General features: G+C 69.5%; 56 protein-coding genes (1 of these 56 cut by a window edge). 40 read left to right on the top strand and 16 right to left on the bottom strand.

Annotated features, from left to right (window positions below):
* Positions 1–46 precede the first annotated feature (46 nt).
* Positions 47–1,060, top strand: a complete 1,014-nt coding sequence (locus IE302_RS11685; protein ID WP_191254483.1) for an SdiA-regulated/phytase-like domain-containing protein — start codon at positions 47–49, stop codon at positions 1,058–1,060.
* 80 nt (positions 1,061–1,140) lie between these two features.
* Here IE302_RS11685 and lexA read toward each other — a convergent pair whose 3' ends face one another.
* Positions 1,141–1,857: a transcriptional repressor LexA gene (gene lexA / locus IE302_RS11680; protein ID WP_037343289.1), complete on the bottom strand. Its 717-nt coding sequence runs from the start codon at positions 1,855–1,857 to the stop codon at positions 1,141–1,143.
* 320 nt (positions 1,858–2,177) lie between these two features.
* Between lexA and IE302_RS42710 the strand changes: the two genes are divergently transcribed.
* The 4 genes from IE302_RS42710 (at position 2,178) to IE302_RS11660 (ending at position 7,059) form a co-directional block, all read left to right on the top strand.
* Complete coding sequence (locus IE302_RS42710; RefSeq protein WP_229907709.1) at positions 2,178–2,672, top strand: LysM peptidoglycan-binding domain-containing protein; 495 nt, start codon at positions 2,178–2,180, stop codon at positions 2,670–2,672.
* Positions 2,673–2,974: 302 nt separating this feature from the next.
* Positions 2,975–3,463 (top strand): transcriptional regulator NrdR, encoded by a 489-nt coding sequence (gene nrdR, locus IE302_RS11670; protein ID WP_037304189.1) that lies wholly within the window; start codon positions 2,975–2,977, stop codon positions 3,461–3,463.
* A 33-nt stretch (positions 3,464–3,496) separates the two neighbouring features.
* On the top strand, positions 3,497–6,313 hold the full coding sequence (locus tag IE302_RS11665) for a vitamin B12-dependent ribonucleotide reductase (protein WP_191254482.1): 2,817 nt from the start codon (positions 3,497–3,499) through the stop codon (positions 6,311–6,313).
* An 80-nt stretch (positions 6,314–6,393) separates the two neighbouring features.
* Entirely contained in the window at positions 6,394–7,059 is a 666-nt protein-coding gene (locus IE302_RS11660; RefSeq protein ID WP_191254481.1) for a hypothetical protein, read from the top strand.
* Here IE302_RS11660 and IE302_RS11655 read toward each other — a convergent pair.
* From IE302_RS11655 to IE302_RS11645, 3 genes are read right to left on the bottom strand one after another with little or no spacing between them, the layout of a single operon-like run.
* A complete protein-coding gene (locus tag IE302_RS11655; RefSeq protein WP_191254480.1) occupies positions 7,047–7,403 on the bottom strand; it encodes a DoxX family protein in 357 nt (118 codons plus the stop codon). The genes IE302_RS11660 and IE302_RS11655 overlap by 13 nt on opposite strands.
* Positions 7,404–7,442: 39 nt before the next feature.
* Entirely contained in the window at positions 7,443–8,492 is a 1,050-nt protein-coding gene (locus tag IE302_RS11650; RefSeq protein ID WP_191254479.1) for a DUF2293 domain-containing protein, read from the bottom strand.
* Positions 8,493–8,509: 17 nt separating this feature from the next.
* A complete protein-coding gene (locus IE302_RS11645; RefSeq protein WP_191254478.1) occupies positions 8,510–9,109 on the bottom strand; it encodes a CGNR zinc finger domain-containing protein in 600 nt (199 codons plus the stop codon).
* Between the two features lie 55 nt (positions 9,110–9,164).
* Between IE302_RS11645 and IE302_RS11640 the strand changes: the two genes are divergently transcribed.
* Complete coding sequence (locus tag IE302_RS11640) at positions 9,165–9,563, top strand: SRPBCC family protein (RefSeq protein ID WP_191254477.1); 399 nt, start codon at positions 9,165–9,167, stop codon at positions 9,561–9,563.
* Here the strand turns inward: IE302_RS11640 and IE302_RS11635 are convergent, their stop codons facing one another.
* The gene (locus tag IE302_RS11635; protein WP_191254476.1) at positions 9,564–10,151 is read right to left on the bottom strand and encodes a TetR/AcrR family transcriptional regulator; all 588 of its coding nucleotides are present in this window, start codon (positions 10,149–10,151) and stop codon (positions 9,564–9,566) included. It lies immediately after the preceding gene.
* A gap of 93 nt (positions 10,152–10,244) precedes the next feature.
* On the opposite strand from IE302_RS11635, the gene IE302_RS11630 reads away from it, so the two are divergent.
* Entirely contained in the window at positions 10,245–10,901 is a 657-nt protein-coding gene (locus tag IE302_RS11630; RefSeq protein ID WP_191254475.1) for an FMN-dependent NADH-azoreductase, read from the top strand.
* Positions 10,901–11,215, top strand: a complete 315-nt coding sequence (locus tag IE302_RS11625) for a DMT family transporter (RefSeq protein ID WP_191254474.1) — start codon at positions 10,901–10,903, stop codon at positions 11,213–11,215. The genes IE302_RS11630 and IE302_RS11625 overlap by 1 nt, the downstream gene beginning before the upstream one ends.
* Positions 11,216–11,279: 64 nt before the next feature.
* On the opposite strand, the gene IE302_RS11620 is transcribed toward IE302_RS11625, so the two are convergent.
* Positions 11,280–13,286 carry a prolyl oligopeptidase family serine peptidase gene (locus IE302_RS11620; protein ID WP_191254473.1) on the bottom strand — a complete coding sequence of 669 codons (2,007 nt, stop codon included), beginning with the start codon at positions 13,284–13,286 and terminating at the stop codon, positions 11,280–11,282.
* A 117-nt stretch (positions 13,287–13,403) separates the two neighbouring features.
* Here IE302_RS11620 and IE302_RS11615 point away from each other — a divergent pair, with 117 nt between their 5' ends.
* From IE302_RS11615 to IE302_RS11605, 3 genes are read left to right on the top strand one after another with little or no spacing between them, the layout of a single operon-like run.
* Positions 13,404–14,336 (top strand): neutral zinc metallopeptidase, encoded by a 933-nt coding sequence (locus tag IE302_RS11615; RefSeq protein ID WP_191254472.1) that lies wholly within the window; start codon positions 13,404–13,406, stop codon positions 14,334–14,336.
* Complete coding sequence (locus IE302_RS11610) at positions 14,333–14,815, top strand: hypothetical protein (protein WP_191254471.1); 483 nt, start codon at positions 14,333–14,335, stop codon at positions 14,813–14,815. The genes IE302_RS11615 and IE302_RS11610 overlap by 4 nt, the downstream gene beginning before the upstream one ends.
* A 47-nt stretch (positions 14,816–14,862) precedes the next feature.
* Complete coding sequence (locus IE302_RS11605) at positions 14,863–15,294, top strand: CBS domain-containing protein (RefSeq protein WP_005164644.1); 432 nt, start codon at positions 14,863–14,865, stop codon at positions 15,292–15,294.
* Between the two features lie 81 nt (positions 15,295–15,375).
* Here the strand turns inward: IE302_RS11605 and IE302_RS11600 are convergent, their stop codons facing one another.
* Complete coding sequence (locus tag IE302_RS11600) at positions 15,376–16,941, bottom strand: DUF4139 domain-containing protein (RefSeq protein ID WP_191254470.1); 1,566 nt, start codon at positions 16,939–16,941, stop codon at positions 15,376–15,378.
* Positions 16,942–17,024: 83 nt separating this feature from the next.
* Between IE302_RS11600 and IE302_RS11595 the strand changes: the two genes are divergently transcribed.
* The 3 genes from IE302_RS11595 (at position 17,025) to IE302_RS11585 (ending at position 21,069) form a co-directional block, all read left to right on the top strand.
* Positions 17,025–18,836, top strand: coding sequence for a Xaa-Pro dipeptidyl-peptidase (locus tag IE302_RS11595; RefSeq protein WP_191254469.1), 1,812 nt, complete (start codon positions 17,025–17,027; stop codon positions 18,834–18,836).
* Between the two features lie 164 nt (positions 18,837–19,000).
* On the top strand, positions 19,001–19,855 hold the full coding sequence (locus IE302_RS11590; RefSeq protein ID WP_191254468.1) for a M23 family metallopeptidase: 855 nt from the start codon (positions 19,001–19,003) through the stop codon (positions 19,853–19,855).
* 149 nt (positions 19,856–20,004) lie between these two features.
* On the top strand, positions 20,005–21,069 hold the full coding sequence (locus tag IE302_RS11585; RefSeq protein WP_191254467.1) for a DUF4192 domain-containing protein: 1,065 nt from the start codon (positions 20,005–20,007) through the stop codon (positions 21,067–21,069).
* On the opposite strand, the gene galE is transcribed toward IE302_RS11585, so the two are convergent.
* From galE to IE302_RS11570, 3 genes are all read right to left on the bottom strand, one after another.
* Positions 21,044–21,997, bottom strand: a complete 954-nt coding sequence (gene galE, locus IE302_RS11580) for a UDP-glucose 4-epimerase GalE (protein WP_373307966.1) — start codon at positions 21,995–21,997, stop codon at positions 21,044–21,046. The two genes, IE302_RS11585 and galE, sit on opposite strands and share 26 nt — an antisense overlap.
* A gap of 123 nt (positions 21,998–22,120) precedes the next feature.
* Positions 22,121–23,302, bottom strand: a complete 1,182-nt coding sequence (gene galK / locus IE302_RS11575) for a galactokinase (RefSeq protein ID WP_191254465.1) — start codon at positions 23,300–23,302, stop codon at positions 22,121–22,123.
* Positions 23,299–24,018, bottom strand: a complete 720-nt coding sequence (locus tag IE302_RS11570; protein ID WP_077241287.1) for an iron-dependent transcriptional repressor DtxR — start codon at positions 24,016–24,018, stop codon at positions 23,299–23,301. Before IE302_RS11570 ends, galK begins: the two co-directional genes overlap by 4 nt.
* Before the next feature lie 109 nt (positions 24,019–24,127).
* On the opposite strand from IE302_RS11570, the gene IE302_RS11565 reads away from it, so the two are divergent.
* The 3 genes from IE302_RS11565 to IE302_RS11555 are packed head-to-tail and all read left to right on the top strand — an operon-like array spanning position 24,128 to position 28,912.
* Positions 24,128–24,976, top strand: a complete 849-nt coding sequence (locus IE302_RS11565) for a sulfurtransferase (protein WP_191254464.1) — start codon at positions 24,128–24,130, stop codon at positions 24,974–24,976.
* A 56-nt stretch (positions 24,977–25,032) separates the two neighbouring features.
* Positions 25,033–26,205, top strand: coding sequence for an acetoin utilization protein AcuC (locus tag IE302_RS11560; RefSeq protein WP_191254463.1), 1,173 nt, complete (start codon positions 25,033–25,035; stop codon positions 26,203–26,205).
* A 1-nt stretch (position 26,206) separates the two neighbouring features.
* The gene (locus IE302_RS11555) at positions 26,207–28,912 is read left to right on the top strand and encodes a bifunctional acetate--CoA ligase family protein/GNAT family N-acetyltransferase (RefSeq protein ID WP_191254462.1); all 2,706 of its coding nucleotides are present in this window, start codon (positions 26,207–26,209) and stop codon (positions 28,910–28,912) included.
* Between the two features lie 8 nt (positions 28,913–28,920).
* On the opposite strand, the gene IE302_RS11550 is transcribed toward IE302_RS11555, so the two are convergent.
* Positions 28,921–29,346 carry an SgcJ/EcaC family oxidoreductase gene (locus tag IE302_RS11550; RefSeq protein ID WP_191254461.1) on the bottom strand — a complete coding sequence of 142 codons (426 nt, stop codon included), beginning with the start codon at positions 29,344–29,346 and terminating at the stop codon, positions 28,921–28,923.
* A gap of 63 nt (positions 29,347–29,409) precedes the next feature.
* On the opposite strand from IE302_RS11550, the gene IE302_RS11545 reads away from it, so the two are divergent.
* Positions 29,410–30,015 (top strand): TetR/AcrR family transcriptional regulator, encoded by a 606-nt coding sequence (locus tag IE302_RS11545; protein ID WP_191254460.1) that lies wholly within the window; start codon positions 29,410–29,412, stop codon positions 30,013–30,015.
* Positions 30,016–30,075: 60 nt separating this feature from the next.
* Here IE302_RS11545 and IE302_RS11540 read toward each other — a convergent pair whose 3' ends face one another.
* Genes IE302_RS11540 through IE302_RS11530 form a run of 3 tightly spaced genes read right to left on the bottom strand, consistent with a single transcriptional unit; the run spans position 30,076 to position 33,848 of the window.
* A complete protein-coding gene (locus IE302_RS11540; RefSeq protein ID WP_191254459.1) occupies positions 30,076–31,587 on the bottom strand; it encodes a long-chain-fatty-acid--CoA ligase in 1,512 nt (503 codons plus the stop codon).
* Positions 31,584–32,657: an acyl-CoA dehydrogenase family protein gene (locus tag IE302_RS11535; RefSeq protein ID WP_191254458.1), complete on the bottom strand. Its 1,074-nt coding sequence runs from the start codon at positions 32,655–32,657 to the stop codon at positions 31,584–31,586. The genes IE302_RS11540 and IE302_RS11535 overlap by 4 nt, the downstream gene beginning before the upstream one ends.
* Positions 32,658–32,666: 9 nt before the next feature.
* Positions 32,667–33,848 (bottom strand): acyl-CoA dehydrogenase family protein, encoded by a 1,182-nt coding sequence (locus IE302_RS11530; RefSeq protein WP_191254457.1) that lies wholly within the window; start codon positions 33,846–33,848, stop codon positions 32,667–32,669.
* 103 nt (positions 33,849–33,951) lie between these two features.
* Here IE302_RS11530 and IE302_RS11525 point away from each other — a divergent pair, with 103 nt between their 5' ends.
* The 13 genes from IE302_RS11525 (at position 33,952) to IE302_RS11465 (ending at position 46,003) form a co-directional block, all read left to right on the top strand.
* Positions 33,952–34,143 (top strand): ferredoxin, encoded by a 192-nt coding sequence (locus IE302_RS11525; protein ID WP_191254456.1) that lies wholly within the window; start codon positions 33,952–33,954, stop codon positions 34,141–34,143.
* Positions 34,144–34,228: 85 nt separating this feature from the next.
* Entirely contained in the window at positions 34,229–35,113 is an 885-nt protein-coding gene (locus IE302_RS11520; RefSeq protein WP_191254455.1) for a 3-oxoacyl-ACP reductase, read from the top strand.
* Between the two features lie 25 nt (positions 35,114–35,138).
* Positions 35,139–35,900, top strand: coding sequence for a glucose 1-dehydrogenase (locus IE302_RS11515; protein WP_191254454.1), 762 nt, complete (start codon positions 35,139–35,141; stop codon positions 35,898–35,900).
* Between the two features lie 91 nt (positions 35,901–35,991).
* The gene (locus IE302_RS11510) at positions 35,992–36,777 is read left to right on the top strand and encodes an MlaE family ABC transporter permease (RefSeq protein ID WP_005164606.1); all 786 of its coding nucleotides are present in this window, start codon (positions 35,992–35,994) and stop codon (positions 36,775–36,777) included.
* A 1-nt stretch (position 36,778) separates the two neighbouring features.
* The gene (locus IE302_RS11505) at positions 36,779–37,627 is read left to right on the top strand and encodes an MlaE family ABC transporter permease (RefSeq protein WP_005164605.1); all 849 of its coding nucleotides are present in this window, start codon (positions 36,779–36,781) and stop codon (positions 37,625–37,627) included.
* The gene (locus IE302_RS11500) at positions 37,624–38,958 is read left to right on the top strand and encodes an MCE family protein (protein ID WP_191254453.1); all 1,335 of its coding nucleotides are present in this window, start codon (positions 37,624–37,626) and stop codon (positions 38,956–38,958) included. Before IE302_RS11505 ends, IE302_RS11500 begins: the two co-directional genes overlap by 4 nt.
* A gap of 370 nt (positions 38,959–39,328) precedes the next feature.
* Positions 39,329–40,366, top strand: a complete 1,038-nt coding sequence (locus IE302_RS11495) for an MCE family protein (RefSeq protein WP_191254452.1) — start codon at positions 39,329–39,331, stop codon at positions 40,364–40,366.
* Complete coding sequence (locus IE302_RS11490; RefSeq protein ID WP_191254451.1) at positions 40,363–41,394, top strand: MCE family protein; 1,032 nt, start codon at positions 40,363–40,365, stop codon at positions 41,392–41,394. The genes IE302_RS11495 and IE302_RS11490 overlap by 4 nt, the downstream gene beginning before the upstream one ends.
* Entirely contained in the window at positions 41,391–42,581 is a 1,191-nt protein-coding gene (locus IE302_RS11485; protein WP_191254450.1) for an MCE family protein, read from the top strand. Before IE302_RS11490 ends, IE302_RS11485 begins: the two co-directional genes overlap by 4 nt.
* Positions 42,578–43,792: an MCE family protein gene (locus tag IE302_RS11480; protein ID WP_191254449.1), complete on the top strand. Its 1,215-nt coding sequence runs from the start codon at positions 42,578–42,580 to the stop codon at positions 43,790–43,792. Before IE302_RS11485 ends, IE302_RS11480 begins: the two co-directional genes overlap by 4 nt.
* Complete coding sequence (locus tag IE302_RS11475) at positions 43,789–45,024, top strand: MCE family protein (RefSeq protein WP_191254448.1); 1,236 nt, start codon at positions 43,789–43,791, stop codon at positions 45,022–45,024. The genes IE302_RS11480 and IE302_RS11475 overlap by 4 nt, the downstream gene beginning before the upstream one ends.
* Entirely contained in the window at positions 45,024–45,512 is a 489-nt protein-coding gene (locus IE302_RS11470) for a hypothetical protein (protein WP_191254447.1), read from the top strand. Before IE302_RS11475 ends, IE302_RS11470 begins: the two co-directional genes overlap by 1 nt.
* A complete protein-coding gene (locus tag IE302_RS11465) occupies positions 45,509–46,003 on the top strand; it encodes a hypothetical protein (RefSeq protein ID WP_191254446.1) in 495 nt (164 codons plus the stop codon). The genes IE302_RS11470 and IE302_RS11465 overlap by 4 nt, the downstream gene beginning before the upstream one ends.
* On the opposite strand, the gene IE302_RS11460 is transcribed toward IE302_RS11465, so the two are convergent.
* Positions 46,004–46,507 carry a hypothetical protein gene (locus IE302_RS11460; protein WP_191254445.1) on the bottom strand — a complete coding sequence of 168 codons (504 nt, stop codon included), beginning with the start codon at positions 46,505–46,507 and terminating at the stop codon, positions 46,004–46,006.
* 177 nt (positions 46,508–46,684) lie between these two features.
* Between IE302_RS11460 and IE302_RS11455 the strand changes: the two genes are divergently transcribed.
* The 3 genes from IE302_RS11455 (at position 46,685) to IE302_RS11445 (ending at position 50,129) form a co-directional block, all read left to right on the top strand.
* Entirely contained in the window at positions 46,685–47,929 is a 1,245-nt protein-coding gene (locus IE302_RS11455; protein ID WP_191254444.1) for an aspartate aminotransferase type Ic, read from the top strand.
* An 87-nt stretch (positions 47,930–48,016) separates the two neighbouring features.
* Complete coding sequence (locus IE302_RS11450) at positions 48,017–48,955, top strand: ferritin-like domain-containing protein (RefSeq protein ID WP_191254443.1); 939 nt, start codon at positions 48,017–48,019, stop codon at positions 48,953–48,955.
* A 67-nt stretch (positions 48,956–49,022) separates the two neighbouring features.
* Entirely contained in the window at positions 49,023–50,129 is a 1,107-nt protein-coding gene (locus IE302_RS11445) for an FAD-dependent oxidoreductase (protein ID WP_191254442.1), read from the top strand.
* Positions 50,130–50,223: 94 nt separating this feature from the next.
* Here the strand turns inward: IE302_RS11445 and IE302_RS11440 are convergent, their stop codons facing one another.
* Positions 50,224–52,023 (bottom strand): AMP-dependent synthetase/ligase, encoded by a 1,800-nt coding sequence (locus tag IE302_RS11440; RefSeq protein ID WP_191254441.1) that lies wholly within the window; start codon positions 52,021–52,023, stop codon positions 50,224–50,226.
* A gap of 82 nt (positions 52,024–52,105) precedes the next feature.
* Here IE302_RS11440 and IE302_RS11435 point away from each other — a divergent pair, with 82 nt between their 5' ends.
* The 6 genes in view from IE302_RS11435 to IE302_RS11410 are tightly spaced (at most 27 nt apart) and all read left to right on the top strand, a layout consistent with a single transcriptional unit that may run on beyond the window.
* The gene (locus IE302_RS11435; RefSeq protein WP_191254440.1) at positions 52,106–52,561 is read left to right on the top strand and encodes a polyketide cyclase / dehydrase and lipid transport; all 456 of its coding nucleotides are present in this window, start codon (positions 52,106–52,108) and stop codon (positions 52,559–52,561) included.
* Positions 52,562–52,569: 8 nt separating this feature from the next.
* Positions 52,570–53,358 (top strand): metallophosphoesterase family protein, encoded by a 789-nt coding sequence (locus IE302_RS11430; RefSeq protein ID WP_005164579.1) that lies wholly within the window; start codon positions 52,570–52,572, stop codon positions 53,356–53,358.
* A gap of 27 nt (positions 53,359–53,385) precedes the next feature.
* A complete protein-coding gene (locus IE302_RS11425; protein WP_005164577.1) occupies positions 53,386–53,826 on the top strand; it encodes an SRPBCC family protein in 441 nt (146 codons plus the stop codon).
* Positions 53,827–53,840: 14 nt separating this feature from the next.
* On the top strand, positions 53,841–54,983 hold the full coding sequence (locus IE302_RS11420; RefSeq protein WP_191254439.1) for an ArsA family ATPase: 1,143 nt from the start codon (positions 53,841–53,843) through the stop codon (positions 54,981–54,983).
* The gene (locus IE302_RS11415; protein ID WP_191254438.1) at positions 54,980–55,417 is read left to right on the top strand and encodes a hypothetical protein; all 438 of its coding nucleotides are present in this window, start codon (positions 54,980–54,982) and stop codon (positions 55,415–55,417) included. The genes IE302_RS11420 and IE302_RS11415 overlap by 4 nt, the downstream gene beginning before the upstream one ends.
* 16 nt (positions 55,418–55,433) lie before the next feature.
* Positions 55,434–56,010, top strand: partial view of an ROK family protein gene (locus tag IE302_RS11410; RefSeq protein ID WP_191254762.1) — the 5' portion only. It continues 383 nt past the right edge of the window; the window shows 577 of its 960 coding nt (coding positions 1–577); its start codon is at positions 55,434–55,436; the stop codon falls past the right edge of the window.

Genomic DNA, 56,010 nt, shown 5'->3' with positions numbered 1-56,010 from the left:
CTCCGTAGTGTGGGGCTTCAGGGGTTCCACAGGTACGGAGGTGGATGTGCGGGGGCTTATCGCGGCGGCGTTCGTGCTGGCGGCGTTCATCGGCGGGTCGGCTCCCGCCGTGGCACAGGAAGCCCCGGCACCGCAGCCGATGTGCAAGAACAGCGACTCCCGGCTCAGCGAACTTTCCGGCCTCGTCTCCGACGGCGAGCACCTGTACGCGCTCAACGACGGCGGCACCAAGACGCAGGTCTTCGTCCTCGGCCGTGACTGCAAGGTCCAGAAGGTCATCTCGTCCTCGACGGATCCTTACGACCCCGAAGATCTCGCCCGCACCGCCGACGGCACCTTCTGGCTTTCCGACACCGGCGACAACCGCAAGCGGCGGGACACGGTCGCGCTGATCTCACTGACCCCGCGGGGTGAGGCGAAGATCCACCGCCTCACCTATCCCGACGGGCAACACGACGTCGAAGCGCTCATCATGGATCGCTCGGGCACGCCGTACCTGATCACCAAGGACGTCTTCGGCGACGCGAAGGTCTATCGTCCGACCGGACCGCTCGCCAGCCCCGGCCCGACCCCGCTGGAGAGCGTGGGTTCCCTCCAGATCAAGGAAACCTCGACGCCGGGCGGCCCGGTCGGCTCGATCGGGTCGATGACGGTGACCGGGGCGGCGTCGATGGCCGACGGCTCGGTGGTCGCGCTGCGGACCTACACCGACGCCTACCTCTACGCCGTCACCGACGGGGACCTGAAGAGCGCGCTGCAGCGCGAACCCGTGCGGGTGCCCCTGCCGAACGAGAAGCAGGGCGAGGCGATCGCCTTCGATCCCGACGGGACCTTGCTTTCCGGCGGGGAGGGCGTCGGGGAGCAGATCCGCGCGGTGAAGGGCGCGGCGGCACTCGCCGTTGAAGCGGCGAAATCCGAGGGCAGCACGTCGGGCGGGACGTCCGCGGCCGGTGGCACGGGCCAGGGGTCCGATTTCCCGTACGTCCAGGTCGGTATCGCCGCGATCGTCGTGATCGGCGGCCTGCTGCTGGTCGGCAAACTCCGCAAACGCCGCGCCTGACCGAAGCTTGCCGAGTCTGACCCGGGCCACGAACGACCCGGGATCCCGGCGCGCTCCGGTTCGTTAGCGCGCGGCGGAGATCACAGCCTGCGGAGAACGGCGACGACCTTGCCGAGGATCGTGGCGTCGTCACCCGGGATGGGCTCGTACGCCTCGTTGTGCGGCATCAGCCAGATGTGGCCGTCCTTGCGCTTGAAGGTCTTGACCGTCGCCTCGCCGTCGATCATCGCCGCCACGATCTCGCCGGGGTCGGCCGTCGGCTGCTGGCGCACGACGACCCAGTCGCCGTCGGTGATGGCGGCGTCGACCATCGAGTCACCGGTGACGCTGAGCAGGAAGAGCTCGCCTTCACCGACGATCTCCCGCGGCAGCGGGAAGACGTCTTCGATCGCCTGCTCCGCCAGCACCGGCCCACCGGCGGCGATCCGGCCGACGAGCGGGACGTACGCGGCCTTCGCGGCCGACTGCGGCTGCTCGACGTCTATGCCCATCGGGTTGTCGTCCGTCGTGGCGAGCACACCCACCGCACGCGGGCGGTTCGGGTCGCGTCGCAGATAACCCTTGCGCTGCAGGGCCTGCAACTGGTGCGACACCGACGAGGTGGAGGTCAGCCCGACCGCCTCGCCGATCTCACGCACACTCGGCGGGTAGCCGAAGCGGCTCACCCACAGTTTGATCACGTCGAGAACCTGCTGCTGACGCACGGTCAGGGTCTCGTCCACCTCGTAGACCTCGGGCAAGGCGCGCACCTTGCCCGAGCCCCTAGGCGCGTTCCCCGCCTTGCTCTCCTTAGCCACCGTCTCGCTCCTTCATCTCTGCGTCGCCTCCCAGTGCGTCCGGTTCCCCCGGACCGACTTCGCGTGTCTTCGCCGGTGGCGGACGATCTTCCCCGCCCACGGCACCGGCGGCGTCCGCGCAGCAGACGCCCTGGTCAACGACGTTAGCCCGCCGGGGCGGCGATTTCAAACATCTGTTCGATGGACACGCCGTGTCGCTCGATTTTTGTCGGTGGGAGGTGGTACACATTCGCACGGACGTTCGATAGAACGAGTGTTCGATCTTGATCGCCGGGTTCCGGCCCGGCGCCGAGTGCAGCAGGAGTTGCGAGGAGGTTCCGATGTCGATTCTGGCCGATCGAGGACTGGTGCGGCCCAGTTCCCCCGGGCCCGTTCCGGCAGGGGTCACCCGGCCCGTGCGGGTGGTGCGGGGCAGGCGTGCCGAGCCCCTGCGCCCGCCGACCAGGGCGCGAGTCGTGGCGGGGCGCCGTCCTGGCGTGGCCACTCCTGCCCCGGCGTGTCCGGAGCCCCGGCGGCTCCCGCTCCGGTGGCCGTCGCTCGCCGGGATGGCCTTGCTCGTCGCCGGGGTCGTCACCGGATTGGGTCTGTTCTTGGCCGGTGTCCCGGGCGCCGCGGTGCCCGAACGGACCACGACGGTGTCCGTTTCCGACGGGGAGACGCTCACGGATCTCGCGGCGCGATTCGCGCCAGGCAGTGACACCGGCGCGGTCGTCGACAAGATCAAGGAACTCAATTCCCTGCAAGACGTCGTTCTCGTGCCCGGACTGCCGCTCACGGTCCCGATCGCGGCCGGGGTCGCGGAGGGCGGGAGGTGAGCCTGGAAGCCGCTCTCACCCGCCGTGGGTGACCTCCCCTTTCGTGTCCGATCGACCCGGCCGTTGCGCTTGCGTGCGCCCGACCTGCGATCTAGTCTCCACCGCTATATGTAGTAGTTACATGGCTGTAGTTGGTCCATAGCTTGGGGTAGACTCGGTACCAGTTGTCCACAGCTGGCCGGTGTTCACCCACCGGATGTCCACAGATCGATCCACATGTCGATCTTTTCCGTCGTTGCGTGGCGACGGGGAGCGGGCGTCCACTCGGGACCGGCCGGCGCGGAGGGGAAGGTGATCGGCGGATGAGGTGCCCGTTCTGCCGGCATGCGGACTCTCGGGTCGTCGACTCCCGAGAGGTGGATGAGGGTCAGGCGATCCGGCGGAGGCGCTCGTGCGCCGCTTGCGGCCGGCGCTTCACCACTTCGGAGACGATGGTGCTCGCCGTCGTCAAACGGTCCGGGGTCACCGAGCAGTTCAGCCGGGACAAGGTGGTCCGGGGGGTGCGCCGTGCCTGTCAGGGCAGGCCGGTCGACGACGACGCGCTGCAGCAGCTCGCGCAGCGGGTCGAGGAGTCGATCCGGTCGGCGGGGCTGGCGGAGATCCCGAGTCACGAGGTCGGCCTGGCGATCCTGGGCCCCCTGCGCGAACTCGACGGCGTCGCCTATCTCCGGTTCGCCAGTGTCTACCGCTCCTTCTCCTCGGTCGAGGACTTCGAGAAGGAGATCTCGGACCTTCGTGAGGCCATGGCTGCCGCACCGGACGAGAGCGATCAAGACGCGAAAGACGGCTGATGCCGCCTCCCGCGTGGGAGTGAGGGAAGACCCATGACCGAGACCGTGGGAACCGGCGACCCGGCCACAGCGCGGACGACTGGGAAGAAGAAGCAGACCCGGGGGCTCGCCGTGCGGCGCGTCTTCACCACCGAGGGCGTCCACCCGTACGACCAGGTCACCTGGGAGAGCCGGGACGTCGTGATGACGAACTGGCGCGACGGCACGGTCAACTTCGAGCAGCGTGGCGTCGAGTTCCCCGACTTCTGGTCGGTCAACGCGACGAACATCGTCACCAGCAAGTACTTCCGCGGCGCCGTCGGCTCACCCCAGCGCGAGCAGAGCCTCAAGCAGCTGATCGACCGCGTCGTCCACTCCTACGTCAACGCGGGCCGTGAACACGGCTACTTCGCGAGCCCCGCCGACGCCGAGGTCTTCGAGCACGAGCTGACCTGGATGCTGCTGCACCAGGTGTTCAGCTTCAACTCGCCGGTGTGGTTCAACGTCGGCACGACGTCGAAGCAACAAGTCTCGGCGTGTTTCATCCTTTCGGTTGACGACACCATGGAGTCGATCCTCAACTGGTACCGCGAGGAAGGCCTGATCTTCAAGGGCGGCTCCGGTGCCGGCCTGAACCTCTCCCGCATCCGTTCTTCGCGTGAGCTGCTGTCCTCCGGCGGCACCGCGTCCGGCCCGGTCTCCTTCATGCGCGGCGCCGACGCCTCCGCGGGCACCATCAAGTCCGGTGGTGCCACCCGGCGCGCGGCGAAGATGGTCGTGCTCGACGTCGACCACCCGGACGTCGAGGAGTTCGTGCAGACCAAGGCCCGCGAAGAGGAGAAGATCAAGGTTCTCCGCGACGCCGGGTTCGACATGGACCTCTCCGGTTCGGACATCACCTCCGTCCAATACCAGAACGCGAACAACTCGGTGCGCGTCTCCGACGAGTTCATGCGGGCCGTCGAGAGCGAGGGCGACTTCGGCCTGCGGGCGCGGATGACCGGCGAGGTCCTCGACCGGGTCGACGCCAAGAAGCTGTTCCGCACCATCGCGCAGGCCGCCTGGGAGTGCGCGGATCCGGGACTGCAGTACGACGACACGATCAACGACTGGCACACCTGCCCCGAATCGGGCCGGATCACCGCGTCCAACCCGTGCTCGGAGTACATGCACCTGGACAACTCCAGCTGCAACCTCGCTTCGCTGAACCTGCTCAAGTTCGCCACCGAGGACGGCGGTTTCGACGCGCCGCTGTTCGCGAAGGCCGTCGAGCTGGTCATCACCGCGATGGACATCTCGATCTGCTTCGCCGACTTCCCGACCGAGGCGATCGGCGACACCACCCGCAAATTCCGTCAGCTGGGCATCGGGTACGCGAACCTCGGCGCGCTGCTGATGGCGCTCGGGCACGCCTACGACTCCGACGGCGGCCGCGCGCTCGCCGCCGCGATCACGTCACTGATGACCGGCGTCTCGTACCGGCGCTCGGCCGAACTCGCCGCCGCCGTCGGGCCGTACGAGGGATACGCCCGCAACGCCGAGGCGCACCAGCGGGTCATGCGCAAGCACGCCGCCGCCAACGACCTGGTGCGGACCTACCACGCGAACGACGCTTCGGTCCGCGCGCTCGCGACCCAGGAGTGGAAGCGCGGCATCGAACTGGGCGAGACGAGCGGCTGGCGCAACGCGCAGGCCTCGGTGCTCGCGCCTACCGGGACCATCGGCTTCATGATGGACTGCGACACGACCGGCATCGAGCCGGACTTCTCGCTGGTCAAGTTCAAGAAGCTGGTCGGCGGCGGCTCGATGCAGATCGTCAACCAGACCATCCCGCGCGCCCTGACCGCGCTCGGCTACCAGACCGAGCAGGTCGAAGCGATCGTCGAGTACATCGCCCAGCACGGCCACGTCGTCGACGCCCCCGGTCTTCGCCAGGAGCATTACGAGGTGTTCGACTGCGCGGTGGGGGAGCGGTCCATCGCACCGATGGGGCACGTCCGCATGATGGCCGCGGTGCAGCCGTTCCTGTCCGGCGCGATCTCCAAGACGGTCAACATGCCGGAGTCGGCGACCGTCGAAGAGGTCGAGGAGATCTACTTCCAGGGCTGGAAGTACGGCCTCAAGGCGCTCGCGATCTACCGTGACAACTGCAAGGTCGGCCAGCCGCTGTCCACCGGCAAGAAGGACAAGGCCGAGCCCGAAGCCGAGAAGGTCGTCGAGTACCGGCCGGTCCGCAAACGCCTGCCGAAGAAGCGCCCGAGCCAGACAGTGTCGTTCACCGTCGGCGGCGCCGAGGGCTACCTGCACGCCGGGTCCTACCCGGACGACGGGCTCGGCGAGATCTTCGTGAAGCTCGGCAAGCAGGGTTCGACCCTCTCCGGCGTCATGGACGCGTTCTCGATGTCGATCTCGGTCGGCCTGCAGCACGGGATCCCGCTGGAGTTCTACGTTTCGAAGTTCTCCAACCTGCGCTTCGAGCCCGCCGGCATGACCGACGACCCGGACATCCGGATCGCCACCAGCGTCATGGACTACCTGTTCCGCAGGCTGGCGCTGGACTACCTGCCGTACGAGAAGCGTTCGCAGCTCGGCATCTTCACCGCCGACGAGCGCTCGGCGCAGGTCGAGGCGACCTATGGCAGCACTCCCGCCGCGGAACCGGAGAACGTCGACATCGACGCGCTGCGGTCCACAGTGGACTCATCCGCCGCGGAACCCGCCAAGGTGGCGCATTCGACGGCGGAACTGGTGGAACTGAACCTCGGCACCGCCTCCGACGCGCCGCTCTGCATGACCTGCGGCACCAAGATGCGGCCCGCCGGTTCGTGCTATGCCTGTGAAGGGTGCGGAGCGACCTCCGGCTGCAGCTGATCTTCGGCGAATGTCAGGAAAGGGTCTTTCAAGACGAATAGTGTCTTGAAAGACCCTTTCCTGACATCGGAGGCGAGTACGTGGCGGAAAAGGACAGTCCGGTCGTCGATCCCTTCGGCACCCTCGGCCAGGCGTTGTGGATCTGCGGCGGTCAGTGGGCGGGAAAGTCCACCGTCTCCCGGCTGCTGGCGCACCGCCATGGCATCACCGTCTACCACTACGACTTCCACGACGCGCGCGCCCACCAGGATCGCCGCGTCGCCCATCGCGTCCACAACGGTTTGCCCGCCGCAGATCCCGACCCGGACACCGTGTGGGTCGACACCACGCCCGAGCGGATGGCGGCCGACACGATCGCCGGGTTCCCTGCGCGGTTCGAGTGGGCGCTGGACGATCTGCGCGCGCTGGTCTCCGGACGTCCGATCCTCGCCGAGGGCTGGGGATTGCGCCCGGAGCTCGTCGCGCCGCTCTTGGATTCGCCGCGACGGATGATCGTCATGGTGCCCACCGGCGACTTCCGCGAGCACCAGCTCCGCGTCCTGCCTCGCGCCGCCGCGGTCGTACAGCGGGTCAGCGATCCCGCGCGGGCGCAGCGCAACCGGATCGAGCGGGATCGGCTTGTCGCCGAGGACGCGGTCCGCGCCGCGAAAGGGCTCGGCATCCGGGTGCTGGAGATCGACGGCTCACAAGACGCCGACGCGGTCGCGGATGTCGTCGCCGCACACTTCGCTCCCTACCTGGCCTGAGCGAGATCGAGGACGAAGGTCGCCACCGCCAGCGCGAGGAAGCCCCCGGGGAAGGCGATGTTGTAGAGGACGCGGGCGCGCACATGGGTGATGACGGCGCCGACGTAGAACAGCACGAGCCCGGCGGCCGCCGCGGTCCCGATGAACGGCACGCCGAGAAGGCCGAGCAGCAGTCCGGCGGCGCCCGCCGCCTTCAGCGTGGCCAGCGGCGGGATCCAGGACGAGGGCACGTCGACTTCGCCGGAGTTCTTGAGCACGAACGGGACCCGCGCGAAGTCGGCGGCGGCGATCCCGGCGTTGAGCACGATCGTCACGATGGCCACGGTGAGGTAGGCGGAATTCATGCTTTCCGGACGAAGCCCGCGCCCGGAACGTGACAGCGGTCAGGAACGCCAGCGGTCGAGCACGGCGTCGATGGCGGGATGGATCCGGTCGCGCGCGGCCTGCCGCTCCACACCCGCCATGAGGAGATCGTCGTAATCGGTGTCCAGGTGCCGGATCGAGGCGACGACGGCGAGGAACACCGCTCGTTCGGCCAGTTCCTGCCCGGCGGCGGATCGGCCCACCCGGCCGCTGCCGCGCAGGCCGGCGTGTTCTGCGATGGCGCGCGCCCGCTCCGGCGGGCAGCCGGGGAACATCTCGGTGATCGCGGCGAAGAACCGGGCGGTGAACTCGACGTCTTCCCGCGCGCGCCGCTCGCGATCACGGCCGCGGCGTCGTTCCCGGACGTCTTCGTCGGCGAGGCATTGTTCCTCGGCACTGCGCAGCGCCGCGTCCTCGACGAGGATCCCTTGCCGCTCACTGCGCCTCCGCGACCGGTTGAACCGGACGACGACGGCGGAGAGCCGGCTCGCCTTCTTCGCCCGGCGGGTCAGCGCGGTGTCGCCCGAGGGCAGGAAGACCAGGTGCCCGAGGTCTGCGCAGTCGAGGCAGTACGGCTTTTCTTTTTCGAAGAACAAGAGGTCGCCGGTGCCGCCGCAGTCGGCGCAGACCCAGTCCTTCAGCGCCACCGAGACGACGAGATCCGGCGCCTTCTTCTGCCGGGCGACAACCTGTGCCCGTTTGGCCTCGGACAGCCCCGGCATGATCCACTGCGTCCGGAACAGAGGTTCGAGACCGGCCAGCTCGCCCGACGTGGCCTTCAGCGGAGTTCGGTCGCGGGTTGCCCCGACGTGCTCGATCTCCGTGCTTTCGAGGGCCTTTCCCTTCGCCCAGCGTTGAAGCGCGTTCAGGGCGAAGGTCAGCTTTTCCGGGGGCACCGACAGCGCCGCTGTCAGCACAGGGACCCGGCCGCGGTGCCAGGCGTCGACGACGTTGTCCGTCAGCCAGCCGATCCCGGTCAAGACGTCGAGCGCGGTCACCGATTTCCGCTTGGCCAGCAGCTTTTCCGCCGTCTCGACGACGCGCTGTTCCAGTTTCGCCTCACCTTGCATCACGGCGATCCTAGCGATCAGGCGGTTTCGGAGCGTGCGCGGTAGGCCCGGATCTTGGCGCGGTTGCCGCAGCGCTCCATCGAGCACCAGCGGCGGTTGCCCGACCGCGAGGTGTCGAAGAACAGCAGATGGCAGTCGTCCGCGGAACATTCGCGGACGCGGCCGGACCGTTCGCCCGCGACGAGGCCGATGGCGTCGCGGGCGACAGCGCCGAGGAGTTGCTTGCCGGTGACCGGCAGCGCCCAGGCGAGTTTCCGGGTCTTCGGGTCCACGAGCGGCCTCGGGGTCGCTTCGGTCGCGCTGTTCAGCAGGGCGAGGTCGTCGTCCGACGGCGCCTCGCCCCGGGCGAGGGCAGGCGCGACGCGGTAGAGCGTGTCCCGGAGTTCCTTGAGGGCGGTGAGTTCGGCGGGGCGGATCCGGACGTCGGTCAGGGGCGCGGTCAGCGCCAGCCGGGAGCCGGTGAACCACTCGGCGAGGGCGGACGGCGTATGCGCGATCTCGTAGCGCTCGTACGGGCCGGGGCCGCCGGTCAGCATCAGTTCGAGGCTGAGGCTGCCCGGATCGAACCGGTACCGCTCACCCTGGGCGTTGACGAGCAGTCTTGTTCCCGGAGTCATGTAACCACTATAGTCGGTTTCCGAAACCAGGTAAGACGGTTACGGCGGAGGCGTGATGATCGGGAAGACGAAGGACGCGGGCTGGGAAATCGGCGTGTCCAAGACGGTGGCCTATCCGCTGGAGCGGGTTTGGGACTATCTCTCGGGTCCGGGCTTGGCGACCTGGCTGGGTGACGTGCGTCTGGAGCCGCAGAAGGGCGCGCCCTACGAGACGGCCGAGGGCACGGTGGGCGAGGTCCGCGGTTGCCGCGAGCGCGAGAAGATCCGCCTCACCTGGCGGCCGAAGGACTGGGACCACGAGAGCACGGTCCAGGTGGGGCTCCGTACGGCCGGTCCGGGCAAGACGACCGTGGTCTTCCATCAGGAGCGGCTCACCGGACCGGAGGAGCGCGCCGCGCAGCGCGAGCACTGGCAGACCGTGATGAAGCTCGTCGTCGACGGCCTCGCCGGCTGATCAGGACAGCGCTCGCCGCGCCTGCTCGCTCAGCGCATCGGTGATCCGTTCGGCGCTCAGGCCGAGCTCGCCCGTCTGGCGGAGGAACACGTCCGGCGCGAGCGGTGCCAGCAGGATGTCGGCGAGCGCGTCCGGGTCCTTCGTCCCCGCCTCCTCGGCGAGGAGGCGGACATGGGTGCGCCACAGCCGGTACGCGCCGGTGGTGAACCGTGAATGCCCGACCTCGGTGCCGAGGACGAGATGCGCGTGCCGGGCGAGCAGGTCGATCATCGCCGCGTAGAACGCGGCCAGCCGTTCGGCGGGTGGCGCGCCGGGGCCCAGCGGGGGAGGGCCGGTGAGCAGCCGCTCCTGGAGTTCCCGCTCGTGTTCGTCCAGCAGGGCGACGGCGATCGCCGAGCGGTCCGGGTACCGGCGGTACAGCGTGGCGCGGCCGACTCCGGCGGCTTTGGCGATGTCCTCCATGGTGACGTCCGCCGCCGGGCGTGCGGCGAAGAGCTCTTCGGCGGCCTTCAGGATCTTCGCGCGGTTACGGGCGGCGTCCGAGCGTTCCCGTCCCGGACCGTTCGCGAGCAGATCTTCCGTCGGCATGTCCGAAGCCTAGGGAATATCCGGACGTGCCGTCCACTTGTACCCGGCGAAGCAAGTGGACGCCGTGTCCACTTCCTGGTCCGGGAGGCCCCGATGAGCCACCTTCTCCACCTCGACTCCAGCGCCCGCACCGCGTCGTTCTCCCGCGAGCTGAGCGCTCGCTTCGCCGAGACCTGGCGTGCCGCGCACCCCGGCGCGGGGTACACCTATCGCGACGTGGCGGCCGCCCCGGTGCCGCCGATCGGCCAGGCCTGGACCGAGATCTGCGACGCCCTCCTCACCGCGGGCATCACCGATCCGGCCGGTTACGCCTCGGTGGTGAAGACGCCGGAGCAGCGCGAAGCCTGGGCGGTCATCGAGCCGCTGCTGGCCGAACTGCTCGCCGCCGACGTCGTGCTGATCGGGGCGCCGATGTACAACTTCTCGATCCCCGCGACGCTCAAGCTGTGGATCGACCAGGTGACGTTCCCGAAGATGTCCTTGGCGGGCAAGGCTTTCGTGGTCGCGGGCGCGCGTGGCGGCAGCTACCTGCCGGGCACGCCCCGGGAGCCTGTCGACCATCACGAGCGCTACCTGCGTGACTTCTTCGCCGGGCACTACGACGTCCACGACGTCACGTTCCTGCATTCCGAATTCACGAACGCCCTCGTCGACCCGCGGCTGAGCCCGCGCGACCCGGATCGGATCGCGTCGCGGGAACAGGCGCTCCTCGCGGCCGAAAAGCTGGCCGCGAACGGGAGGGGAGCCTGATGGGCTGGGGAATCCTGCTGCTGGCCGGGGTCGTCGAGGTCGCCTGGTCGCAGAGCATCAAGCCGACGGAGAACTTCACCCGGTTCTGGCCGACCGTGCTGTGCTTCGTGCTCGGCGTCGCCGCGGTGTACCTGCTGTCGAAGGCGATGGACTCGATTCCGGTGGGGACCGCGTACGCCGTTTTCACCGGAATCGGGGCGGTGGGCGCGATCGTGTTCGGCATCGTGATCCACAAGGACCCGGTGAGCCTCGGCCGGTTCGCCGCGATGGCGCTGATCGTGGGAGGGGTGGTGCTCGCCAAGGTGACCGAGTAGCTCCGAGTGTCATGAAAGGGCCGTTCAGGACACAAGATGTCCTGAACGGCCCTTTCATGACACGTCAGGCGAGCTTCTCCCACAGGAATTCGAGCATCAGCGCCCATTTGAACGCCAGCTGCTCGTTGTCGGCCGCCGCGCCGTGGCCGCCCTCGATGTTCTCGTGGTAGCGGACGTCGTGTCCCTGCTCCAGCATCCGCGCGACCATCTTGCGCGCGTGCGCGGGATGCACCCGGTCGTCCCTGGTGGAGGTGACGAACAGGACCGGCGGATACCCGGCTCCGCTCCGGACGTTCTGATACGGCGAGTACTTCCCGATGAAGTCCCATTCCGCCGGGTCGTCGGGGTCGCCGTACTCGGCCATCCACGACGCGCCCGCGAGGAGCTTGTGATACCGCTTCATGTCCAGCAGCGGCACCTGGCTCACGATCGCGCCGAACAGGTGCGGGTAGCGCGTGAGCATGACGCCCATCAGCAGCCCGCCGTTGCTGCCGCCCTGGATGCCGAGGCGGGACGGCTCGCTGATGCCGCGTTCGACGAGGTCCGCGGCGACCGCCGAAAAGTCCTCGTAGACCTTGTACCGCTTGGCCTTGGTCACCGAGGTGTGCCAGGCGGGCCCGTACTCCCCGCCGCCCCGGATGTTCGCGACGACGTACGTGCCGCCACGGGAAAGCCAGCCGCGGCCGATCACACCGCTGTAGCTGGGGGTCAGCGAGACCTCGAAGCCGCCGTAACCGGTCAGCAGCGTCGGTCCGCCTTCGGCGCCGGAGGGGCGTACGACGAAGTACGGGATCTTCGTGCCGTCTTCGGACGTCGCGAAGTACTGCGAGACCGTCATGCCTTCGCCGTCGAAGAACGACGGAGCGCGCTTGACGACTTCGACGTCACCGCCGACGTGCCCGTACTTCAGTGTCGACGGCTGGGTGTAGCCGCTGGCGTCGAGCAGGTACTCGTCGCTGACGTCGGGGTCGGTGCCGGTGATCTGCGCCGTGCCCAGGTCCGGGGTGCCGGCGAGCGGCCGGGAAGTCCAGCCGTCCGACGGCGTGAGCACGCGCAGTTCGGTCCGGACGTCGGACAGCGTCGAAAGCAGCAGGTGGTTGTGCGTCCAGACCCAGTACTCCAGCGACGTGTGCGCGTCCGGGGTGAAGACAGTCGTGAAGGTGCGCTCACCCGCCATGAACGCGTCGAAGCCGGAGGCGAGCAAGGTGCCCGAGGAGTACGTCGTGTCTCCCACGGTCCAGTCCGAGCGAAGCCGGATCAGCAGCCACTCGCGGTGTGAGGACGTCTGCGCGTCTTCGGGGACCTCGATCCGCTCCAGGCCGCCGGGCGTCCGGAGGTACCGCTCGGTGCGGTAGAAGTCGATCGACCGGTAGACGAAGTCGCGCTCCCAGCCCTCGGTCGGGTCGTGGTGGGCGGACACCGAGACGTCGTCCGGTTTGCCCTCGAAGACCACGGTCGCCTCGTCGAGCGGGGTACCGCGCCGCCATTCCTTCGCCAGCCTCGGGTAGCCCGAACTGGTCAGCGTCCCGGTGCCGAAATCGGTGCCGATGTAGACGCGGTCGCGGTCGATCCAGCCGATCCGGGTCTTGGCTTCGGGCACGAAGAACCCGTCTTCGACGAAACGGCGCTCGTCGAGGTCGAACTCGCGGACCACGGTCGCGTCGGCGCCGCCTCGCGACAGTTCGACCAGCGCGCGGTGATAGCCCGGCCGGAGGACGGCCGCGCCCTGCCACACCCAGTTCTCGCCGTCGGCCTCGGCCAGCGCGTCGACGTCGAGCAGGAGTTCCCACTCCGGTGTGTCGAGCCGGTACTGCTCGAGGGTGGTGCGGCGCCACAGGCCTCGGGGATTGGCCGAGTCCTGCCAGAAGTTGTACAGATACTCGCCGCGGCGCCGGACGTAGGGGATCCGGTCGTCGGCGTCGAGGACCTCGCGGACCTCGTCGCGGATCCCGGCGAACCGGTCACCGGTGGACAGTTCCGCCAGCGCCTCGGCGTTGCGGGCTCGCACCCAATCCAGCGCTTCCTCGCCGGTCACGTCTTCCAACCACAGGTACGGGTCCTCGTCGCTCATGCCGACAGTCTCGCCGGGGCTTCCGTCCCGGCGCCACCAGGATCCCGTTTCGGCGCGTGTCTTCGCCTGACCGGGCCCTCCTCCGTATGCTGGGTGCTCGCACGTTTGGGGGACATCATGACCGGCACCGACGAGGTACCCGGACCGTTCGCGCCCGCGCCGCCTCGTCCCGAAAGCCCCCGCAACACGGGTTCCGCCGTGGTCGGCCTGCTCATCGTCGCCGCCTTGACCGCCGCCGGGATGGCGATGGCGGGCGGACCGCGGGAGATCGACGGCCAGGCCCTCCCGGTGTCCGGCGCGTTCACCTCGGAAGGCGCCAAGGCCCCGGCCGGGACCGTGCGGCCCGCGCCCAAGGAGGTCCGGGAGCTGGAGACGAACCCGCTGCTGGCCGAAGGGGTCGCCCTCGGCGCGGTCACCTGCCGCCTGCCGGCGATCAGCCGTGACCCCGCGAAGCTGGAGACCTACTACAAGACCTTCGCCTCCTGTCTCGCCGAGGCCTGGAAACCCGCCCTTGACCAGGCGAACGAGCCCAACCTGACGGCGACCGTGCAGGTGACGCTGCCCGAGAGCAGCGCCTGCGGGAAGGCACCGAGCGAGAACGAGGCCGTCGCCTACTACTGCGGCGGGGACACCACGATCTACGCGCCGACCCAGTGGATGCTCAGCGACGCGGGCCTCGAACGGTCTCGTCACCTCGCGACGATGGCCCACGAGTACGGCCACCACGTCCAGCGCTCCAGCGGGATCCTGTCGGCGGCCGCGGAGAAGATGTCGTCGCCGGACGAGGACTCGCCTGCCGACAAGGAGCTGGTCCGCCGCATCGAACTGCAGGCGAACTGCTTCGGCGCGCTCGCCCTCGCGGCCGCCGCCGGGCGCGGTTCGATCAGCACGTCGCTGGCCAACGCGGCGCTCGCCGACTACGGCCGCGCCGACGACAGCGACACCCACGGCAGCCGCCGCAACCAGCTGAAATGGGCGAAGGCCGGGTTCTCCGGCAAGGCGACGTCGGCGTGCAACACCTGGGCGGCGCCCGCTTCGGAGGTCAAATGACCGACGACGTGATGGCTGAGATCAACACCGGTCTCCAGCTGCACATCTCCGGTGACCGGGCGGGCGCCCGCGAGAAGTTCGCGGCACTGTGGGAACGCATCGGCGAGGACGGCGACCCGCTGCACCGGTGCGCGCTCGCGCACTACATGGCCGACGTCTGCGACGACCCGGCCGACGAACTCGCCTGGGACCTGCGCGCGCTCGCGGCGGCCGATTCGCTCACCGACGAACGCGCGCAGGAGTACCACGCGACCCTGGCCGTGCGCGGGTTCTACCCGTCGCTGCACCTGAACCTCGCCGAGGACTACCGCAAACTCGGTGATCACGAGGCCGCGAAGACCCAGTGGGAACTCGGGCAGGGGACACTCGGCGCGCTCGGCGACGACCCCTACGGCGCGGGGATCATCGAGGCGTATCGCGCTCTTGCCACCAGGCTCGGACTCGAATCGGACTCTCCGGACTTTCGCGTAGGCCACTGAGGCCATAACCTGGAGTGACTCAGGTCACCCATCCGGGAGGAGCGCGTATGCGGATTTCCGATCTGTTGCGGAACAAGGGGGCGGCCGTCGCGACCGTCTCGCCGGAGACGAACGTAACCGAGCTGCTCGAGAGACTCGCGGAGCACAACGTCGGTGCGCTGGTGGTCGTCGACGACGAAGGCGGGATCGTCGGGATCGTCTCCGAGCGGGACGTGGTGCGCCGGCTCAACGAGCGCGGACCCCAGCTGCTCGACGGATCGGTGGCCGCGATCATGACGAAGCTGGTCGCCAGTTGCACCCCCGAGGACTCGGTCGACCAGCTGTCGGTCCTGATGACCGAACGCCGCATCCGGCACGTCCCGGTCCTGGTGGACGGCAGGCTCGCGGGGATCGTGAGCATCGGCGACGTCGTGAAGACGCGGATGGAACAGCTGGAGAAGAGCCAGGAACAGCTGGAGGCTTACATCTCGCAGGGCTGATCCGCCTCGCGAAAGTGCAATGAAGGGGCCTTTCATAGCAAAATTTGCTATGAAAGGCCCCTTCATTGCACTTGGGACGGGCTACTCGCGCCACCCAGAAAGCTCGACACCCTTCGCGACGTCCACCCGGTACCCGAGCGTAACGACGCCCTTCGCGCCGGCGGCGAGCGTCACCCGCCAGGTGAACTCGCCCAGCTCGGTCCGCTCCACCGGCTCCGGCGCGGTGCGGACGTCCCGGACGGTGATCGCGTCGTCCCGGGAGACCGGCGCCTGGTCCAGCACGGTCACGACGGCTTCGCGCGGGCTGTGGTTGGTGATCGTGGTGGTGTAGGTGGCCTCCCGCTTGCGGACGCCGGACAGCGTCGCCTTGCTCGCCGTGCGGTGCGTGAGTTCGCGGTCGACGCGGATCCGGTCGTCCACGCCGAGGGCGAGTTCGAGTTCCTCGCCCGGCGCCCAGACGTCGAGCCGGGTGGTGCCGACGAACTCCGTCTCGTGGAACACCGACGCCTTGCCCGGCCGCAGTGTGTGCTCCGACGTGTTGACCACGGTCGCCCGCAGGAACGCCTCTGGGGACACCGCCGGAGCGGTGAGGTAGCCCAGCTTCGCGGTCAGATCGAGTTGCGCGAGCGTCGTGCGGTGGCCCTGCGCGCCCGACGGCACCGCCACCGGGCGTCCCGGCCGGTAGGTGACCGCGGTGGTGCCCTGTTCGACGGACGCGGTCCGCGCCGCCATCGCGGGCGCGGCAGGCGCGGGCATGCCGACCGACTCCGGGATCCCGCCGCCCGCGGGCGACGCGCCGCCGTACGCGACACGTGCCGCCAGCGGTTTGAACTCTCGTACCCGGTCGAGGAACCACGGTTCTAGTTCCGGCACCTCCACGGTGTTCGCCGGCCGCGCCGTGGACAGGGCCAGCTCGCATTCGGGCCAGTCCTCGCCGGTGTGCTGGGTGATCCGCCCGTACCAGGTCACCGCGACGTCTTCCCCTCGCACGCGCACGTCGTAACCCGGTTCCCAGCTGGCGTTCGCGACCACATAGGACAGTTCGAGACCGATTTCCGCGCCGTCTTCGCGGCTTTCCAGCTCGACCGTGACCGTCGCGCTGTCCACTTCGGACACCCCTTGCTTCGCCTCGATCTCCCGGTCCAGCGCCTTGAGAGCGTCACGGAGCCGGGCCAGGCGGATGCCGAGTTCGCGGCGTTTCCCCAGCGCCTCGGCCAGCTGGGCGCCGAGCGCGTCGGTGACTTCGGCGACGCGGGGCGGTTCCGCCGTGCCCGCCGCGAGCGCCTTCGCGAAACTCTTGCCGCTGCGCGTGGCCAGCCCGGTCAGCAGATCGACCTTCGCGGTCTCCGCGGAGACCGCGTCCGCGACCTCGTCGACCACGGCCTGATCGGTCTTCCGCTGTTCGGTCAGCGCGCGCAGCGACGCGTCCGCGGGCGCGGGATGACGCTCGACGGCGACGTCGACCCCGGCGATGACCGCCGGACCGGACCCGGTGACGCGGACCGAATCGGTGTCCAGGTTCCACGGCAGGCCCGCGAAGGCGAAGCGCGTTTCCCCGTCGAGGCGTGCCGATGCCCGCCTCGTGATCCGGGCATGGTGCGGATAGACGGTGACGGCGACGATCGGTGCTTCCACGGTGCTCGGCATGCCTCCGACGTTAGTCTCTTGACACCCGTTCGGGGGGCCGGAAACCTCAGCTGGGTCTTGCCCGCCCGCCTTTTGGGGGTCCCGTGAGAGTCGCCAGACTCGCCGCCTTGTTCACCGCCGTCCTGGTCCTTCCGGCGACGGCGCTGCCCGCTCAAGCCGACGCGCCACCGACGCCGGTTTTCAAGGACGGCCAGGCACAACCGGTGTTCGACCCGGCGGACGTCATCCGGGAGAACGTCTGGGTCACCGCGCCGGTCGACAGCGACCACGACGGCAAGGACGACCTCGTGCACGCGGAGGTCGTGCGGCCCCGCGCGACCCAGCAGGGCATGAAGGTCCCGGTCGTCTACCAGGCCAGCCCGTACTACGCGGGCGGCAACGACGTCGCGAATCACAACGTCGACGTGGAGCTGTACGTGCCCGGCGCCAAGCGCGCCCCCGCGGGCCCGAAGATCGCGACCAAGACCGTCGGCCCGAACCCGGCTCCGATCAACTGGAGCTACCAGAACTACTTCGTCGCCCGCGGCTTCGCCGTGGTGTACGGGGAGTCGCTCGGCAGCGGTCAGTCCACCGGCTGCCCGAGCACCGGCGACGTCAACGAGACCATCGGCGCCAAGTCCATTGTGGACTGGCTGAACGGCCGCGCGACGGCACGGGACGCGGCGGGCAAGGCCGCGGTCGCGGACTGGAGCACCGGCAAGACCGGCATGATGGGCGTCTCCTACAACGGGACGCTGCCCAACGCGGTGGCCAGCACCGGCGTCAAGGGGCTGGAGACGATCGTCCCGATCGCGGCGATCTCCAGCTGGTACGACTACTACCGCAACGACGGCGCGGTCGTCGCGGCGGGCGGTTTTCAGGGCGAGGACGCGGACGTGCTCGCCGACTACGTCTACACGCGCCAGGATCGCGCCGTCTGCCGCCCGCTGATCGACGAGATCGCCGTCGACCAGGACCGGGTGACCGGCGACTACAGCCCGTTCTGGGACGTGCGCAACTACCGCAACGACGTGAACAAGGTGCGGGCCTCGGTGCTCGTGGTGCACGGCCTCGGCGACTGGAACGTCAAGACCGACCAGGGGACCCGCTGGTACGAAATGCTCAAGGCGCACGGCGTCGAGCACAAGATCTGGCTGCACCAGGCCGGGCACGCCGACCCGCTGAGCCTCCGCCGCGACGTCTGGCTCACCACGCTGAACAAGTGGATGTCGCACTATCTCTACGGCATCGACAACGGTATCGAGCGCGAGCCGAAGGCCACCATCCAGCGCGAGGACAAGTCGTGGGTGGACGAGCCGGAGTGGCCGCTGCCCGGCGCCCAGGACGTGAAGCTCTACCCGTGGCCCGGTGGCTCCTCGAAGGGCAAGCTCGACACCCGGAACCCCGTTCCGGGCAAGGCCGCCGTCGAGAAGCTGGCCGACGACGCGAGCAAGACCGTCGAACAGCTCGCCAACGCGGCCTCGTCGGGCAACCGGCTGCTGTACTCGACGACCGCGGCGAGCCAGCCCGTCCGCCTCTCCGGCACCGTGAAGGCAGACCTCTCGCTGTCCTTCGACAAGCCGGCCGCGAACGTGACGGCGGTGCTCATCGACCGGGCCCCGAACGGGACGGCGAAGGTGATCACCCGCGGCTGGACCGACCCGCAGAACCGGCGCGACCCCGCCAAGACCGACCCGATCACCCCTGGTGAGAACTACAAGGTCGAGGTGGAACTGGTCGCGAAGGACTACCTGCTCGCGGCCGGGCACAAGATCGAGTTCCTGGTGGCCTCCAGCGACCACGACTACACGCTCCGGCCGAAGCCCGGCGCCGGGGTCTCGGTCGAGCTGAACCGGACCTCGCTGGTGCTGCCGGTGGCGGGAGGCAAGCCCGCGCTGCGCGCCGCCTTCGGCTGAGGCCGAGCCCTGTCCACGCCGGATGCCACGTCCCGCCCCGGGACGTGGCATCCGGCGTTTTCCGGCCGGAAAACACCGACCGGACCTCGCGCTTGTATGGAAAATGTATTTCCTCCGGGTTTGCTTCGCCGCGTCCGGCTTCCCCACCCGATGGAGGTCTCCCCATGTCCAGGTTGCGCCGCTTCGCCGTGCTCGCCGCGGCGGCCGTCGTCCCCGCGCTCGGCCTGACCCTCGCCGGTACGACGCAGGCGTCGGCCGCCCCGAACTTCCAGGTCCCGTTCAAATGCGGTGTCACGGTCACGGCCGCCACCTTCAGCGGGCACAGCCCGGCGAACTCGGTCGACTTCCAGAAGTCGGGGATCACCGGGATGCCGGTGGTGGCCGCGGCGGGCGGCACCGTCAGCCGGGTCGCCAACGAAGGCAGCACGAGCTACGGACGCTGGGTCGAGGTCGACCACGGTGGCGGCTGGACCACCCGGTACGCGCACCTTTCGACGCAGTCGGTGTCGGTCGGCCAGGCCGTCAGCCTCGGCAAGCAGCTCGGCACGGCCGGGTCGACCGGCGGTGTGACCGGTCCGCACCTGCACTTCGAAGAGCGCCTCAACGGCGTGGCGCAGAAGGCGAAGCTGAACGGCGTCGCGGTGCCTTACTACGGCCACACCAACTTCACCAGCAAGAATTCCTGCGGCGGCAACCCGTACGAGGCCACCGAGGTCTGCGGCAGCGGGTTCTCGGTGGTCGACTCGCAGGCGCTCGCCGGCGGCTCCGGCACCGCGTACCTGCTCTACAACTCGTCGACCAAGGCCAACTGCGTGACCACGTTGAAGGCGGTTTCGCTCGGCACCGCATCGCCGGTGTCGGCCTTCCTCGAAGTCCAGGGTTCGGCTCGCACGACCGACTCCGGCAGCTTCACCTACTACGCCGGGCCGGTGAAGAAGACGGCCGCGTCGACCTGCGTCAAGTGGGGCGGATCGGTCGGGTCGAACACCTACGAGAGCCCGTTCGAACACTGCGACTGACCCCGCGGGGCCGGGCACTGTAGATCACCCCACCGACAATCCGGCGTGCTCGCGGCCGGTCCCGGTGGCGCTGTCCACAACGGTCCCGGCTGTCCACAGATGTGTCCCGCCCCCACCCAGCGGCCCTGTTCCCGCCGCAGGGTGGGGGCATGACCACAACCACCCCGACCGGCAGGACCAAGGTCGATCTGAAGGATCCGGCGGACCTGCTCGCCGCGATCCCGTACATCCTCGGGTTCCACCCGGAGAACTCCGTCGTCGTCTTCGGGCAGAAGGGGCCGGACCGCACAAGCCAGGGCCTCACGATGCGCGTGGACCTCCCACCGCCCGCCCTGGAGAAAGACCAGGCGCTCGACCTCGCGGCCAGGCTCTCCGTCACCGGGCACACCGGCGCCACGGTGGCCGTCGTCGGCGGCGGTTCCCCGAATCCGGCCGGGCGGCCACCACGCCGCCGCTTCCTCCGGCGCCTGGAATCCTCGCTCGCCGAAGACGGCATCCCTCTGCTGCACTCGCTGTGGGCGCCGTCGATCACCGAGGGCGCGCGGTGGCGGTGCTACCGCGACCGGGACTGCGGCGGTCTCCTGCCCGACCCTCGCAAGTCGGTGGCCGCCGCGGTCACCACCAGCGAGGGGCACATCACCTACGAGAGCAGAGAGGACCTGGAGCGCCTTTTCGAAGCCGGTCCGCCGGAAACGCTCGCGCGCCGGGCCGACATGCTGACCAGGATGGGCGGCCCGCCCTGGGGAGACGACGACCTCGTCGAAGCGGGGCTCGCCGAGGTGAACGCCGCGCTGGCCCGCACCGAGCGGGGCGACGAGGTGACCACCGACGAGCAGGCCGTCCGGCTGGCGTGGGCGCTTTCCCTCGTCGAGGTCCGGGACGCCTGCCTGCTCACCGCGGCCCCCGCGGGCGCACCTCTGGCGCGAGCCGCGGAGGCTCTCTGGCTCCGTCTCGCCCGTGAGCTCCCCGAACCGGAATCCGCCGAGGCGCTGTGCCTGAAGGCGCACGCCGCCTACGCCCGCGGTGACCTGACCATCGCCAACATGGCGCTGGTCAGGGCCCGCGAAGTCGATCCGGAACACCGGATGGCCAGGCTGCTGGCGGCCGCCCTGGACGGGATGCTGGCGCCGTCCGAAGTGGCCAGGATCGTCCTGCGGCAGCGGGCGGAGGAGCCGCCCGCGCTCAGGCTCAGACCGTCTGGCGGGACTGAGTGAACGTCCACGCGTCGGCCACGATGCCGTCGAGGTCGGTGCGCTCGGGCTTCCAGCCGAGTTCGTCGCCCGCCCGTTCGCTGGAGGCCACCAGCACCGACGGGTCGCCCGCCCGGCGCGGCGCGACCGCGGCGGGGATCTCGTGACCGGTGGTGCGGCGGCACGCCTCGATCACTTCGAGCACGGAGAAACCTGTGCCGCTGCCGAGGTTGTAGATGCGGTGCTCGCCGTCGACGGCGTGCCGCAGGGCCAGCAGATGCGCGTCGGCGAGGTCGACCACATGGATGTAGTCGCGGATGGCGGTGCCGTCCGCGGTCGGGTAGTCGTCACCGAAGATCTGGATCCGCTCGCGGTCCCCGGTGGCGACTTGGAGCACGAGGGGGATCAGGTGGGTTTCGGTGGTGTGCCGCTCGCCGAAGGAGCCGTAGGCGCCGGCGACGTTGAAGTAGCGCAGGCTGACGGCGGCGATGCCGTGGGCACGCGAAAACGAGGTGATCGCGTGGTCGATGGCCAGTTTCGTCGCGCCGTAGGTGTTCGTCGGCCGCGTCGGCGCGGTCTCCGGGATGGGGGAGGACTCCGGCTCGCCGTAGGTGGCCGCGGTGGAGGAGAACACCAGCCGCTTCGTGCCGTGGTCGCGCATCGCTTCGAGCAGGCGAAGCGAGGTCAGGACGTTGCCCTCCCAGTACTTCGCCGGATCCGTCATCGACTCGCCGACCAGCGACTTGGCGGCGAAGTGGAGGACACCGTCGAAACCGTCGCCGAGAAGGCGCTGGGCGACCTCGGCCGCGTCGCCCTCGACGAACGTGGCGTCCGGGTGCACCGCGTCGGCGTGCCCGGTGGAGAGGTCGTCGACCACGGTGACGTCGTGCCCAGCCTCGATGAGGCGGGCCGCGCAGACGCTGCCCACATAACCGGCTCCGCCCGTCACCATCAGTTTCAGGGCCTTGGTCGGTTCGTCGGTCACGTTCGCGCCTTTCTGCTGCGGATGCGGTCGCGGCCCAGTGTCCTCGCCCCCGGGCACACGGCCCGCCCGGGGGTCTCGCCGCGACGGGTCCTAAAGCTCGTCGCGGCCCGCGCCGCGCGACGGCACGGCGGTGAACAGCCTGGGGTGGCGCAGATCCGCCGCCTCGTACGCCGCCTTCACCGCTCGCCCCACGGTGTCCACATCGGACTCCCGGACCAGCGCGATCGCCGAACCGCCGAAGCCGCCGCCGGTCATCCGCGCGCCGAGCGCCCCGGCCTCGCGGGCGGAATCGACGGCGAGGTCGAGTTCGCGGGTGGAGATCCGGTAGTCGTCGCGCATGCTGACGTGCGAGGCGTCCAGCAGCGGGCCGATCTCGGTGATCCGGCCCGCGCGCAGCAGGTCCACGGTGTCGAGGACCCGCTGATTCTCCGTGACCACGTGGCGCACCAGCGGCACCAGCTCGTCCGGCAGCTTCGCGAGCGCGGTGTCGAGACCGTCGACGTCGATGTCCCGCAAAGCCTTCACGCCGAGCAGTTCCGCGGCGCGTTCACAGCCCCGGCGGCGTTCGCCGTAGCCGCCCTCGGCGTGCGAGTGCTTCGTGCGGGTGTCCATGATCAGGATCCGGACGCCGGATTCCTCCAGCGGGAACGGCACCTGCTCCAGCTCGCCGGAGCGGACGTCGAGGAACAGCACGTTCGATTCCGTGCAGCACAGGGACGCGGTCTGGTCGAGCAGACCGGTCGGCGCCCCGACGAAGTCGTTCTCCGAACGCTGCACCCAGCGGGCCACCTCGTGCAGGCCCGGCGAATCCGCGCCGGTCCCCGGCGTGACGCCGGCCAGCCCGAGGAGGGCGAGCGCGACGGCGCATTCGAGTGCGTGGGAGGAGGACAGTCCCGCCCCCGAGGGCACGTCCCCCGCGATCGCCACGTCCGCGCCGGCACCGAAGCCTTGGTCGCGCAGCACCCAGGCGACCCCCGCCGGGTACGCGGCCCACCCCTCGACCGAGCCGGGCTCCAGGTCGCCGATGGTGAGCGGGCCCGATTCCTGGACCCGGCCGTCCGAGCCGAGGGTGGCCACGGTGAGCACGCCGTCCTCGCGCGGGGCCGCCGCGGCGGCGAGCCGGTGCGGGAGGGCGAACGGCAGCACGAAACCGTCGTTGTAGTCGGTGTGCTCGCCGATCAGGTTCACCCGGCCCGGCGCCGACCAGACCCCGGCCGGAGCCCGGCCGTGAAGCGTCCGGAAGGTCGCCGCGGCGTCGGACGCGGCGCTCACCTGGCCTGCGCCAGGACGGCGTGCAGGGCCGAGGTGGCCACCTGGGCGGTGTTGCTTCCCCCGGTGACCTCGATGGTCCCGCCGGGTGCCGCCTTGCCGACCTTGACCCGGCTGCCGGGCACGATGCCGACCGACTTGAGCTCGGTCATCAGCGTCTCGTCCAGCTGCACATGCTCGGCGATGCGGCGGATCTCGACCTCGCCGCCACCCATCCGGGCGAATTCGTCGAGCCGCACGAGGTCGGCCTCGGCCGGCGGGGCGGGATCGCCGTCGCCGAGCTTGTCCAGTCCCGGGATCGGGTTGCCGTAGGGCGACGTGGTGGGGTGGTCGAGCAGCTTGACCAGCTTGCGCTCGACGGCCTCGCTCATCACGTGTTCCCAGCGGCAGGCCTCGTTGTGGACGTGCTCCCACTCCAGGCCGATGACATCGACCAGGAGGCGCTCGGCCAGGCGGTGTTTGCGCATGACCGCGATGGCGAGCTCGCGCCCGTGCTCGGTCAGCTGCAGGTGCCTGTCGTCCGCGACGACGACCAAGCCGTCACGTTCCATCCTGGCGACGGTCTGGCTCACGGTCGGGCCGCTCTGCTGCAGCCGCTCCGCGATCCGGGCCCGCAGCGGGACGACACCTTCTTCTTCGAGCTCGTAGATGGTACGCAAGTACATCTCTGTGGTGTCGATGAGATCGTTCACGCTGTCCCCTTCGTCCGCGTTGCTCATCGTAGTCGCTGGCACCGACAGCGACGCAGGTGTGGGGACAACAAGCGCCCTGCCGGGAAAAGTCCCCCCAAGCTGGGCGCGGAGCCGTCCGGCGCGGGAAGATGGCCGCATGCGCCCCATGATCACCACCAGCGAACTCGCCGCGCAGCTCTCCGGCCCGGAATCGGCACGCTCCGTAGTCCTCGACGTCCGCTGGCGGCTCGCGGGCCCGCCCGGCGCCGATTCCTATCGTGAGGCACATCTCCCGGGCGCGGTGTACGTCGACCTCGACACGGCGCTCGCCGGGGAGCCGGGTGACGGCGGCCGTCATCCGCTGCCCGCACCGGAGACCTTGCAGCGGCACCTGAGGGCGGCCGGGGTTCGCGCCGGGCACCCGGTCGTGGTCTACGACGACTCCGACGGGTCGGTCGCGGCCCGCGCGTGGTGGCTGCTGCGCTGGGCCGGGCACGCCGAGGTCGCCGTGCTGGACGGCGGGTTCGCCGCCTGGGCCGAGGAGGAGCGTCCGCTCACCACCGAGGTCCCGTCGCCCGCGGAGGGGGACATCGTCGTCGAGCCCGGCGGAATGCCGGTGCTGGAGGCGGCCGAGGCCGCCACGCTCGCCAGGGACGGGCTGCTCTTCGACGCGCGGGCGAAGCCGAGGTACGCGGGGGAGACCGAGCCGATCGACCCGCGCGCCGGGCACATCCCCGGCGCGGTCAACGCGCCCTTCTCCGGGCATCTCTCGGAGGACGGCCGCTGGCGCGACGCCTCGGAACTGGCCGAGCGGTTCGAAGGATTCGGCGTGACGCCGGAGACGCCGGTCGGTGTCTACTGTGGATCGGGCGTCACCGCCTCGTCCGTCGTGCTCGCGCTCGAGGTCTCCGGTCACCCGGTGCCCGCGGCGCTGTACGCGGGTTCGTGGTCGCACTGGTCCCGTGATCCGGAGCGCCCGGTGGCCACGGGAGACCTGCCCGGCTGACCCGCGGGCGGCCGGAACGGGGGCACGAGCCGCGGCAGGGCACTAGAGTTCGGACCATGCGAGCACCGGCCGTCGTATGGGACTCCTCGCTGCTGGGTTACGACCTCGGCGGCGAGCATCCGTTCAATCCGGTGCGGCTCGAACTGACCATCCGGCTCGCGACCGAACTCGGCGTGCTCGACGGGGTCGAGCTGCTCGTCCCTGACGCAGCCGGCGAGGACGAGCTGCGCCGCGTCCACCTGGACGAGTACATCGAGGCCGTGCGGCAGGCGCCGATGACCGGTGCCGATTTCGCGCACGGGCTCGGCACCGAGGACAACCCGGTGTTCACCGGCATGCACGAGGCTTCCGCGTTGGTCGTCGGTTCGACGCTGCTGGCCGCGCGGAAGATCGCCGACGGCGAGGCGACCAGGGCGGTGAACATCGCCGGCGGGCTGCACCACGCGATGCCGGGCAAGGCGTCGGGCTTCTGCGTCTACAACGACTGTTCGGTGGCGATCTCGTGGCTGCTGGACCACGGTTTCGACCGCGTCGCCTACGTCGACACCGACGTCCACCACGGCGACGGCGTGCAGACGGCGTTCTACGACGACCCCCGGGTGCTGACCGTTTCCCTGCACCAGCACCCGTTCACGCTGTGGCCGGGCACGGGCTACTCGGCGGAGACCGGCAAGGGCGGGGCCGAGGGCACCGCGGTCAACCTCCCGCTGCCGCCCGGCACTCGCGACGGCGGCTGGCTGCGGGCGTTCGAGGCGGTGGTGCCGTCGCTGCTGGAGCAGTTCCGGCCGCAGGTCCTCGTCACCCAGTGCGGCGTCGACTCGCACGAGGAAGACCCGCTGGCGGATCTCTCGCTCTCGGTGGACGGTCATCGCGCCATCTACCGGCGGCTGCGGGAACTGTCCGAAGTGCACGCCGGCGGCCGCTGGATCGCCGTGGGCGGCGGTGGCTACCAGCTGATCCGGGTGGTGCCGCGGTCGTGGACCCATCTGCTCGCCACCGTGCTCGACCGCGACGTCGACCCGGCGACGGCCCTGCCGCCGAACTGGGTCGCGTCGATCTCCAGGGCGGCGCCGAAGGCCGAGATCCCGCCCGGCATGTCCGACGGCCGCGACACCGCCTTCGTCCCGTGGGGAGACGGGGCCGACGAACCGGTCGACATCGCCATCCGCGACACCCGCCGCGCGATCTTCCCGCTGCACGGCCTCGATCCGGACGATCCGAGGGACTGACATGGCCAGTGAGGACAGCACGCGAGACACCAAGCGTGACCCCTTCGACTACCCGCGCGAGTGGGAGGCCGACGTCCTGCTCTCCGACGGCGGCACGGTGCACCTGCGCCCGGTGATCCCCAGCGACGCCGACGGCCTCGTCGCCTTCCACGGGCGGCTGTCCGAACGCACCCGGTACTTCCGGTACTTCGGCGCCTATCCGCGGATCCCGCAGCGGGACCTCGAACGCTTCTCCGTCGTCGACCACCACGACAGGGTCGCCTTCGTCGCGCTGCTGGGCGACGACATCGTCGCGGTCGGCCGGTACGAACGGCTCGAACACGGGCCGTCGGCCGAGGTCGCGTTCGTCGTCGACGACGCCCACCAGGGGCGCGGGCTCGGTTCGATCCTGCTGGAGCACCTGGCCGCCGCCGCTTCGGAATCCGGGCTGCGCCGCTTCGTCGCCGAAGTGCTGGCCGAGAACGCGGCGATGGTCCGCGTGTTCCGCGACGCGGGCTACCAGGTCAGCCGCGAGATCGAAGAAGGCGTGCTGCACCTGGAGTTCGACATCGACCCGACCGAGGAGTCCCTCGCGGTCGCCCGGTCCCGGGAGCAGGCCGCCGAGGCGCGCAGCGTGCACAACCTGCTGCACCCGAAGTCGGTCGCGGTGATCGGCGCGTCCACCGATCCGACGAAGATCGGCTACGTCGCCCTCACGAACCTGCTGAGCGCCGATTTCGCCGGCACCGTCTACCCGGTCAACCCCGAGCACAAGTCCGTGCGCGGCGTCCGCGCGTATCCGTCCGTCGTGGACATTCCCGACGCCGTCGACCTCGCCCTCGTGGCCGTGCCCGCCGAGGCCGTCGAGTCCGTTTTGGACGGTGCGCTGGCCAAGGGGGTCAAGACCCTCCTGATCGTTTCGGGCGGGTTCGCCGAGGCGGGGCCGCACGGGCTGCACGCCGAGCTGAGGCTGGTCGGCGAGGCCAGGGCGCACGGCATGCGTGTCGTCGGGCCGAACGCGCTGGGCGTGCTCAACACCGACGCGTCGGTCCGGCTCAACGCCACCCTCGCGCCCCGCCTGCCCGCACGCGGGCGCACCGGCTTCTTCTGCCAGTCCGGCGCGCTGGGCACCGCGATCCTCGCCGACGCCGAAGCGCGCGGCCTCGGCCTTTCGACGTTCGTCTCGGCGGGCAACCGGGCCGACGTCTCCGGCAACGACCTGCTCCAGTACTGGGAGACCGATCCGGCGACCGACCTCGTCCTGCTGTACCTGGAATCGTTCGGCAATCCGCGCAAGTTCGCGCGGCTCGCCCGGCGGCTGGCGCGGACGAAACCGGTGGTGGCGGTGAAATCCGGCAGGCATGCGGTCCGTCCCCAGCTAGCCGCGACCTCGGCGGAGGTCGACGAGTCCAGCGTCCAGGCCCTGTTCGAACAGGCGGGCGTCGTCCGCGTCGACACCCTCGCGCAACTCTTCGACACCGCGCTGGTCTTCGCGCACCAGCCGCTGCCCGCCGGGCCGCGGATCGCGATCGTCGGCAACTCCAGCGCCATCGGGCTGCTCGCCGCCGACACCGCGCGGGCCCACGGTCTCCGGCTGACCGCCGACCCGGTCGACGTCGGTCCGCAGGCGAGCCCGGAGGAATTCGCCGCCGCCGTGCGCGAAGCCCTCAACTCCCCGGAGACCGACGCGCTCGTCGTGGTCTTCGTGCCTCCGCTCGCGATCCCGGGCACCGCCTACGCCCGCGCGCTGCGGGAAGCCGTCGTCGAGATGGACAAGAACAAGCCGATCGTGTCGACGTTCCTCGCCGTCGAAGGCGTGCCGGACGAACTGGCCGTGCTGTCCGAGGACGGCGTGCCGACGCGGGGTTCGGTCCCGTCGTACCCCAGCCCCGAACGCGCGGTGAACGCGCTCGCGCGGGTCGTGCGCTACGCCGCCTGGCGGCAGCGGCCGCAGGGCAACCTGGTGCGGCCCGCCGGCCTGCACGCCGAACAGGCGCAGGTCATCGTCGGCGAGCTCCTGTCCGGGGAGGACGGCAAGACGACCCTGCTGTCGGACGACGACGTGGTCCGGCTCCTGGGCTGCTACGGCATCGACGTCGTCCCGTTCCAGGTCGTGACCTCGGCGGAAGAGGCGGTGAAAGCCGCCGAGGACCTCGGTTTCCCGGTCACCCTCAAGGCCGTCGACGAGCGGCTGCGCGGCAGGCCGGACCTCGCCGGGGTACGGCTGGATCTGTCCTCTTCGGACGGAGTGCGCCGGGCCTACCTGGATCTGCGGGAGATCTCGGGTGACGACGAGGTCTACGTCCAGCGGATGGCGCCGAAGGGCCTGTCGTGCGTGATCGGGCTGCAGGACGACCCGTCGTTCGGCTCGCTCGTGTCGTTCGGGCTCTCCGGGCTGGTCAGCACGCTGCTGGGGGACCGGGCCTACCGCGCGGTCCCGCTCACCGACGTCGACGCCGCCACCCTGCTGCGCGAACCGCGGACGTCGCCGCTGCTCACCGGATACCGCGGCGACGAACCGGCGGATCTGGCCGCGCTCCAGGACATCGTGCTGCGCGTCGCGGCGCTCGCCGAGGACAACCCCGAGGTCCGCTCGATGACGCTCGACCCGATCCTGGCCTCGCCGGACGGCGCTTTCGTCGCCAACGCCCGGATCGTGCTGGGCCCGCCGCCGTCCCGCCCCGACACCGGACCGCGGCGGCTGCGGCCGATCAACGCCCCTCTTTGAGCCGCCGGTCAGGAATCCCACTCCTGGGGCGAGCGGGCGGCGAGATCCGCGTCGTGACCGGTGAACGCCGCGATATCGCCCCGGATCGTGTTGTGGAAGGCGGCGACCCGCCCGTCTCGGACGAGCATCGTCTGCACCGCCTGTGCTTCCCCGGCGAGGGGACCGGCCGGGATGGTCAGCACGGTCGCGGTGTGCACGAGGTCGATCCCGCCGCCGAGCGGACGGCTCGACACGTGGCGGATCTTCAGCGTGCTGCCGCGGTAGATGGTGTCGAAGATGTTCTGGCTCTCGCGGGCGATGGTCGCCCGGCCGCGCTGGATGCGGCCGACGACGTCGACGAAGTCCGCGTCTTCGGCGAAGTTCGCGGCCCACGCCTCGCCGTCGCCCGTGTTCCAGGCGCGTTCCAGCGCGGTGATGATCTCCTCGGTGGTCATCGCCATCCTCCTGTAACATCGATCCATTACTTAGAACAACGTTCCAACTTTCGAGGAGCATACATGTCAGCGGACCTTCCCGGCATCGTCCGGTTGCGCGATCGCCGCGAAGCGCTGACGCTGCGCACGATCCTGACCGCGGCCCGGGGGCTGTTCGCCGAACGCGGGTACGCGCGGACCCCGATCCGTGTCATCGCCCAGGAAGCGGGGGTGTCCCCGCAGACCATCTACGCCCACTTCGGTTCGAAGGCCGGTGTCCTGAGCGGGCTCGTCGACCTCCTCGACGACGAGGCCGGGATTCCCGACCTCGTCGCCGAGGCGTCGCGCACAGAAGACCAGGTCGCGTTGCTCGGCCTGCTGGCCACGGTCGCGCGCCAGGTCCGGGAACGCTGTGGCGACATCGTCACGATGCTGAGTTCCGGTGCCGCCGTCGATCCGGACATCGCCGCGACGCAAGCGGAGGGCGCCCGCCGCAACCGGCTCGGGGTCGAGATGGTGGTCGACCGGGTCCGCGGCGGCGGCCGCGCCGTGGTGCCGCGGGCCGCCGACATCGCCGTCGCCCTGATGAGCGCCGACGTCCACACCAGCCTCGTCGCCGAGGCCGGGTGGAGTCACGACGACTACGAGGCGTGGCTCAAGGACACACTCGTCGCCGCGCTGCTTCGGTGACGCCCGCATTTCGTCCTCTGGATGCGGTAGTTGTCAACGCGAACTACCGCATCCAGAGGACTAAACGCGGGGGTAGCGGAGTTCCCAGGCCTGGCCGGGCCCGTCCGCGGCCAGTTCCCGTTTGAGCACCTTGTGCGTCGCCGTCCGCGGCAGCGCGTCGACCACCCGCACGAACCGGGGCCGCTGCTTCGGTCCGAGATCGCTTTGAGCGGCCACGAAAGCGGCGAACTCGTCCGCGTCGATGGGTGACCGGCAGACCAGCGCGGCCATCACCTGATCGCCCACTCGCGGATCCGGCACGCCATACACAGCGGCCTCTTGGACGGCGGGATGCCGCAGGAGCGCGCGTTCGATCGGGGCCGTGCCGAGGTTCTCGCCGTCGACACGGAGCCAATCACCCAGCCGCCCCGCGAAATAGCAGTAGCCGTCCGCGTCGAGGTAGGCCAGATCGCCGGTGTGGTACATCCCGTCACGCATCCGCTCGGCCTCGGCGGCCGGATCGCCGTAGTACCCGGCGAAGAAGCCCGCTCCGCCGGTGTTGACCAGTTCACCGACCGCTTCGGCGGCGTTGAGCAGTTTCCCGCCTTCGTCGAATTCCGCCGGGGGACAGGGTTTCCCGGTCTCCGGATCGAGTACGGCGACACCGTCGAGCAGCCGGCCGAGCGAACCGGACGGGGTGGTGGCGTCCCGGCCGAAGTTGACGCCGCCCTCGGTCGAGCCGAACGCGTCGACCACGTGGCAGTCGAACCGCCTGCCGAACACGGCGAGGTCGGCTTCCGCGCCTTCGTTGCCGTAGACCAGTTTCAGCGGATTGTCGGCGTCGTCGTCCCGCTCGGGAGTGGTGAGCACATACGACAGCGGCTTGCCGACGTAGTTGGCGTAGGTCGCCCCGAACTTCCGGACGTCCGACAGGAACCCGGAGGCGGAGAACCGCCGTCGCAGCGCGATCCCCGCGCCCGAGGCGAGCCCGACCGACCAGCCGGCCATGATGGCGTTGGAGTGGAACATCGGCATCGACACGTACACGGTGTCCTGTGTGGACAGACCGAACCGGCCGGCCAGCATCTCGCCGGGATGGGCGACCTTGTCGTGCGTGCACCGCACGGCCTTCGGATCGCCACTGGTGCCGGAGGTGAAGATCAGCATGAGCAGGTCTTCTGGCTTCGCGGCCACGGGAACGACCGTCTCCCGCGACGGTTCGAGCTCGCTCAACGGCCGCACCGGAACACCGGACTCGGAAAGCAGGGGAAGGTACTTCTCCTCGGCGAACACGAGCTCGCAGTCGGCCAGCGCGACGTCACGTGCCAGCGCCGTGCCCCGGCGCGTCGGGTTCAGGCCGACCAGGACGTGTCCCGAGAGCGCGGCACCACCGAGCAGGAACGAGAACTCGGGGACGTTGTCGGCCAGCAGCCCGAAATGCCCGCCAGGACGCAGCACGCCGGTGAGCGCGGCCGCGTACCCGGTGCAGGCCCGGACGTGGTCGGCCCACGACCAGCGCCGGTCTTCGAACAGCAGCCCGGTCGAATGGTCCTCCGCCCTGGCGAGCAGGAGCTCCGTGACCGTGGCGGTCATGCCGGGTCCGCGGCCAGGAGATCGCCGAGTCCCCGCAGCTGCGCGGTCGCGCCGCCCAAGGTGAATTCGAGCCGCTTCGCCGCGACGAAGTAGCGGTGCAGCGTGTGGTCGACGTCGATGCCGACCCCGCCGTGGATGTGCACGGCGGTGTGCGCGACGCGGTGACCGGCTTCGGACGCCCAGAACTTCGCCGTCGCGACCTCCTCGGCCGCCGGAAGGCCTTCGCTCAGCCTCCAGACTGCCTGCCACAACGTCAGCCGGACGGCTTCGACGTCGACGTAGGCGTCGGCGAGCCGCTGCCGTACCGCCTGGAAACTCCCGATGAGGTGGTCGAACTGCTTGCGTTCCCGCGCGTACGCCGCGGTCAGTTCCAGCGCCCGCTCGACGACGCCGAGCTGCTGCGCGCAGGTGCCGATCGTGCCGCGCAGCCGCAGCCATTCGCCGATGTCGCCCAAGGAGACCTCGGCCTTCGCCCCGGTCAGTTCGACGAGCGCCGCGTCGGCGTGGTCGACGGTCCGCTGCGGCGAGACGGTCACCGCGTCCCGGTCGAGCAGGAACACCTGACGGCCGCCGTCGATGGCGGCCTCGACGAGGAAGCCGTGCGCGAACGCGCCCGACGCCACCGCCGTCTGCGCGCCGGTCAGCCGCCAGCCGTCGCCGTCGGTCTCGGCGGTGAACCCGCACGGCACGCCGTAGTCCGGCAGTGCGACGGCGAGGACGTGGTCACCGCGCAGGACCGGGACGACCCAGCGTTCGGCCAGCCGCCCGTCCCCGAATTCGGCCACCGCGGCCGCGGCCAGCACCACCGACGTCAGGTACGGCACCGGTGCGACCGCGCGGCCGATCTCGGCCAGCACCGAACACTGCTCCAGCAGCCCGAACCCGCCGCCGCCGACCGACTGCGGCAGCGCGGCGTCGATCACGCCCGCCTGGGCGAGCGCTGTCCACAGTGGAGCGTCGAAGCCTCCGGAACCGTGCGGTCCCAGCACGCCGGGCGTGACCTTGTCCGTGAGGATCCGGCGAGTGAGCGACGCGAGATCCTGCTGCGCTTCGGTGAGCGTGAAGTCCATCGATATCTCCTAGCGCGTGACGGGCAGGCCGAGGGCGGTCGCGGCGATCATGTCCCGCTGGATCTCGTTGGTGCCGCCGCCGAAGGTCAGGATCAGGGACGAGCGGTGCAGTCGTTCGATCCGGCCGCGCAACTGGGCGCCGGGGGAGCCCTCGCGGACCACCGCGCCCGCGCCGAGAATCTCCATCATCAGCCGGTAAGCCTCGGTCGCGAACTCCGTGCCGAACACCTTGGTCGCCGACGCCTCCGCCGGCCCGAGGTCGCTGCTCGCGGCCGCCCAGGCGATCCGCCAGTTCCGCAGCTTCAGGTATTCGGCGTGCGTGTGGATCCGGGCCAGGTGCAGCCGGACCCACGGCTGGTCGACGACGCGGGTGCCGTCGGGGAGCTTGGTCGTCTGCGCCCAGATCCGCACGTCGCGCAACGCCGTCTGGATCGGCGCAGCCGAGGTCAGCGCGACCCGTTCGTGGTTGAGCTGGTTGGTGATGAGCGGCCAGCCCTCGTTCTCCCCGGCGACCCGGGAGGTGACCGGTACGCGCACGTCGTCGTAGTAGGTCGCGCTCGTGCCCGGCCCGGCGACCGTGCGCACCTTCGTCCAGGAGAAGCCCGGCGCCGACGTGGGCACGATCAGCATGCTCAGGCCCTTGTGCTTGCGGGCCTCGGGGTCGGTCCGGGCGGCCAGCCAGATGTAGTCGGCGTACTCGATCAGGCTCGTCCACATCTTCTGGCCGTTGATGACGTAGTCGTCGCCGTCACGGACCGCGCGGGTGCGCAGGGACGCCAGATCGGTCCCCGCGCCCGGCTCGGAGTAGCCGATCGCGAAATGCAGCTCGCCGGCGGCGATCTTCGGCAGGTAGAACGCCTTCTGTTCTTCGGTGCCGTAACGCATGATCGTCGGCCCGACGGTGTTCACCGTGAGGAACGGGACGGGCACCCCCGCCGCGGCCGCCTCGTCGGTGAAGATGAGCTGGTCGAGCATCGGCCGGTCCTGCCCGCCGTACTCGCGGGGCCAGCCGAGCGCGAGCCAGCCCGAACTGCCCAGGTCCCGGACGATTTCCTTGTACACCAGGCCGTCGCCGTATTCCCCGCCGTCGCCGGCCAGGGCGTCGCGGCGTTCGGGGGTCATCAGCCCGGCGAAGTACTCCCGGAGTTCCCCGGCCAGTGCCCGCTGCTCCGGCGTGTAGTCGATCCGCATCCATCACCTCTGCCGTCGGTGCTCGTTACTGGTGCCATGGCCGCTCGCGGCGGTAGGGTAGAACCTGTTCTAGTTGTACCAGGTGTGGCGGCGAGGAGGGAATATGGAGATCGACGTCGATCGCTCGCTCTGCGAGGCGAACGCGATCTGTGTCGGCTTCGCACCCGAGGTCTTCGATCTCGACGATGACGAGGAGCTGGTCCTCACTTCGGCCGAAGTTCCGCAGAATCAAGTAGAACGTGTTACTCAAGCTGTGGCGAGCTGCCCGAAAAACGCCCTGCTCATACGTGGTTAGCACCGTTTATTTGGACCTTGCATGCAGCAAGAACAGATTCTAGTGTGTGCGGAGAGGTCGTGTGGTTGGAAGCGGGAGGCCCGAAGTGAGCTTGGATGGCAAGACGGCCATCGTGACCGGGGCCGGTGCGGGACTCGGCCGGGCCGAGGCGCTGGCGCTGGCCGCGGCGGGAGCGTCGGTGGTGGTCAACGACGTGTCGACCGCGGCGCAGGTGGTCGCCGACGAGATCGAGGCCGAAGGCGGCAAGGCCGTCGCGGTCACCGGCGACGTTTCGGAGTCCTCGACCGCGGACGCGCTGCTCACCGCCGCCGTCGACCACTTCGGCGGACTCCATGTCCTGGTCAACAACGCGGGCGTGCTGCGCGACCGGATGCTGTTCTCGATGTCCGACGAGGAATGGGACACCGTCCTCCGCGTCCACCTCCGCGGGCATTTCCTGCTTTCCCGCAACGCCGGGGCGTACTGGCGCGACAAGTCCAAAGCGGACGGCGCGCCGGTGTACGGCCGGGTGGTCAACACCGCGTCGGAGTCGTTCCTGCTCGGTGCTCCCGGCCAGCCGAACTACGGCGCGGCCAAGGCGGGGATCGCGGCGCTCACCGTCTCCACCGCGCGCGGCCTCTCCCGCTACGGCGTCCGCGCCAACGCGATCTGCCCGCGAGCCCGCACCGCGATGACCGAAGCCGTCTTCGGTGCCGACGCGCCGGAAGGGATCGACCCGCTGTCGGTCGACCACGTCGCGCCGTTCGTGTCGTTCCTCTGCTCGCCCGAGTCCGACCGCGTCAACGGTCAGGTCTTCCTCGTCTACGGCGGGATGGTCGCGCTCATGCGGCCGCCGTCGGTGGAGCAGCGGTTCGACACCGTCAACGGCACCTGGACCGCCGACGAACTCGTCGCAGGAGTGGGCGGCTATTTCGCCGACCGCGACCCGGAACGCATGTTCGCCGCGTCCGAGATCATGTCGCTGCCGTGAACGACAGGAACAGGTGGAGATGACGATGGGCAGGCTCGACGGCAAGGTAGCCCTGATCACCGGTGGCGCCCGCGGGCAGGGCGAGGCGGCCGCGCGGCTGTTCGTCGCCGAGGGCGCGCGCGTGGTGATCGCCGACATCAACGACCTCGACGGGAAGAAACTCGCCGCCGAACTCGGCGAATCCGCCGTCTACCAGCACCTCGACGTCGGCGACGAGGCCGAATGGGACGCCGCGATCCAGCGGACACGGACCGAGTTCGGCCCGCCGACGGTGCTGGTCAACAACGCCGGCATCCTCCACTTCTCGGAACTCGGGAAGACCACGCTCGCCGACTACGAACGCGTCATGCGGGTCAATCAGATCGGGGCGTTTCTCGGCATGCGCTCGGTCGTTGAACCGATGACCGGGGCCGGAGGCGGCTCCATCGTCAACGTGTCCTCTGTGGAAGGACTCGCCGGGATGCCGTACCTCGTCGCCTACACCGCGAGCAAGTTCGCGATCCGCGGGATGACCAAGGTCGCCGCGCTCGAACTCGGCGCGAAGAACATCCGGGTCAATTCGGTCCATCCCGGCGCGATCGACACACCGATGGTCGCCGCGGCGGCCGGTGGGCAGAAGATCGACATGTCGTGGGTGGGCAAGAAGGTCGCCCTGGGCCGCGTCGGTAAACCGGAGGATATCGCGAAACTCGTCCTATTCCTGGCCAGTGACGACAGTTCGTACAGCACGGGCTCGGAGTTCGTCGCCGACGGCGGCGCGACCGCGACGCACGCCCTCAAGATCTAGAGCGGAGATGCCGAGAGCAAAGTGAACACCGCTAACGCAACGGTGCGTCAGCGGGTGGAGTAAGACTCGGGGCAGGCGACTGGGAGGTTCTGTGGGAGCGACGGTGTCCTTCCCCGGTACGGGTGCGCTCACACAGGTCGGCAGGCTCGCGACCCTGTCGTGGGAAGTCCTGCGCGCGATCTTCAAACGACCGTTCCAGTTCCGCGAATGGATCCAGCAGTGCTGGTTCTTCGCGAGCGTCACCATCCTGCCGACGGCGCTGGTGGCGATCCCGTTCGGCGCGGTCATCGCGCTGCAGCTGGGTTCGCTGACCCAGCAGATCGGCGCGCAGTCCTTCACCGGCGCGGCGAGCGCGCTCGCGATCGTGCAGCAGGCGAGCCCGCTGATCACCGCGTTGCTGGTGGCGGGCGCGGGCGGCAGCGCGGTCTGCGCCGACATCGGCGCCCGCAAGATCCGCGAAGAGATCGACGCGATGGAAGTCCTCGGGGTCAACCCGATCCAGCGCCTGATCGTGCCCCGTGTGCTGGCGGCGATCGTGGTTTCGGTGCTGCTGAACGGTTTGGTCAGCGTCGTCGGGGTGCTCGGCGGTTACTTCTTCAACGTCGTCATGCAGGGCGGCACGCCGGGCGCGTACCTCGCCAGTTTCAACGCGCTCGCGCAAGTGCCGGACCTGTGGATCAGCGAGATCAAGGCGCTTCTCTACGGCTTCGTCGCCGGGGTGGTCGCGGCCTTCCGCGGGCTGAACCCGGCGGGCGGGCCGAAGGGCGTCGGCGACGCGGTGAACCAGGCCGTGGTCATCACGTTCCTGCTGCTGTTCCTGATCAACGTCGTGCTGACCGCGATCTACCTGCGGATCGTGCCGCCGAAGGCGATGTGACATGGCAGGTGAACCCGCGGTTTCGGACCGCACGCTCGAGATCATCGCGCGTCCCGGCGCGATGCTGGAAGGCTTCGGCGGCCAGCTGTCGTTCTACTTCCGGGCGCTGGCCTGGGCCCCGCGCACGATCCGGCGCTACGGCCGCGAGATCTTCCGGCTGCTGACCGAAGTCAGCTTCGGCACCGGCGCGCTCGCGGTGATCGGCGGGACGCTCGGCGTGATGATCGGGATGACGCTGTTCACCGGGCTCATCGTCGGCATGCAGGGCTACTCGGCGCTGAACCAGCTCGGCACCGCCGCGCTGACCGGGTTCATCTCGGCCTACTTCAACACCCGTGAGGTCGCGCCGCTTTCGGCGGGGCTCGCGCTTTCGGCCACCGTCGGCTGCGGGTTCACCGCGCAACTCGGCGCGATGAAGATCTCCGAGGAGATCGACGCGCTCGAAGTGATGGGCGTGCCCAGCCTGCCCTACCTCGTGACGACCCGGGTGATCGCGGGCGTCACCGCGGTCATCCCGCTCTACGCCGTCGGCCTGCTCTCGTCCTATCTGGCCTCGCGGCAGATCACCATCTGGCTCTACGGCCAGTCCGCGGGCACCTACGACCACTACTTCACGCTGTTCCTGCCGCCCGAGGACGTGCTCTGGTCGTTCCTCAAGGTAATCATCTTCAGCGTGCTCGTCATCCTTTCCCATTGCTACTACGGCTACACCGCCAGCGGTGGGCCCGCCGGGGTGGGGATCGCGGTCGGCCGCGCGGTGCGGACGTCGATCGTGCTGATCTCGGTACTCGACTTCTTCCTGAGCCTCGCGATCTGGGGCGCCACGACGACGGTGAGGATTTCCGGGTGAACAGGGGAATTCTGCTGCGGCGGCTCCGGCACCAGGTGCTGGGGCTGGTCTTCCTCGTGGTGGTCGTGCTGTTCTTCGTCACCACCATCGCCTTCTACCAGAAGGCCTTCACCACGGTGACCCTGGTGAAACTGGAGACCGACCGCATCGGCAACCAGATGCGCGAGGGCGCGGACGTCAAGGTGCGCGGGATGGTCGTCGGCGAGGTGCGGTCGATCCAGGCCCACGGCGACCGCGCGACGATGGACCTGGCGCTGCAACCGGACAAGACCAAGGTCATCCCGTCGAACGTGTCCGCGCGGCTGCTGCCGAAGACGCTGTTCGGCGAGCGGTACGTGGCACTGCAGATCCCCGAGAAGCCCGAGCGGCACATCGGTGAGGGCGACGTCATCCCGCAGGACCGCAGCAGCAGCGCGATCGAACTGGAAACCGTGCTCGGCAACGTGATGCCGTTGCTGCAGGCCGTCCAGCCGGAGAAGATGGCCAGCACGCTGAACGCCGTCGCGTCCGCTTTGGACGGTCAGGGCAAACGGCTCGGCGCGACGATGGCGGGACTTTCGGAGTATCTCGGGAAAGTGAACCCGTCGCTGCCCGACCTCAAGGCCGACATCTCCGGACTGGCCGACGCCGCCAAGATCTACGACAAGGCCGCGCCGGATCTGCTGGCCGCGCTGTCGGATCTGACCACGACGAGCAAGACGCTGGTCGAGAGCCAGCGCGGGCTCGCCGACGTCTACTCGACCGTGACCGCCGCTTCGATCGACCTGACGAGCTTCCTGAAAGTGAACCAGGACAACCTGATCCGCCTCACCACCAACCTCCAGCCCACGCTGGACGTCCTCGCGAAGTACGCGCCGGAGTACCCGTGCCTGCTCAAGCAGCTCGCCGGATCGGTGCCGCGCGCGGAACTCGCGTTCGGCAAGGGCACCGCGCATCCCGAGGTCAGCCGGGTGACCATCGAGTTCACGCCGAGCCGCGGCAAGTACCTGCCCGGCGTCGACGAGCCGAAGTACAACGACAAACGCGGCCCGCGCTGCTACCCGGAGGTGCCGCCGCCGGGACGCTGGCCGCAGTACCCGCCGGACGGCGCCATCGACGACGGGTCCTCGAAACCCGCGCCGCCGCGTGATCCCGACGGCACGCTGCCTTCGAACGGCGCCGTGCCCGCGGGCGGGAGCGCCGGTGGTTCGGTGGTGAACACGCCGGACGAGCAGCGGCTGATCGACCTGCTCGTGTCGCCGGCGCTGGGCACGACGCCGGACCAGGTGCCGAACTGGGGCAGCCTGCTGGTGGGGCCGCTGTACCGCGGGGCGGAGGTGGAACTCCGATGAGTCACTTGCCGGATCTGCCGGGCACGAGGCATCGGCCATGTCGCGAAAGCCACTTTCGAGACATCAGGTGTCCCGAAAGTGGCTTTCGCGACACGTTCGTGGTGGGCGCGGAGAGGACCTCGGGGCTCGTGAGTGGTGAGGACGGTTCTAACCGGCCTTGCCACTCACGAGGGCACCATCTGTCCGCTCGGGCGACGTTGCGAAAGCCACTTTCGCAACCTTCAACGTTGCGAAAGTGGCTTTCACAACCCGCTGGCCATGGGGCCGGGCTGAAGGGGCCTTTCGCCGCATGCGACGTGGCGAAGGGAGCTTTCACCCCGTCTGATGCGGGGAAAGCGTCCTTCGGCCCCCACGCCGGGAGGGCTGTCCGATGAGGTCCTTCGTCCCGGATCTGATCAAGATCCTCGTCTTCGCCGTCGTCACCGTGCTGCTCACCGCGATCCTCGGCGCCACCATCGCGAACACGAACTTCGGCGAGACCTCGGGCTACACGGCCAAGTTCACCGACGCGTCCGGGCTCAAGGAGGGCGACGACGTCCGCATCGTCGGCGTGAAGGTCGGGCAGGTCGGGAAGATCGAGGTCGAGGAGGGCGAGAAGAACTTCGCCCAGGTCCACTTCGACGTCCAGACCAGCCACCGGCTGCCGGCGTCGGTGACCGCGACCATCAAGTACCGCAACCTCGTCGGGCAGCGGTACCTCTCGCTCGGCACGGACATCGGCGACGAGAAGTCGTTGCCGCGCGGCGGGATCATCCCGCCCGAACGCACCAAACCGGCCCTGAACCTGACCGTCCTCTTCAACGGGTTCAAACCGCTCTTCCGCGCGCTGAACCCCGAGGACGTCAACAAGCTCTCCTACGAGATCATCCAGGTCTTCCAGGGCGAGGGCGGCACGATCACCAGCCTGCTCGCGCACACCGCGTCGGTCACGTCGGCCATCGCGGGCAAGGACAAGATCATCGGCGACGTCATCGCGAACCTCAACACCGTGCTCGGCACGGTCGAGAAACGCTCGCCGCAGCTGGGCGAGCTGATCGACCAGACACAGCGGCTGGTCACCGGGCTGGCCGAGCAGCGGCAGCCGATCGGGGACGCGGTCAAAGCGCTGGGCGACCTCACCGTCACCACGACGGGCCTGCTCGCCGACGCGCGCCCCGCCCTCAAGGACGACGTCGCGCAGCTCGGCGCGCTGTCGCAGAACCTCGGCGATTCGGAACAGCTGCTCGACCATCTGCTGCAGGTGCTGCCGGGCAACCTGCAGAAGTTCACCAGGACGCTGAGCTACGGCAGCTGGTTCAACTACTACCTGTGCGGGATCTCCGGCAGCATCGGCATCAAATCGCTCAACATCGAACTGCCGATCACGCCGCTGCCCGGCACTCAGCGACCGGAGAGGTGCGGGCCGTGAAGCCGCTCAAGGAACGCAACCAGGCCGTGGTCGGCGGAGTGGCGCTCATCCTGATCGTGCTGATCACGATGACGACGTACTTCTCCGACCGGATCCCGTTGTTCGGCAGCGGGACGACGTACTCCGCGTACTTCGGCGAATCGGCCGGGCTGGCGCCGGACAACGAGGTCCAGGTCGCCGGGGTCAAGGTCGGCCAGGTCAGCTCGGTGGAGCTGGCGGGCAAGAAGGTGCTGGTGAAGTTCCGGGTCAAGGACGTCCGGGTCGGCGACGCCACCGCCGCGTCGATCGAGATCAAGACGCTGCTCGGCGAGAAGTTCCTCGCGCTGACGCCGAAGGGCAAGGCGAACCAGGACCCGAACACCACCATCGGGCTCGACCGCACGCGGACGCCGTTCGAACTGCAGGACGCGTTCCAGCAGCTGTCGGGCACGGTCGGCGAGATCGACACCGCGCAGCTCGCGTCGAGTTTCACCGTCCTCTCCGACGCGCTCAAGGACAGTCCCCAGTACCTGAAGGACGCGCTGGGCGGGCTGTCCTCCTTGTCCAAGACGGTGTCCTCCCGCGACGGCGACCTGAAGACGTTGCTGGCCAACACGAGCAAGGTGTCCAAGACGCTGTCCGACCGCAACGCCCAGCTGAAACGGATCCTCGACGACGGCAATCTCCTGCTCACCGAACTGCAGAACCGGAAGGACGCGATCAGCACGTTGCTCAAGGGCACGCACCAGGTCTCCGCGCAGCTGTCCGGGCTCGTCGCCGACAACCGGCAGCAGATGAAGCCGACGCTGGAGAAGCTCGGGAAGGTCACCGACATCCTGCAGCGCAACCAGGACAACCTCAGCCGCAGCCTCGCGCTGATGGCGCCGTTCGCCCGCGTCGGCGCCAACGCGACCGGGAACGGGCGCTGGTTCGAGGGCTACCTGTGCGGTCTGCTGCCGCCGACGATCATCGCGGGCGCGTTCCAGGTCAACCCGGAGGGCTGCACCCCGCCGATCGCGGCACCGAACCAGGGGGTGGGCGGACGATGACCATCCACACCCGCACCGGGCGCACGCTCTACACCTGGGTCGCGTTCGCCTGTGTCCTCGTGCTGATCGTGACCGCCGGTCTGTGGCTGGTGTTCAAGGAACCCGGCGGGACGCGGATCAGCGCCTACTTCGGCAAGACCGTCGGGCTCTACGCGGGTTCGTCGGTCCGGGTGCTCGGGGTGAAGGTCGGCGAGATCACCGGGGTCACACCACAGGGCGAGGCGGTCCGGGTCGACATGCGGATCGACGACGGCACCCCGATCCCGGCCGACGCGGGCGCCGTCGTCGTCGCGCCGAGCCTGGTGAGCGACCGGTACGTCCAGCTGACCCCGGCCTACGACAGCGGTCCCGAAATGGCCACGGACACGGTGATCGCCAAGGAGAAGACGGCGACACCGGCCGAACTCGACGACCTGTACACGAGCCTCGACAAGCTCTCGACGAGCCTGGGCCCCAACGGTGCCAACAAGAACGGCGCACTGTCCGACGTGCTCGACACGGCGGCGGCGAACCTCGACGGCAACGGGAAGAACCTCAACACCACGGTGACCCGGTTGTCCGAGCTGGCCAAGACCCTGGACAGCTCCAAAGGCGACCTGTTCACCACGGTGCAGAACCTGAACTCCTTCACCGGCGCGCTGGCCGAAAGCGACAAGCAGCTCAACGAGTTCTACCGCCGGGCCGCGGACGTGAGCGGATTCCTCGCCGCGGACTCCGCCGACGTGGGTGCCGCGCTGAGCTCACTGGGGACGGCGATGGGCGACGTCGAGAAGTTCGTGGCGGAGAACAAGGAGCTACTCTCGTCCAATGTGGACAAACTGGCCGGGCTGACGAAGGTGCTGGTGGATCAGCGGGCCTCGCTCGCCGAGGTGATCGACATCGCGCCGACCGGGGCGACCAACTTCATCAACTCCTACGACGCGGCGTCCGGCACGATCGCGGTGCGGGACAACCTGAACGAGCTCACACATCCGCCGATCCTGACCGTGTGCCGCCTGATCAGCGCGAGCACGCCGAAACCGATCCCGGACGCGCTGGGCAGCATCTGCAAGCAGCTCGCGCCCGTCCTCGACGGCACGCTGAAACTCCCGTCGATCCCGCAGGTGCTGGCGTCGCTGCAGAGCGGTGAGCTGCCGCCGCTGCCGCTCCCGCTGATCGACGTCATGGCCAAGGGGCTCCCGAAATGAGGCGGCAACGGCAGAAGATCGCGGGGGTGATGGCGGGCGTCCTGGTGCTCGCCGGCTGCGGCGACGGCGGTTTCTCCGGGCTGTACAACACTCCCTTGCCGGGCGGCGCGGATCTCGGCGACCATCCGTACCGGCTCTCCGCGCAGTTCTCCGACGTCCTCGACCTCGTGCCGCAGGCGAGTGTGAAGGTCAACGACGTCCCGGTGGGCCGGGTCGAGAAGATCGACCTCGCGCCGGACACCCGCTCGGCGTGGGTGAGCATGGTCGTCAACGGCGACATCGCGCTGCCCGCGAACGCGCGGGCCGAACTGCGGCAGTCGAGCCTGCTGGGGGAGAAGTTCGTCGACCTGCACGCCCCCGAAAAGCCGCAAGGAACGCTCGCCGAGGGTGCGAAGATCCCGCTGGACCGCACCAACCGCAACCCCGAGGTCGAAGAGGTCCTCGGCGCGCTTTCCCTGCTGCTCAACGGCGGCGGGGTCGAGCAGATCCAGAAGATCAGCCACGAACTGAACGAAGCGCTCACCGGCAACGAGGCGGAGGTCCGCGGGCTGCTGTCGCAAGTGGACAAGCTGGCCACCGAACTCGACGGGCACAAGGGCGAGATCCTGCGCGCCATCGACGGCATCGACAGGCTGTCCAAGACCCTGGTCGGCCAGACGCAGAACATCACGAACGCGCTCGACAACCTCTCGCCGGGGCTCAAGATCGTGACCGAGCAACGCGATCAGCTCGTCGGCATGCTCCAGTCGCTGAACACCCTGTCCGGGGTCGCGACCGAGACGATCAACGCCAGCAAGGACTCGCTGGTGGCGAACCTCCGCGCGTTGCAGCCGACGCTCAAGAAGCTGACCGAGGCGGGCCAGGATCTGCCGACCGCGCTGCGGATCCTGCTCACGTACCCGTTCCCGGACTACGCGGGCAACGTGATCAAGGGCGACTACGCGAACGTGGAAGCCAAGATCGACCTGAACCTGGACACCTTCCTGGAGAACATGAACAACTCGTCGCAGCCGATCATCCAGCTGCCGGGGAATCAGGGCACCGGCGCGCCCGGCGCGATCCCGTTCTCTGGCGGCGCCGCGCCGCCGGTGCTGCCGCTGCCCAGCGGCGATCTCCCGCAGGCGCCGCAGGCACCCCAGTCGCCCCAAGGGGACGTCCTGGGCGGCGTGCTCGGCGGGATCCTCGGGCCGATCCTGGGAGGTGGCCGGTGATCACGCGCAAGACCAAGATCCAGTTCGCGGTGTTCATCGTCATCGCGGTCGTTTCGGTCGTCTACGCGGGCGGCAAGTACGCCGGGCTGGACCGGCTCTTCGGCACCCGCGGCTACCTCGTCACCGCGCAGCTCGTGGACTCCGGCGGGATCTTCGTCAACGCCGAGGTCTCCTACCGCGGCGTCGCGGTCGGCAAGGTGGCGTCGATGACGCTCACCGAGCACGGCATCGACCTCGGTCTCGACATCGATTCGGGCGCGCCGAAGATCCCGGCGGACACGAAGGCCGCGGTCGCGAACCGGTCGGCGGTGGGGGAGCAGTACGTCGATCTGCTGCCCATGCACGAAAACGGGCCGTACCTGGCCGAGGGTTCGGTCATCAAGCGGGACAAGACGTCGATCCCGCTCGCGCCGGACACCGTGCTGTCCAATTTGGACAAACTGGTGTCGAGCGTGAAGCCGGAATCGCTGAAGACCGTCGTCGACGAGACCTACGAGGCGTTCGCCAACGCCGGCCCCGACCTGCGGCAGCTGCTGGACAGCACCGGTTCGCTCACCGCGACCGCGACCCAGTACCTGCCCGACACCCAGGGCCTGCTGGCGAACTCGCGGACGGTGCTGGACACCCAGCGGCGGCAGGCGGACAGCATCACGCAGTTCTCCAGCGGGCTCAAGACGATCGCGGCGCAGCTGAAGTCGTCCGACCCGGATCTGCGGCGCGTGATCGACGAGGCGCCCAAGCTGAGCCGCCAGATCAGCGACGTGCTCGCGGTCTCGGGAACGGACCTCGGCGTGCTGTTCGCGAACACGCTCACCACCGCGCAGATCACCTCCGCCCGCACCGACGCGATCGAGGAACTCCTCGTCGCGTACCCGATCATCTCGGCGTTCTCGCGGTCGACGTCGCCGGACGGCACCGGTCACCTCGGCGTCGTGTTCAACTTCTTCGACCCGGTCTCGTGCACGAAGGGCTACGAGGGCACGAAACAACGTCCCGCCAACGACACCACCGAGGCACCGGTGAACACCCAGGCGTACTGCGCCGAGCCGCCGGGAAGCCCCACAGGCGTGCGAGGCTCGCAGAACGCCCCGTACGCCGGGAAGCCGCCCGCGGTCCCGGAGAAGCCGAAGCAGACCCCTCAGGCGGCGGAATCCGCCCAGCTGCCGGGGGTGCTGAACCTGCTCACCGGATCCGCGCCGGGCGGACTGGGCGCGTTGCTGGGCGGCAAGTAGTGCTCACCCGTGCCCTGACCGTCGTCGCCGCGCTGGCGGTCCTCGCGGCCGCCTGGTTCGGCTGGTCGTGGTGGAGCTCCGCCCGGGACGACGGCCTGGCCAGGGGCCGCGAACGGGAGGCGGTCCTCACCGCGGCGTCCGGCCAGCTCGAAGTGCTCAACACGATCGACTACCGCAGCGGGGCCAAGGACGTCGACCGCTGGCTCGGCGTCACCACGGGACGGCTCGGCAAGGACCTCACCGGGGACCGGCAGATCCAGATCGACCGCGCGAACACGAGCAAGACCGTCGCCACGGCCAAGCTCAAGCAGGCCGCGGTCACCGAACTCGACGCGAAGGCAGGCACGGCGAGGCTGATGGCCGTGCTGGACGTGCGGGTCAGCACCGGCGGCGGTTCGGCCGCGCCCAAGGTGAGCAGGCTGACCGTCGACTACCAGCGCGTCGAGGACGGCTGGAAGGTCAGCGCGGTCCAGGCGGCGGGCTCGTGACCGGGCGTACCCCGCGGCTCCTGATCGCGATCATCGCGCTGGCCACCGGCTGCGCGGTGTGGTTCGGCCTCCAGGCGGCCTCGCTGGGTTCGGACGGCAACGCGGCCCTGGTGGACCAGGCCGCCACGGCCGAGGTCGCCGACCAGGTCGGCGCCGGGGTGAAGGCCGTCTTCTCCTACGACTACAGCAATCTCGCGCGGACCGAGCGCGCCGCGGCCGACGTGCTGATCGGCGAGGCGACCGGGCAGTACCGGGACCAGTTCGCCTCGGCGCGGAAGCGGGCCGAGGAGCAGAAACTGGTGCGGACGACGACGGTCCGCTCGCTCGGTGTCCGGTCCTTGCGCGGCGACCAGGCCGAAGTGCTGTTGTTCCTCGACCAGCAGACGATCGCGGCCGGGGGAGGCGTCCCGCAGTCGACGGTGTCCCAGCTCTCGGTCACCGCGCAGCGCGTCGACGGCCGGTGGAAGATCTCGCAGCTGACCGCGCTCTGATCAGGAGACGCGTTTCATGTTCGCCGCGGTGATCGTGCCGCCGGAAACGGTGTAGGAACCGGAAAAAACGCGCATCGAACCATCGGTCTGCCGTGCCGAGAGATCGACGTACACGGTGTTCCCGCTCGTACTCCGCACGGTGAGCGCCGTCCACGAAGTCGTCGCGTATCCGTTGCTCCAGGACGCGTAAGTGCCCCCTTTCGCCAGTCGCTGACCCCCGAGATTCCACGCGGTCAGGAAATCACGCCGGTTGATCGCGTCGTAGAAGGCGATCACCGTTTGCGCCACCGGAACCGCCGGTGCGGGATAGACGGTCTGCGTCGCGGGCGGTGCGACATAAACCGTCTGCGGTGGCGCCGCGGCCGCCGGTGGCTGGATCACGATCGTGTTCGGCGGAGCGGCCACCGCGACGGCCGGTACGGCCGTTCCCTGATTGGGTACCGCGCACGCGGCCACCGCGCCCGCGACCATGAGTGTCACCGCCGCCCACTTCTTCGTTTCCATTTCTCTCCCCTTTTCCTTGTGATACCGAGAATGCGGGAAAGCGCGGTGGCGTCACTAGGGGATTAGGCCTCGTTACGAATAGTGGAAAACGCGCCGGAACCGTTACCCGACCTTGTGCGCGAGGTGCCAGGGCCACCCTCGTCTCACGCCGATCCGCCGCCGGGTTTAGCGTTAGGCATGACCACTGCACCTGTCGATGTCGAGAGCGCCCGCCGCGACTACGCGGCCCTCGTCGACCGTGGCCTCTCCCTGGACATCACCCGCGGCAAGCCGTCCCCCCGCCAGCTGGACCTCGCCGACGGGCTGCTGGCCCTCCCCGGGGACGTGCGCAAGGCCGAGGACGGCACGGACGTCCGCAACTACGGCGGCCTCAAGGGCCTGCCCGAGCTCCGCCGCATCTTCGCCGGACCGCTGCAGGTCCCGGCCGAGCAGCTGCTGGCCGCGGGCAACTCCAGCCTGGAGCTCATGCACGACTCGATCGTGCAGGCCTTCCTCAGCAAGCTCCCGGGCGCCGAGCGCCGCTGGGCCGACGAGGCGAGCGTCAAGTTCCTGTGCCCGGTGCCGGGCTACGACCGCCACTTCGCGCTGGCCGAGCGCTTCGGCATCGAGCTGATCCAGGTCCCCCTCACCGAGACCGGCCCGGACATGGACGTCGTCGAGCGTCTCGTCGCCGAGGACGCCGCGGTCAAGGGCATCTGGTGCGTGCCGAAGTACAGCAACCCGACCGGCGTCACCTACAGCGACGACACCGTGCGCCGCCTGGCCACGATGACCACGGCCGCCCCGGACTTCCGGATCTTCTGGGACAACGCCTACGCCGTGCACCACCTCACCGACGCCGAGGCGCCGCTGGCCGACCTGTTCGCGCTGGCGGGCGAGGCGGGCAACGCCGACCGCGTGTTCGTCTTCGGCTCCACCTCGAAGGTGACCTACGCCGGTGGCGGTGTCGGCTTCTTCGGCGCGTCCGAGGCCAACCTGGCCTGGTGGACCGGCCTCATCGGGAAGCGGACCATCGGCCCGGACAAGGTCAACCAGCTCCGCCACGCGCAGTTCCTGCGTGACGAGGACGGCGTCCGCGAGCACATGCGCAAGCACGCCGAGCTCATCGGGCCCAAGTTCGCGGCCGTCGACGAGATCCTGACCAAGGAACTGGGCGAATCGGGCCTCGCCTCCTGGACCAAGCCGACCGGCGGGTACTTCATCTCGCTGACCGTGCCGTCGGGGACCGCCAAGGAGGTCGTGCGGCTGGCCAAGGAGGCGGGCATCGCCCTGACCCCCGCCGGTGCGACGCACCCCTACGGCGACGACCCCGAGGACGCCGTCATCCGTATCGCCCCGACGTACCCCGAGCTGGCCGAGGTCGAAGAGGCCATCCGCGGTCTGGTCGTCTGCGTCCGCCTTGCGGCGGCGACGAAGAAATAAGTTCGAGATCTTCTCCAATCCGGGTCACGGGTGGTTCCGAACGTCCGAGTGGGTGGGTGTGCACCGCAAAGACGAGAGGAACCACTCGTGTTCGGAAAGCCCTTCGTTCGCACCCTGATAACGCGCAGCGCCGAGAACCGCACGGATCGACGGCGGTTCCTGAAGGCCGCCGGCGCGGCGGGCCTCGGCGTCGTCGGCGCGACGTACCTCGGGGTGCAGGCCACTTCGTCCGCTTCGGCGACGGGTGAGGCCGCTGCCGCCCCCAGCGACGCGGCCGTGCTCAATTTCGCGCTCAACCTGGAGTACCTCGAAGCCGAGTTCTACTCCTTCGCCGTCTACGGCCACGGGCTGCCGGACGATCTCACCGGCGGCGTCGGCACCCAGGGCGGGGTGGCGGGCGGCAAGAAAGTGATGTTCCACGACAAGGCACTGCACCAGTTCGCGAAGGAGATCGCGGGCGACGAGGTCGCGCACGTCAAGTTCCTGCGCGGCGCGCTCGGCGAGGCCGCGGTGTCCCGGCCCCAGATCGACCTCAAGGACAGCTTCACCGCCGCCGCGAAGGCGGCCGGGCTGATCAGCGGGTACCAGCAGTTCGATCCCTTCGCCAACGAGAAGAACTTCCTGCTCGCGGCGTTCCTGTTCGAGGACGTCGGCGTGACGGCGTACAAGGGCGCTGCCCCGCTGATCACCAACAAGACGTTCCTGGACGCGGCCGCCGGCATCCTGGCCGCCGAGGCCTACCACGCCGCCACCATCCGGACGTCGCTGTTCGACCGGGACCTCGGCGACGCGGCGGCCAAGATCTCCAACGCCCGCGACGCGCTCGACGGGCCCGGCGACGACGATCAGGGCATCCTGCTCGGGAACCAGGCCAACATCGTGCCGACCGACAACAACGGTGTCTGCTTCGGCCGCGGCGCGGACCGGGTGCTCAACGTCGTCTACCTGAACCCGGGCCCGGTGAAGGAAGGCGGGTTCTTCCCCAAGGGCGTCAACGGCGACATCGTCGCCAGCGGCGGCGCGTGATTCCCCTCTGTCGTGTCGCCGTCTCCCGGGTACCGTCAGGAGCCGGTGACACGACAGGGGGTTCGCGGTGAAGGCAGTGATCATCGGCGGCGGTATCGCCGGGACGGTGACGGCGATGGCGTTGCGGCGGGCCGGGATCGAAGCGAGCGTCCACGAGGCGTACCCGTCCGGCGGTGAGGACGCGGGCGCCTTCCTGACGATCATGCACAACGGCATGGACGCCCTGCGCGCGATCGGCGCCGACGGACCGGTGGTCGAGAACTCCTTCGCCGCCGACGGGCTGGAGCTCGTCACGCCGGACGGGAAGACGGTCGACCAGCGGTCGTTCGTCGTGGACGGTCTCGCCGGGCCGCGCACCTTGACGCGGGCGGTGCTCTATCGCGCGCTGCAGGAGGAAGCGATCTCGCGCGGGATCGCCTTCGAGCGCGGGAAGCGGCTGGTCTCCGCCTCGCCGGGTGTCGCTCGCTTCGAGGACGGCACCACGGCCGAGGGCGACATCCTGATCGGCGCCGACGGCCTGCGGTCGGTCGTCCGGACCATCATCGACCCGTCGTGCCCGCCTCCGCGTTCGACGGGCCTCGACGTCGTCTACGGCTACACGACCGACACGAGCGTCCCGCAGGCGCCGTCGCTCTATCGGATGATCCAGAGCCTGCACGCCTTCTTCGGCTACACGAGCGCCCCCGATGGTTCGACGTACTGGTTCGCGCGGCTACCCGCAGCCGAAGGGGTGCGATCCGGTCTGACCCCGGCGGAATGGCGAACGGCGGCTTTCGTCACTTTCGACGGGGAGCCGTTGCCCGCCGCGGAAATCATCGAGTCGACGGGGGACGACGTCTTCGGCGGTCACTCCTACGACGTCCCCTCGACGCCGGTGTGGTTCACCGACTCGATGGTCCTCGTGGGAGACGCGGCGCACGCGGCCTCGCCCGCCGCCGGGCAGGGAGCGTCGATGGCGCTGGAGGACAGTGTCGTGCTGGCCCAGTGCCTGCGGGATCTTCCTGACGCGCCAACGGCTTTCGCTGCCTATGAACGGCTGCGGCGGGCGCGGGTGGAGAAGCTGGTGGAGAGCAGCGCCTCGGTGTCGACCGCGACGACGTCCGACAGGGACCGGAACTGGCTGTACCGGCACCACATCGAGTGGGACGCCAAGATCTCTGCCGCCCGCATTTAGTCCTCTGAATGCGCTCGGTACTCGCGAGCGTAGCGCGTGAAGGCCCCCTTCCCTCGGGTCAGCCGAGGGAAGGGGGCCTTCACGCGTCGACGGGCTACTTCTTGTACAGGGCTTCGATGTCGTTCGCGTAGTTCTTGTTCACGATGTTGCGCTTCAGCTTCAGGCTCGGCGTGATCTCCCCGCCGGCCTCGGTGAAGTCCTTCGACAGGATCGTGAACTTCTTGATCGCCTCGGCCTGCGACACCGCGCTGTTGGCCTGGTCGACCGCTTCCTGGATCTCGGCGCGCAGTTCGGCGTCGCCGGCCAGATCGGACACGGTGGCGTCGGAAGGCTTGCCGTGCTGGGACTTCCACGACGGGAAGTACTCCTCGTCGATGGTGATCAGCGCGCCGATGAACGGCCGCTGGTCGCCGACGACCATCGCCTGGCTGACCAGCGGGCTGGCCTTGATGGTGTCTTCGAGACCGGACGGAGCGACGTTCTTGCCGCCCGCGGTGACGATGATCTCCTTCTTGCGCCCGGTGATCTTGAGGAACCCGTCGCTGTCCAGTTCGCCGAGGTCGCCGGTGTGGAACCAGCCGTCTTCCAGCGCTTCGGCGGTCGCCTCGGCGTTGTTGAAGTAGCCGCCGAACACGACGTCGCCCTTGAGCAGGATCTCGCCGTCGTCGGCGATCCGGACCGAGGTGCCGGCGACCGGCCGTCCCACGGTGCCGACGCGGAACCCGTCCTGGGTGCCGACGCAGGCCGCCGCGGACGTCTCGGTCAGGCCGTAGCCCTCGAACACCGGGACGCCGATGCCGCGGAAGAAGTGCGCCAGCCGCACGCCGAGCGGGGCACCGCCGGACACCGCGGCGACGCACCGGCCGCCGAGGGCCGCGCGCAGCTTGCTGAACACGAGCTTGTCGAACAGCGCGTGCTTGACCTTGAGGCCCAGCCCGGCGCCACCGGTGTCCTGAGCCTGGCTGTAGGCGACGGCGGTGGCTTCGGCGGCGTCGAAGATCTTGCCCTTGCCGTCACCGTGCGCCTTCTGCTTCGCGCTGTTGTAGACCTTCTCGAACACGCGCGGCACGGCGACGACGAACGTCGGCCGGAAGGTGCCGAGGTCGGCGACGAGGTTCTTGACGTCCGACGTGTGCCCGAGGGTCACCCGCGCGCTGAGCGCGGTCACCGCGATGGCGCGGGCGAGGACGTGCGCGAGCGGCAGGAACACCAGCAGCGAGTTGCCCTGCTCCATCAGCTGCGGGAACGCGGCGATGTCGGCGCGGATCTCGGCGAGGAGGTTCCGGTGGGTCAGCTCGACACCCTTGGGGCGGCCGGTCGTCCCCGAGGTGTACACGATCGTGGCGAGGTCGCCCGCCTTCACCGAACGGCGGCGCTCGTGCAGATCGTCGTCGCTCAGTTCGGCGCCCTGCGTGGTGAGGTGGTCGACGGCGGGCGCGTCGGCGGACTCGATCTGCCAGGTGTGCTCGAGCGAGTCGAGGCGTCCCTTGACGGATTCCAGCGTCGCGAGGTGTTCGTCCGTTTCGACGAACACGGCCTTCGCCGCCGAGTCCGACAGGATCCAGTGGACCTGCTCCGCCGAGGAGGTGTCGTAGATCGGGACGGTGACCGCGCCGGCGGCCCAGATCGCGAAGTCGATCAGGGTCCATTCGTAGCGGGTCTTGGACATGAGCCCGATCCGGTCGCCCGGTGCGATGCCCGCCTGGGCCATTCCCTTGGCCACGGCCAGCACCTGGGCGGCGAAGTCCTTGGCGGTGACGTCCAACCAGGTTCCGTCGACCTGGCGGCGGAAACTCACGACATCGGAGAACCGCTCGGCGTTCGCCCAGACGACGTCCGCGAGGTTCTCGTCGTCGGTCACCGGATTGGCGGCGGGGGCGCTGTATTCGCGCACGAGGAACCTCCGTGTTCGCGTGCAAAGTGGTGTGACCGGTGTTACCCGCCAGTCAACTTAGCGTGCCGTGCACCTTAAGACCATGCTGACGAATCGGCCATACCGAGGGCATGACATTCTGCCGCTTGTGAACCAGGCGCCGCCAGCTCTCGACATCGTTGACGAGACTTTCCTCGTGGTCCCGCCCTCCACCGTGGCCGCCGCTTTCGCCGATCCGCGATCTTGGTCACGTTACTGGCCGGACCTCGTCCTGGAGGTCTACACCGACCGCGGTGACGAAGGATTGCGCTGGACCGTGCGCGGTGCCTTGATCGGTACCATGGAGGTCTGGCTCGAGCCGGTGCTCGACGGCACTCTGCTGCACTACTTCCTGCGTGCCACTCCCGCCGGTCCGGACGGGGAGCCGAGGGCGCTCCAGGCCCGGGACCTGCGGCGGGAGTTCGATCGGCGCGCTCGTGCCGCCAAGGCGATCGCGCTCGGGCTCAAAGAGGTCCTGGAAGACGGGCGCGAGCCCGGGGTCGGTCCCCGGGCCGATTAGGGGTGAGCATGCGGGTTCACGTGGTGTCGGACGTGCACGGAAACGCCGACGCGCTCAAACGCGCGGGCGACGGCGCCGACGCGCTGATCGTGCTGGGCGACCTGCTGGACTTCGTCGACTACCGCGAGCACGACAAGGGCATCATGGGCGCGCTGTTCGGCGCCGAGAAGGTCGGCGAGTTCGCGCGGCTGCGGCGTGAGGGCACTCGTGATGAGACCGTTGCCTTCTCGCGATCGTTGTGGGCCACTTTGGCCGATCCGGCGGCCGCCGTCGGCGAGGCGATCCAGGACCAGTACTCCGTCCTGTTCGGAGCCCTCACCGCGCCGACGTTCGCGACCCCCGGCAACGTCGACGACCCCTCGCTGTGGCCCGAGTTCGCCGGTGACGGCATTTCCGTCCTCGACGGCGGCGTGGCCGAGTTCGGCGGGCTGCGGTTCGGGTTCATCGGCGGCGCGCTGCTCCCGCCGAACGTGGTCCCGCGCCGCAACGGCTTCTGGCGGCCGTACCTGCGCACCCGCGAGGAGTACGACGTCGCCGTCGGCGGGCTGGAGAACATCGACGTCCTGTGCACCCACATCCCGCCCGCCATCCCGGAACTGACCTACGACGTGGTCGCGCGGCGGTCCGAGATCGGGTCGGCGGCGCTGGTGGACCTCATCCGCGAGCAGCGCCCGCGCTGGTCGGTCTTCGGGCACGTCCACCAGCCCCTCTCCGCGCGGACGAGGGTCGGCAGGACCGAATGCCGTAACGTCGGTCACTTCAAAGAGACGGCACAGCCGTACGTGCTTCGCTGGTGACGGTCGGTCCCAGCTAGAGTTCGCGTCATGGCCGAGCAGTCCACGCAATCCATCGAGGTCGACGCCGAGCCCGAGCGGGTCATGGCCGTCATCGCCGACTTTCCCGCGTACCCGGAATGGGCCAAGGCCGTCCGGGAGACCGAAGTGCTCGGCGAGGACGGTGACGGCCGCGCCAAGCAGGTGAAACTCACTCTCGACGCCGGGCCGATCAAGGACGTCTACACCCTCGAGTACGACTGGGACACCGACGGCAAGGGCGTCAGCTGGCACCTGGTCAAGGGGCAGATGCAGAAGGCCCAGAACGGTCGTTACGCCCTCGAAGCGCTGGGCGCCGGCCGCACCAAGGTGACGTATACGCTGTCCGTCGAGCTGGCGCTGCCGATGATCGGGCTGCTGCGCCGCAAGGCCGAGAAGATGGTCATGGACACCGCGCTCAAGGAGCTCAAGAAGCGCGCTGAGGCATCCTGAGTCGAAGGGTAGGCATGCGGATCCTGCTGTTCACCGGCAAGGGGGGTGTCGGCAAGACCACGCTGGCCGCGGCGACGGCCGCGGCCCTGGCCGGGCGGGGCAGGAAGACACTGGTCGTCTCGACCGACCCGGCGCATTCCCTCGGTGACGCCTTCGGCCGAGCGCTCGGCGCTGAACCGTCCGAAGTAGACACCCTTCTGCATGCGGTCCAGATCGACACCCGCGGCCTCGTCGACAGCACCTGGCGCGAACTCCGGCAGGAACTGCAGGCCGCGCTCGCGGGCGCGGGTCTCGACTCGCTCGACGCCGAAGAACTCACCGTGGTGCCCGGGGTCGACGAACTCCTCGCCCTCACCGAGGTCCAGCGCCTCGCCGAGCACGGTCCCTGGGAGACGGTCGTCGTCGATTGCGGGCCGACCGCGGAAACCCTGCGCCTGCTGGCTTTGCCGGAGGCCGTTTCCGGGTACCTGTCGAGGATGTTCAAACCGGGCGCCCGCCGGACCGCGGCCGCGGTCCGGCGGCTCGGCGCGCATCTGGAGTCGCTGCGCACCCTGCTGACCGATCCGGCCACCACCACCGTGCGGCTCGTGCTGACCCCGGAACGCGTCGTCGTCGCGGAAGCCCGCCGCACGCTCAGTTCCTTGGCCCTGCGCGGAATCCTGGTCGACGGCCTGATCGTCAACCGGCTGATGCCCGCGCCCGGGTTCTGGCGCGGCGCCGCGGCCTCGTGGATGCGGACCCGGCGCACGCAGCAGAACGCCGTCCTCGCCGAACTCGGCGACGCGGGATTCGGGCCCGGCCAGGTGAAGCCCGTCGAGCACCGCGCCGTCGAACCCGTCGGCCTGGAAGCCTTGCAGGAAATCGCGTACGAGCTCTATCAAGGCCTGGATCCCTTGGCGGGAAACGAAAAAGGTGTCACCCCGCTCTTGCAGGTGTCCGAATCGGACAGTGGCTACCAGCTGCGGATCGCGGTGCCGCTGCACCGTGATTCCGAAGTGGACCTGGCCAGAGTGGACAATGATCTCGCCGTCACCGTGGACGGTTTCCGGCGGCTGATCGCGTTGCCGGAGATGTTGCGCCCGTGCCGGATCACCGGTGCGGAATCCGACGCGCACGGCCTGGTCGTGAGCCTGGCCGGGAACCGGGGACCCGGGTGAGCGAGAACAGCGAACAAACGCGGACCGACGGCCTGAAACTGGCCGAAGAGATCCGGCTGCTGGTCGAACTGGTCGTCGAGCACGCCGCGCCGTGGCTGGAGGGCCTGATCTCCGCCGGGCACGGCTGCTCGGAGCATGACGGTGCTGATCGAGGAGCGGACGGCGGCTGGTGCCCGCTCTGCGCGATCGTCGGGGTCTTCCGCGGGGAACGGCCCGAGTTCGTGGCACGGTTGATGGAGCAGGCCGCGCAGCTCGTCGCGCTGCTGCGGGCGGTGCTGGCCGATCGCTGGGAGCCCGAGGGCGGGGTGCACATGCCGGGCTTCCAGCCTGCGCGGAAGGAGCCCGCGCGGGAAGATGCGCCGGTGGGAGCTTCGCGGGTCCAGCACATCACGGTGACCAGGCGCGACGCTTGGCAGCCGGACCGGGAGAACTGAGTTGCTGACGATAGGGGTGGACGTCGGGGGCACGAGTGTGCGCGCCGGCGTGGTGGACGAGCACGGCTCGCTGATGGACACCGCCAGGGTCGGAACCCCCGGCGAGGAGGACGCGCTCGAAGACGCCATCGCCGGGGTCGTCGAGGACCTCCGCAACCGGCACGACGTCTCCGGTGTCGGGCTGGCGGTCGCCGGGTTCGTCGCCAAGGACCGGCGGACGGTGATGTTCGCGCCGCATCTGTCCTGGCGTGCCGCGCCGGTCGCCGATCGCATCGAGAAGCGCGTCGGCCTGCCGGTGACCCTGGAGCACGACGTGAACGCCGCCGCGGTCGGCGAGTACCGCTTCGGGGCCGCCCGCGGCGCCCAGGTCGCCGCGCTGATCGCGCTGGGGACCGGGATCGGCGCGGGCCTGCTGCTCGACGGCCGGATCTACCGGGGCGCGTACGGTGTCGCGCCGGAACTCGGGCATCTGACCGTCGTTCCCGGCGGGCGGCCCTGTCCGTGCGGGAAGTACGGCTGCTGGGAGCGGTACTGCAGCGGGACGGCGCTGGCCGCGACGGCGGTGGAACTGCTCGCGCGGCACCCCGGCCGCT

Origin of the sequence: Amycolatopsis oliviviridis, from assembly GCF_014654365.1 — a bacterium.
GTDB classification, from domain to species: domain Bacteria; phylum Actinomycetota; class Actinomycetes; order Mycobacteriales; family Pseudonocardiaceae; genus Amycolatopsis; species Amycolatopsis oliviviridis.
Note: the sequence above shows the minus strand (reverse complement) of the source record. Positions and strands in the feature narration are given on the sequence as shown.

Excerpts from the sequence above, each read along its gene's own strand:
- IE302_RS11620 (WP_191254473.1), bottom strand. The coding sequence starts at position 13,286 with ATGAGCGACGAGGACCCGTACCTGTGGTTGGAAGACGTGACCGGCGAG.
- IE302_RS11605 (WP_005164644.1), top strand. The coding sequence starts at position 14,863 with ATGCGGATTTCCGATCTGTTGCGGAACAAGGGGGCGGCCGTCGCGACC.
- IE302_RS11615 (WP_191254472.1), top strand. The coding sequence starts at position 13,404 with ATGACCGGCACCGACGAGGTACCCGGACCGTTCGCGCCCGCGCCGCCT.
- IE302_RS11515 (WP_191254454.1), top strand. The coding sequence starts at position 35,139 with ATGGGCAGGCTCGACGGCAAGGTAGCCCTGATCACCGGTGGCGCCCGC.
- IE302_RS11420 (WP_191254439.1), top strand. The coding sequence starts at position 53,841 with ATGCGGATCCTGCTGTTCACCGGCAAGGGGGGTGTCGGCAAGACCACG.
- IE302_RS11540 (WP_191254459.1), bottom strand. The coding sequence starts at position 31,587 with ATGACCGCCACGGTCACGGAGCTCCTGCTCGCCAGGGCGGAGGACCAT.
- IE302_RS11460 (WP_191254445.1), bottom strand. The coding sequence starts at position 46,507 with ATGGAAACGAAGAAGTGGGCGGCGGTGACACTCATGGTCGCGGGCGCG.
- IE302_RS11455 (WP_191254444.1), top strand. The coding sequence starts at position 46,685 with ATGACCACTGCACCTGTCGATGTCGAGAGCGCCCGCCGCGACTACGCG.
- IE302_RS11545 (WP_191254460.1), top strand. The coding sequence starts at position 29,410 with ATGTCAGCGGACCTTCCCGGCATCGTCCGGTTGCGCGATCGCCGCGAA.
- IE302_RS11555 (WP_191254462.1), top strand. The coding sequence starts at position 26,207 with ATGGCCAGTGAGGACAGCACGCGAGACACCAAGCGTGACCCCTTCGAC.
- galE (WP_373307966.1), bottom strand. The coding sequence starts at position 21,997 with ATGGTGACGGGCGGAGCCGGTTATGTGGGCAGCGTCTGCGCGGCCCGC.
- IE302_RS11640 (WP_191254477.1), top strand. The coding sequence starts at position 9,165 with ATGATCGGGAAGACGAAGGACGCGGGCTGGGAAATCGGCGTGTCCAAG.
- IE302_RS11590 (WP_191254468.1), top strand. The coding sequence starts at position 19,001 with ATGTCCAGGTTGCGCCGCTTCGCCGTGCTCGCCGCGGCGGCCGTCGTC.
- IE302_RS11565 (WP_191254464.1), top strand. The coding sequence starts at position 24,128 with ATGCGCCCCATGATCACCACCAGCGAACTCGCCGCGCAGCTCTCCGGC.
- IE302_RS11585 (WP_191254467.1), top strand. The coding sequence starts at position 20,005 with ATGACCACAACCACCCCGACCGGCAGGACCAAGGTCGATCTGAAGGAT.
- IE302_RS11610 (WP_191254471.1), top strand. The coding sequence starts at position 14,333 with ATGACCGACGACGTGATGGCTGAGATCAACACCGGTCTCCAGCTGCAC.
- IE302_RS11480 (WP_191254449.1), top strand. The coding sequence starts at position 42,578 with ATGAGGCGGCAACGGCAGAAGATCGCGGGGGTGATGGCGGGCGTCCTG.
- IE302_RS11535 (WP_191254458.1), bottom strand. The coding sequence starts at position 32,657 with ATGGACTTCACGCTCACCGAAGCGCAGCAGGATCTCGCGTCGCTCACT.
- IE302_RS11430 (WP_005164579.1), top strand. The coding sequence starts at position 52,570 with ATGCGGGTTCACGTGGTGTCGGACGTGCACGGAAACGCCGACGCGCTC.
- nrdR (WP_037304189.1), top strand. The coding sequence starts at position 2,975 with ATGAGGTGCCCGTTCTGCCGGCATGCGGACTCTCGGGTCGTCGACTCC.
- IE302_RS11625 (WP_191254474.1), top strand. The coding sequence starts at position 10,901 with ATGGGCTGGGGAATCCTGCTGCTGGCCGGGGTCGTCGAGGTCGCCTGG.
- IE302_RS11645 (WP_191254478.1), bottom strand. The coding sequence starts at position 9,109 with ATGACTCCGGGAACAAGACTGCTCGTCAACGCCCAGGGTGAGCGGTAC.
- IE302_RS11630 (WP_191254475.1), top strand. The coding sequence starts at position 10,245 with ATGAGCCACCTTCTCCACCTCGACTCCAGCGCCCGCACCGCGTCGTTC.
- IE302_RS11570 (WP_077241287.1), bottom strand. The coding sequence starts at position 24,018 with ATGAGCAACGCGGACGAAGGGGACAGCGTGAACGATCTCATCGACACC.
- IE302_RS11560 (WP_191254463.1), top strand. The coding sequence starts at position 25,033 with ATGCGAGCACCGGCCGTCGTATGGGACTCCTCGCTGCTGGGTTACGAC.
- IE302_RS42710 (WP_229907709.1), top strand. The coding sequence starts at position 2,178 with ATGTCGATTCTGGCCGATCGAGGACTGGTGCGGCCCAGTTCCCCCGGG.
- IE302_RS11655 (WP_191254480.1), bottom strand. The coding sequence starts at position 7,403 with ATGAATTCCGCCTACCTCACCGTGGCCATCGTGACGATCGTGCTCAAC.
- IE302_RS11665 (WP_191254482.1), top strand. The coding sequence starts at position 3,497 with ATGACCGAGACCGTGGGAACCGGCGACCCGGCCACAGCGCGGACGACT.
- IE302_RS11485 (WP_191254450.1), top strand. The coding sequence starts at position 41,391 with ATGACCATCCACACCCGCACCGGGCGCACGCTCTACACCTGGGTCGCG.
- IE302_RS11650 (WP_191254479.1), bottom strand. The coding sequence starts at position 8,492 with ATGCAAGGTGAGGCGAAACTGGAACAGCGCGTCGTCGAGACGGCGGAA.
- IE302_RS11635 (WP_191254476.1), bottom strand. The coding sequence starts at position 10,151 with ATGCCGACGGAAGATCTGCTCGCGAACGGTCCGGGACGGGAACGCTCG.
- IE302_RS11530 (WP_191254457.1), bottom strand. The coding sequence starts at position 33,848 with ATGCGGATCGACTACACGCCGGAGCAGCGGGCACTGGCCGGGGAACTC.
- IE302_RS11495 (WP_191254452.1), top strand. The coding sequence starts at position 39,329 with ATGAGGTCCTTCGTCCCGGATCTGATCAAGATCCTCGTCTTCGCCGTC.
- IE302_RS11505 (WP_005164605.1), top strand. The coding sequence starts at position 36,779 with ATGGCAGGTGAACCCGCGGTTTCGGACCGCACGCTCGAGATCATCGCG.
- IE302_RS11600 (WP_191254470.1), bottom strand. The coding sequence starts at position 16,941 with ATGCCGAGCACCGTGGAAGCACCGATCGTCGCCGTCACCGTCTATCCG.
- IE302_RS11550 (WP_191254461.1), bottom strand. The coding sequence starts at position 29,346 with ATGACCACCGAGGAGATCATCACCGCGCTGGAACGCGCCTGGAACACG.
- IE302_RS11435 (WP_191254440.1), top strand. The coding sequence starts at position 52,106 with ATGCTGACGAATCGGCCATACCGAGGGCATGACATTCTGCCGCTTGTG.
- IE302_RS11525 (WP_191254456.1), top strand. The coding sequence starts at position 33,952 with ATGGAGATCGACGTCGATCGCTCGCTCTGCGAGGCGAACGCGATCTGT.
- IE302_RS11425 (WP_005164577.1), top strand. The coding sequence starts at position 53,386 with ATGGCCGAGCAGTCCACGCAATCCATCGAGGTCGACGCCGAGCCCGAG.